The following is a 40566-nucleotide window of genomic DNA, read 5'->3' on the forward strand; positions in this document are numbered from 1 at the left end:
GGACTCCTTAAAGTAGGTGGACACAACCAAGCTGCTTACCACCCCGGCGGGGCAGCAGAGCCACTAGCGGCTCCTCGCGCTTCTGCGCTACACAGCTATATTCTATTATCCTACTAAATAGAAAAAATTGGTATCTCTAGCGGTCTTTTGCGCAGTAATGTTCTAGTTCCCACACTCTGCGCCCACCTAGTTGCTTATTTTGCTGCAGCCGCGCGCTCCCTAGTTCGCAACCTAGTGCTCCCTATTCTGCTATTAATATCGCATGTAAAAACTGGGCAGCGTAATCCATTATTTCTTCATTTTCAAAAAGGTGCGGCTCCGCATCTAATTCGCGCACCTCGGGGAGCGGCACTAGCACTACCCGCACTGCCGTCTTCACTATTGCCTTAGGGTAGAGCCGCTTTAAACGTGCCTGGCGAAAATCACTTAAGACTATGGGCGCGAAGCGCAAATTATTGCCGCGCAAGGCAATTTCTTCCACTCCGGCTTCTTTCGCTAATTCGCGCAGCTCCACCAAGGAAAAAAGCCGCTGCACTGCCAATGGCAATGCTCCGTATCGATCCTCTAGCTCTTCGCGCACATTTTCGCGCGCTGCAGCACTATCCGTATGGGCAATTTTGCTATAGATTTCCAGCCGCAATCGCTCCGCCGCTACCCAGCTTTCCGGCACATAGGCTTCTACCGGCAGCTCGATTCGAATATCGCGCTCCACCGCCGCCGCTTTTTTCTGCCCAGTAAGTTGCGCTACTGCTTCGGAAACTAAACGAATATAGAGATCGAAACCGACGCCGGCAATATGCCCCGACTGCTGACCTCCCAATAAATTGCCCGCACCCCGAATCTCTAAATCTTTTAGCGCTACCTGGAATCCGGCGCCTAGTTCCGTATGGGTGGCAATAGTGCGCAATCTTTCTAAAGAAGTCTCCGTCAGAGAGGTATCCGGCGGATAGAGGAAATAAGCATAAGCTCTTTCTCTTCCTCTTCCCACGCGCCCCCGCAGCTGATGCAACTGCGAAAGCCCAAATTTATGAGCGTTTTCTACGATGAGAGTATTGGCATTGGAGATATCTAAACCTGTTTCCACAATAGTGGTGCACACCAGCACGTCAATTTCTTTGTACCAAAACTTTTGAATCACTTCTTCCAGCTGATACTCGCTCATTTTCCCGTGTGCCACTCCGATACGCGCCTCGGGAATCAGCTCCGCCAATTTACTCGCCGTCTTATTAATACTCTGCACCCGGTTGTGAATATAGAACACTTGCCCCGAACGCAGTAGCTCCCGCCGAATCGCTGCTTTTATTTGCTTAAAATCTTGCACTCCCACATAAGTCAAAATGGGATGGCGCTCTTCCGGTGGGGTGGCCAAAGTAGACATTTGCCGAATTCCAGTGACGGCCATTTCCAAAGTGCGCGGAATCGGAGTGGCTGACATTGCCAAGACGTCTACCGCCGGATAGAGCTGCTGCAGGGTCTCTTTATGCTCTACCCCGAAACGCTGCTCTTCGTCAATAATCACCAATCCCAAATCCTTAAAACGCACATCTCCCGTAAGTAACTTATGGGTACCTATCACCACATCTACTTTTCCACTGTGCAGACCAGCCTTTATTTCGGCACTTTCTTTTTCACTTTGAAAACGTGAAAGGGCTTCTACGTGCAAGGGGAATCCCGCATAGCGCTCCCGGAAAGTTTCTAAATGCTGCTGCACCAACAGAGTGGTGGGCACCAATATAGCCACCTGTTTACCGTCTTGTACGGCTTTAAAAGCAGCGCGCACAGCAATTTCCGTCTTGCCGTACCCCACATCTCCAGATATGAGCCTATCCATCGGCTCAAGAGATTCCATATCTCGCTTTACTTCTTCAATCGCCTGCAACTGATCGGGAGTTTCTACGAATTCAAAGGCCTCTTCTAGTTCTTGCTGCCAAGGAGTATCGGGGCTGAAAGCGTAGCCACGCGTGGCACGCCGCTGCGCATAAAGGCGAATCAACTCTTTAGCTATTTCTCGCACGGCCGCTTTCGCGCGCGCCTTCGTCTTCTTCCAATCCGTGCCGCCCATTTTACTGAGCTTGGGCTTTTCCCCACCGGTATACTTACTCACCAAATCCAGCTGATTAGTGGGAACCCACAGTTGATCGCGCGGCCCACCTCGCGTAGAAGCAGCGTATTCCAACACCACATATTCTCGCAAAGGTCCGTCACCGCCGATTGCCCGCTTCACTAATTTTTGGAATTGTCCGACGCCGTGATACTCATGCACCACATAATCTCCCGGATGCAGGGTGAGCGGATCTACCGATTTTTTCCGCCGCGCCGGCAGAGCCCGCCGGCCAGTTTTTCTATCGCGGAAGCGGGAAATTAAATCATCCCCCGTGATAAGGGCAAAACGATTCGTTTCCGCCACCCAGCCGGTGTGCCCGGGAGCCAGCACGATATGTACTATTCCGGGAGTTATTTCTCCTAAATCTTTTTCTAGGCGCGCCGGAATCTCTGCTTCGGCCAGCTGCTCGAATAGCCGCTTCCCCAGACCTTTGCTCTCTACACTCAGCACTATCTGCCACTGCGCGCGCGTTTTTTCTCGTAATTCTTGAAAAGCAGCCTCCACTTTTCCCGAAAAATTCTTTACTTCGCGCAGTGCCAATTGATTGAGAGCCGCTCCCGCGAGCCCTCCTAGCTCCCACCACGCCAAGTGACGCTGCTGTGCCAACTCCTCTACTTTTTCTAAAGTCCAAAAAGAGGCGTTATCTACCTCTATAGGGAGTTCTCCGCCGGCAGCTGCCGCCGCCCACGCAGCAGTCAAAAATTCCGCTGTGGTATCTAGAAGTGACTGCGCGTGTCCCGCCGTGCGCTCTGGCTCTAGCACTAAAATCCGGCTGTCCGCTGGCAGCTCTGCTACTACGGAAATTAATTTATCCGTGAGCACCGCCAGCAGTGATTCCATCCCTTCGACGGCGATTCCCGAGGCGATTTTATCTAGCATATCTACCGCACCCGGCAATTTTTCCATTGCCTGTGCCGCACGCGAGCGCACCTCGTCGGTAAGTAAAATTTCTCGGCAGGGCGGGGCATATAGCTCTGCTACTTGCTCTAAAGAACGCTGATCACTTACGGAAAAGCTCCTAATATCTTCTACTTCGTCGCCAAAAAAATCTATTCGCAGCGGATGTGCTTCCGCCGGCGGAAAGATATCGATAATACCACCGCGAACGGCGAATTGCCCGCGCTCTTCCACCATATCTACATGTGTATAAGCCGCATTCACTAGATCTTCCTGCAGCTGGCCTAAATCGCAGTGATCGCCAATTTTTAGCCGCAGCGGGTGCATCTGCCCCAGCCCCGCCGCAATCGGCTGCAACAGCGCCCGCACCGGCATAATCAATACGCGCAGCGGCGGAAATTCTTCGGGATGGGCCAGCCGGCGCAATAGGCGCAAACGGCGCGCCACCGTATCGGCGCGCGGAGAGAGCCGCTCGTGGGGGAGTGTCTCCCAAGCTGGAAAAATATCGATTGCCGCCGGAGGTAAATAGGCACTTAGAGCGGTCTTCAATTCTTCTGCTTCATACTCAGCTGGAGTAATTACTACCTGTAAGGGAGGCTCGGCGCTAGTTTCGGCGTTAGGCTCGGCGCTAGTTTCGGCGTTAGGCTCGGCGCTATTTTCAGCAGTGTTTTCAGCGGCCGCCAGTTTAGCTATTACTGCCGGAAAGGCACCCCGCGGCATACCTATTTGCGCCGGAGCAGCTGCCGCATTTTCTAAAAGTTCAGCCGGCGCTAAGAATTGTAAAAGCGGAGTTAAAATCATTTGCCACTCTCTGCCAATTTGCTCTTCTCTGCCGATTTTTATCTGCTCGAACTGCCTATATCTTACTAACTAGCGAGCAAGTTGCTATTTTATTAACTGCGCCAGCCACTATTATCTCACTGCGCGGTATGGAGGCGCAGCTGCGCCGCCTCTAAACCAGCGCGAAATACATCTTCCACTGCATCTGCAGCCTCAGAAATAAGCAAATCTAGCTCTGCTTGCTCCGCGCGAGAGAATTTTCCTAATACGTAATCTGCCGGATCCTGGCGCCCGGGCGGGCGACCGATTCCAAAGCGCAGCCGCATATAGTTTTTTTCTCCCAGCGACTGCGTAATCGATTTCAGACCATTATGACCGCCGCTGCCACCGCCTCGTTTTAAGCGCAGCCGCCCGAAAGCCAGATCTAAATCGTCGTGAATCACCAACAAATTTTCCGACTTTTCCGAAAAATAGCTGAGCAAAGATTTTACCGGCCCGCCCGATATGTTCATAAAAGAAGTAGTGACGGCGTAGAGCACTGGCACTCCTGCGCAGCCGGGCGCGGCTCCTAAACGCACCGAAGCATTCCGGGTAGAAGTGGGGCGCTGCAGGGTGAGATTCGCGCCGGCGCGGCGCACTAATTCTTCAATCACCATGTGCCCGATATTGTGCCGCGTGAGTTCGTATTGCTCACCTGGATTCCCCAGGCCTACTGCGATATACACCTACACCTCTTTTTGCCTATTTTCTTTTCGCTATTTCAACTTTGGGGGTCAATCTTCCGATTAACCCCCAAAGTTAAATTTTTCAGTTTCTCTTACTCTGCAGCTTCTTCTGCTGCTGGTTCTTCCGCCGCTTCTTCAGTAGCTTCTTCTGCAGCGGGCAACTCTTCCGCAGCCGGTACAGCAATAGTCACTACCGTAGTATCGGGATCTTCCATCGCTTCCACATTGGCGGGGAATTCCACATCGGCGAGGCGGATGACGGTGCCATCTTCGGCTCCCTCCACATTGATGGTAATAGCTTCGGGAATAGCCGTGGCCGGAGCCATTAGCAATACATTCAGTAAATCCACCGTAGCGATAGCAGCGCCAAAAGGCTCTCCCTCTACCACTACCGGAACTTCCACTTCCACCTTCTGATCTGCCTTTACGCGCAGCAAATCGATGTGCTCAATAATGCGCGAAAGTGGGTTACGCTGAATATCTTTCACCAGCGCCAACTGCTCTTTACCATCTAATTCAATTTTAATTAGCGCATTTGCATTGCCCCGCACTTCGAGGAAAATATCATGCGCATCAAAATGAATATGCGCGGGGGCTTCACCAAATCCGTATACTACAGCCGGGGTACGCCCGGCGGCACGCAAGCGGCGCGAAGCACCTTTGCCAAATTCAGTGCGAGTGCTTGCACAAACTACGTCTGCCATTTTTGCTCCTTCATAGTACTTTACAGACGCCTCACTGCGGAGGCCTGATCTTATGAGAAGGGCAGACCCGCCGCGTCGATCACGGAAAGCTATTTCGCTATCCCTCGCCGAGGCAGTAAAAATTCTACGGCTCCTCACGCCAAAAAGAAAGCGCGCCGGAAAAGCTCACATTTCTACGTAGTTTCTATGCGCCCAACGCCCAGCGCCCAGCGTCAAATATGTCTCCCGCGTCAAATCAAACTGCCAGCAGCTCACCCTAGAAAGCGCCGTCAAAAAGGGAAGTGACGGAACCGTCGTTAAAGACTTCTTTTATTGCATTGGCCAGCACCGGAGCGATGCGCAAAATAGTTAGCTGGGCAAAGCGCTTATCTACTCCAATAGGTAAAGTATCGGTGACTATCACTTCGCGCACTCCACATTCGGCAAGCCGGCGCGAAGCTGGATGAGAAAGTACCCCGTGCGTAGCCGCTACGATTACATCTTTCGCCCCTGCTGCTAGGACTACCCCCACAGCTCCTTCAATTGTGCCGGCAGTATCGATTAAATCGTCTACTATTACCGCGGTACGCCCATTCACATCGCCCACTACTCGATTGGCGACTGCTTGGTTGGGGCGCGAAATATCTCGAGTCTTGTGCACAAAGGCCAAAGGCACTCCGCCGAGCCGCTTCCCCCACTGCTCAGCCACCTTTATGCGCCCAGCATCCGGAGATACGATTACCGCATTTTTAATATCTATCCGCGTGCGCACATATTCCACCAAGGTAGGCATCGCCCAAAGGTGATCCACCGGACCGTCGAAGAAGCCCTGCGTCTGTGCTGCGTGCAAATCTACCGACATAATCCGATTCGCACCTGCCGTCTTAAAGAGATTAGCCATAAGGCGCGCCGATATTGGTTCCCGCCCTTTATGCTTTTTATCTTGCCGAGCATAGGGATAGGAGGGAAGCACCACGGTAATTCGCTTTGCAGAAGCGCGCTTGGCGGCGTCCACCATAATAAGCGCCTCCACAATCCACTTATTCACCGGATCGGTTATCGACTGCATAATAAAGACGTCAGTACCGCGTACCGATTCATCGAAACGCACATAAATTTCGGAATTTGCAAAATCATAAGTGGTGACGGGAAGCAGGTCTATTCCTAATTCTTGCGCCACCTGTGCTGCCAATTCTGGATGAGCTCGCCCGGTAGCCAATACCAGATGCTTTCTACCGTTGGTATGCAATCCCGTCATAGCGCGTATTACTCCTCGTTCTGATGTTACGAATCAGTAAGCCGCACTCAGAGCGGCCTACTCCAGCCTACTCTGTTTGTCCTTTTATTATTGGCCTTTTCGAAGATAAGACCGTAAAAGGATTTACCTGGGTGTGCGGGGGAACTTCTACCGTATCCGCTACGGTGTAGGGAAGGTGGCAATAAGCTCCCACTTGCACATTACGCAAATCGCTACTCGGCCCTAACCGGCTAAACTCTGCCACTTGCGTATTTCCACGTAAAATCGTATTTGGTTCAATGCGTACATCAGGCGCTAGCTGCACCTGCACATCTATCCAAGTAGAAAGCGGATCTACTATCGATACTCCCGAGCGCATCCACTTATCGAGAATGCGCGCATTTTTCTCTTTCCGTAAACCAGCTAGCTGCACTAAATCGTTTACACCTTCGGCCTGCACTGAATCGGCCAATACATAGGAGCCGACGCCACACCCACTCGCAGCTGCCCGCGCTACCACATCCGTCAAGTACATTTCTCCTTGCGCATTATCAGTACCTAAAGTAGCTAGCGCCTCTCGCAGGAATGCAGCGTCAAATACATATGTAGAAGTAGCTATCTCGCAGATTTCTTTCTGCTCCACCGTGGCATCTTTTTCCTCGACGATGCCCACTATTTCTCCCGCTTCCCGCAGAATTCGCCCGTAACCGTGCGGATTTTCTACCACGGTAGAGAGCACCGTGACGGCTTTCCCGTTGTGCGCAGCGAGCAACTCCGCCAAGGCTTCGGTGCTGAACATCGGCGAATCACCCGCCAGAATTAGCACTGGCCCCTGTAAATCTGCGGCCAATGCTTGCATACCACACCAGGCAGCGCGCCCCGTACCTTTTACGGCATCTTGCTCTGCAATTATTCCCTGCGGAGCAATTTCCGCTATATGAGCAGCTACTTTTTCTTTTTCGTGGCGCACCACAAATACGCAAAAATCTGGATTTAAGCCGGCCACTGCCGCATATGCATGCCCAAGCAAACTCCGCCCACACATCTCTAGCAGCACTTTTGGAGTTTGAGATTTAATGCGGGTACCTTTGCCGGCAGCTAATATAATTGCTGCGCTAAGCGAATTTTCTGCTGCCACAACCCCTCCTGTAAAGCTGCTCGGCGGCTTCGCTCCGCCACTAGGACTCGAACCTAGACTGAGGGTTCCAAAGACCCGCGTGCTGCCATTACACCATGGCGGAATACTCTAGACATTCTGCCATCTCGGTTGGCGCATTGCCAATTAAATATTTATTTTTCGTAAATATGTGGGGTGAATCGCCCTATCTGAACTGCTGTGAGCCCTCCCACTCTCCGCTTATATTTTTCTCCCCCCCCTTATCCGTTAAAGTGGATGATGACTAGTGCACGCTAACTGTAGAAAGGCAGAAAATGGATACTGCCAATACGCTTACCGTAAATGATTTACATAAATCTTTCGGAAAAGTACAGGCCCTAAAAGGAATGAGTTTTACCGCCCAGAGCGGAGAATTATTTGGCTTCGTAGGAGCAAACGGAGCAGGAAAAACCACCACTATGCGCATCATCTTGGGCGTACTACAAGCCGATAGCGGCACCGCTTGCTTAGGTGGAAAAGAAATTACTTTTTCCCAGCGGCAAAATTTTGGCTACATGCCAGAAGAACGCGGGCTCTATCCCCGCATGAAAGTAGGCGAGCAAATTACCTATCTCGCACTCTTGCACGGACTCGATAAAAAAGCTGCCACTGCTGCCGCTCACTATTGGCTAGAGCGGCTCGGAGTGGCGGGGCGCTGGAACGACCAGGTGCAAGCGCTCTCTTTAGGTAATCAGCAGCGGGTACAACTAGCTGCCGCGCTCACACACGATCCACAAATTTTAGTGCTCGACGAGCCTTTTTCCGGCCTAGACCCACTAGCAGTGATGGAAATGACGCGAGTGCTGAAGGAGAAAGCCGCCGGCGGAGCTACCGTAATTTTTTCTTCCCACCAGCTAGATTTAGTGGAGCGGATTTGCGACCGAGTAGGAATTTGCACGGCTGGAAAGATAGTAGCCTCCGGCACGGTCGAAGAACTCCGCAGTGGGGAAAAGGCAATTTACGATATTGCTGTCAGCGATCCCGCGGCGCTAACTGCCGCCCTGCCGGGGCACGGAATAACCGAAGTGGCACAGCTTTCCGATGGGATACTACGCGTCACTCTTCCCGCCGCGATAACTGACCAAGAACTTCTCCACCTTTCCTTAGAGGCGGGTGCAGTACACAGTTTCGCTCCACACCGCCAACATCTCAATGAGCTATTTGCCAATGTGGTGCCGGAAAATAATCCCGCCCCCGCCGCTGGAGCGCAGCCGAATCAAAAATCTTCGTTTTTCCGCCGCTTAAGGAGAAAGTAATGCTTATCCATATTATTAAACGCGAATATATGATGCTGGTGCGCTCAAAAGCGCAAATCATCGGCACGCTTTTCTTAATCGTCCTCTTTTTAGCTGCGGGAGTAGTCGGAAAAATTCTCCTCAACTCCGCCGCCGCAGAAGCAGAAGCAGGAGCAGATTCTCCGCACGCAGTGATTGGGATAGCTCCGGAAATGCAAGAATATCAAGCTGCTTTCACCGCCGATGCAGTGTTCGCAGCGCAGATTCTCCCCAATGGCACCGCCCCCGCCACTTGGCTTAAGGAAGAAATAAAGCAAGCTGAAGGATCAGTCTTTGCGCTCGGGGGCACTCCGGAAAGCCCCCGCGTTTACCAGTATGAAAATGGTAGTAAAGATGAATACTTGGTGGAGCAGATTAAACAGCGCCTCTCCGGCACGCAGATTTCCCAACTCTCTCTAGATACCGCTGCTCAGGAACGCCTTTTCGCCAATGCTAATCCAGCTATAGAGATAGTAACGAATAGCGATGATACCAAGGCCAAAGACGACCCCGTGGGATATATAAGATTAATTGGTGTGACTATTCTGCTCCTTATGAGCATAATTACTGGCCTTAGCACTATTGCCAATGGAGTCGTAGAAGAAAAACAATCCCGCATAGTGGAGATTCTCCTCAGCACTATCCCGCCACGGCGTCTATTGCTCGGAAAGATACTGGGAATCGGCAGCTTCGTGCTCACGCAGATACTTCTCTACGCGCTGACTATTTTAGTGTCCTTAAAAATTGCGGGAATGCTGGGGATGGTACCGATTGGCTCCATACTTTTCTCCCTCTTCCTCTGGTCAACCATTGGCTTCTTAGTATTCACCTCTTTAAGTGGAGGACTGGCAGCCACCGTATCCCGCCAGGAAGATCTCCCCGCCGTCGTCAGCCCGCTTACTTTCAGCGCCATAATTCCTTTCTACGTCGGAATGTTTTTGGTACCCGCGCGTCCAGAGTGGATAGTGACGAAGCTTCTCTCCTATATCCCTGGTTTCTCATCTTTCTTAATTCCCGCCCGGCAAGCCTACGGAGGAATTAACACTTGGGAAATTACCTTGGCCGCTGGACTAGGAATTATTTCTATTCCGCTCTTAGCATCTCTCGCTGGCAAAATCTATGAACGCTCGATTCTGCACACCGGAAAACGCGTAAAAATTACCGAAGTTTTACGAGCTTCCTAAGTTTTAACTCCCTAAGCCTTCCGAGCTTCCTGAGCTTTACGAGCTTCCTAAGCTCCGCTAACTTCCTCTGCCCAGCTAGCCGCCGTTAGCCAAGCTTCTTCTTGCTCCGCTAACTCGGTTTCTACTTGCGCAATTTGCCGCCCAATCTCGGCCAATTCTGCATATTCTCCCGCGAGCGCCAACTGCGTCTGCCGTTCCCCTAGTTGCGTTTTCTCCTGCTGCAGCTTCTGCATTTTCCGCTCCGCCCGCGCCATCGCTTTGCGAGCCCGGCGTTCCTGCTCAGAGCTTGTGATCTGCTCACTAGTATTATCTGCCGCCGCAGCTTTATTCTCTCCGGATATCTTATGCTCCTCAGCTGCAGATTTAGCGGTCAGCAAATTTTCTGCCGCCACCTGTTCGGCTCGCAACTGCAGATATTGATCTACCCCGCCGGATAAATCGCGCACCGCTCCGTCAATCACCGCTATCTGCCTATCCGTCACTCGTTCTAAAAGATACCTATCGTGCGATACCACTACCAGCGTGCCCGGCCAAGAATCAAGTAAATCCTCTACCGCCGTTAGCGTATCAGTATCTAAATCGTTGGTGGGTTCGTCGAGCAGCAACACATTCGGCTCTCGCATAAGTAAACGCAGCAGCTGGAGACGGCGGCGCTCCCCACCGGAAAGTTCCGCCACCGGCGTCCAAGCTCGTTCCCGGGTAAATCCCAACATATCGAGAAGCTGGCTAGCTTTTAGCTCCCGTTTCCCCACCCGCACCACGCGCGCCACTTCTTCTACAGCAGGAAGCACTCTTTTCTGCTCTACCTCTGCTAGCTCGCACGTATGCTGAGAAAGGGTAGCTAAAGCTACCGTCTGCCCGATTTTCACTTTTCCCTGCTGTGGCTGCAAGGTGCCATTCATCAACCCGAGCAGCGAAGACTTACCGGCACCGTTTTTCCCTAAAATTCCGATGCGCTCTCCCGGCTTTAGCCGCAAAGTCACATCAGAGAGCACTTTTTGTGCAGATTCTGGCCAGGAAAAATCTACCGCCAGCAGGTCAATGACATCTTTACCCAACCGCGCCGTAGCCATTTTCGCCAATTCGAGGCTATCGCGCGGAGGAGGTTCTTCGGCGATTAACTCATTAGCAGCTTCCACCCGAAAGCGCGGCTTAGCAGTACGCGCCGGCACACCTCGGCGCAACCATGCCAATTCTTTGCGCAATAAATTACGCCGTTTTTCTTCCTGCACTCTTTCAATCCGCGCTCGCTCTGCACGCTGCAGAATATAGGCTGCATATCCCCCTTCATACTCGGCTACGGTGCCCGCTTGCGGATTTAAGCCACCCACGCCGTCATTTCCGGGAATCACCTCCCAGATGCGGCTACAAACTGCATCTAAGAACCATCTATCGTGTGTAATAACTACGAGAGCGCCCTTATGCGGCGGAAATTCTTGCTGCAGATAGTGGGCGAGAAAAGTGACGCCTTCGATATCTAAATGATTAGTCGGCTCATCGAGCACCAATACTTCCGCGGGTTTCACTAAGGTAGCCGCTAAATCCACCCGGCGGCGCTGGCCACCGGAAAGAGTGCTAATAGGGCGCTCCAAATCCACATCCGCCAGCAATCCCTGATGTAGGCGGCGAATACGCGGGTCAGATGCCCATTCGTAGACCTCTTTTCCAGGATGAATCACGCTCCCGGCCAGCTCCGTATCTGCTAAATTATCTTGCTGGTGCAAATAGGAAATTCGCGTAGCGCCCGCGCGGGTGACGCGGCCGCTATCCGCACGCAATTCGCCAGTAAGCATTTTTACCAAGGTGGATTTCCCGCCGCCATTCGGCCCCACCACCCCAATGTGGTCGCCATCTTGAAGGGAAAGATTGACGCCAGCCAGAATAGGGCGAGATCCCAGCGTGATAGCGAGATTATCCAGATCGAGAAGATGTGCCAAAGGGGCCTCTTATTTTTCTACTCGGCGAATATGGGCGCCGGCTACTGGCCCAATAGCTGCAAGAGCGGTACGAGAAGGGAACTTTTCCTGCATTTCTTGCGCAAGAGATTCTGCCGCTTCCGCGGCGCAGAAAATCGCAATCGTGGGGCCGGAGCCAGAGAGAATAGTTTTACCAGGAAATTCTGCTAATTCTGCGCAGATATCTGCAATATCCGCGCGGAGCGCCGCCGCCGGAGCTGCTAAATCGTTCACCATCTCTTGCGCTATAACGGAAAGATTGCTGCCGGTGAGCGCCTGGCAAAGTTGAGTGGTAGCAGGAGGATCTCCTGCCGCTGGGAACATCTCATCGAAACAGTGAAACACTTCGGGGGTGGAAAGCCCAGTAGCAGAAGTGAGAAATACCCAGCCATGCAAAGCTCCCGGATTAATAGATACGAGCTGCTCCCCGCGGGAAGTACCCCGCGCGATTCCTCCTAGCAAAGCAAAAGGCACATCTGAGCCTAATTCTCCAGCTAATTCCGCTAAACGGGAATCTGATAGCTCTAAATCCCAAAGCGTATTTAATGCTAAAAGTGCGGCGGCGGCATCTGCCGAACCGCCCGCCATTCCCCCGGCCACGGGAATACGCTTATGTACTTTTATATGAGCTCCCTGCTGAGTATTAGTTACTTTTTGCAGCAGATGTGCCGCTTTTATTACTAAATTGCTCTCATCTACTGGGAGATTCTCCCCCAGGCCGCTGATTTCTAGGCGTAAATCTGGAGCGAGATCCGCCTGTAAATCGTCAAAGATATCTACTGCTTCAAAGACAGTATCGAGATCGTGGTATCCATCTGGGCGGCGCGCACCTACGCGCAGTGCCAGATTTACTTTTGCCGGGGCAGAAACAAACACAGATTTCACGCCCCTATTTTATCGGGAAAGTGCCACTTTACAACTGCGCAGTGCAGCAAAGTGATTATCATACGACCCAGCACTATACGGCCTAGCATTTAATTATTGCAAAATACACCAGCTGATTACGCCGGGAGGTGGCAGTTAAATAGCTATTATTTGCATAAGTCTAGAGTGTTTACTTAATATCAAGGGCTTAATAGCTGGGTACGTTTTTGTGTACACAATTCTTATGTTTACATATCGAATAGGTCTGCATGCCTGCCCGTATCGATAAGAGTGAGAGTGAGAATATCGTCTTCTATTAGATAAATAAGCAACCAGTCCGGTTTAATGTGACACTCATGAAAACCGTTGAATTTTCCTTTTAGAATGTGGTCTCTGTATTTAGAATCAAGCGCAATACCCTGTCTTAGGTTATCTACCACTTCATCTAAAAGAGAAAGGTCAATTCCCCATTTAGCCATACGCTTATAGCTTTTCTTATAAGCGTTCGTAAACTTAACTTTATACATTAATCAGACAAAAGCGCTTTTTTTAACTCTTCCATAGAAGAATACGATGGCGTACTAGAATCTCTAGAAATTCTTCTAGCTTCTTCCATTGCGTCTAAAGTTTTTTGATTAAACTGTGGGACTTCTACTTTAAAAGGAAGACCTCGGTGCAGGATGCATTGGCGTAAGAACATATTCACGGCACTTGACATATCGATGCCGAGTTCGTTAAAGAGTTTATTTACTTCGGTTTTGACGTTGGCGTCTATACGAATTTGCGTAGGACTTGTTGCCATATATTAGCTCCCTTCAAGACGATTATGGTACAAATGGTATACGTTGTCAATCAAAATAACCAGACAACCCCTCATCGTGAGATGCGGCAGCCAGAGCAGCAAAATCCGCTATTTGCAGTTTTTCCCCGCGCCAGCGTGGGTCTAAACCCGCCGCGCGAATAATAGTTTCTGCCCGCGCAGCCGATCCAGCCCATGGCGTCAATGCAGCGCGGAGAGTTTTCCGCCGCTGGGAAAATGCCGCCTCTATAATGGCAAAAATTTCGGCTCGATCCCCGGGCAACGGCTCACTATGCCGCTGAAAATGCACCAAGAGCGAATCCACATTAGGGACTGGCCAGAATACTTGCCGGGAAATTTTACTTCCACGGCACATTGTGCCATACCAGGCAGATTTCACTGAAGGTACCCCATAGATACGCGAACCCGGTTGCGCCGTCAATCTTTCTGCCACTTCTGCCTGCACCATTACCGTGGCAGCTTGGAGAGAAGGGATATTTTCCAGAAGCGTGAGCAAAATCGGCACTGCTAAGTTATAAGGTAAATTTGCTACTAATTTCTGGGGAAAGAATACCTTTGCTGTACTAGCCGGCGGGCGCGGTAAATCAGTAGCTGCAGCTATTTCCAGCGCGTCTGCCTGCACTATTCCAAATCGCTGCACCGCGGCGGGCTGAAATTCTTGAACCGTGCGCGGCAGTTCCTGCGCGAGCGCTGCATCTATTTCTACTGCCGCTACCTGAGCTCCCGCCTCTAAGAGCGCCAAAGTCAAAGAACCGAGCCCGGGGCCGATTTCGAGAATCTTCTCTCCGGGCTGCACCGCGGCTTCGCGCACTATTTTCTGCACAGTAGTAGCAGAGTGCACAAAATTTTGCCCGCGCGCTTTGCTGGGATGAATTTGCAGCCGCTGCGCTATTTCCCGTATTTGCACTGGCCCTAATAAGCTACTCTTCTTATTTTCCACGTTTATATACTACCCGGGCGAGAAAAATTTTCCCCGCCAGCTGAGGAGCTGCTGGCGGGGAAATAGTTAGTGCAGCAGAGCGTACCAGGCTCTGTAGCGAAGATATCTAGCAATATTTAGTGCTATTTAGCGATATTTAGCGATATCCAGCCTCTTCTGCACTCTTACCCAAGCGGGCCGCAATTAGGTCTTGATCTTCTGGAGTGGCCAAATCGCGTACCCAAGCTTGGTAAGTCGGGGTATCGGAGTAAATTTCCTGCCGGAGAGGATTGCGCTTCAGCTTCACAATCCGGTACACATGGGAAATTATGAGCGCCATATTGGCGGCGAAGGAAAGTATCGCCACGATTAACATAGCGGTGGGGTTATGCGCACTTCTATGAGCGAACATCGAGGTGTGCATAAATGCGGGGAAGGTAAGCACTACTGCCGACCAGAAGGTGAGCGTATAAGCGCGATACTGAATCCATGCTCCGCGGCCAAGCTTCATAAAGGCGGGGATGGTACAAGCCAGTAGCAGCGCTACGCCGGAGTACCAAGCCCGATCAGCTAGGCAGTTGTATACATAGGAGAAGTTCCACAGGTCGTAGGCGATAATCCACCAAATTGTGAGGTCGCCCCAGACAATGGCTTTGCTTTTATCTTTCGCCACGAATATACCCATCCAACCGGCGATTGCCAGTAGATTCGCTATTCCGGCAATACCGTTGAGGATATTCCACGGCCCACCCCAAGTGACCATGCCTTGGGAGGGGTCTACTCCATGAATGAAGTAGCACTGGAAATCGCGCACCACTGCTTCGGCAATATTTACTGCCAATAGCAGCGGCGGTATGCAGAGGTACCAGCGCATCCGGCGGAGCTTTCCAAAATACTGCAAAGCTACCAGTGAGAGGCTGCCGATGAGAGCAGAGTACTGCTTCGCAATGGGGAACCAACCCGCCGAGTTAGTGCCGGCGGTCGAGTGTGGCCACCAGAAAATAGTCAATCCCACCGGAATAACTATGAAGACCATAATTGCCACAATTTTATTACGCTGTGCTAGCCATGCCGTCACTGCCAAAGCAGCAATTACAAATACCAGCATGGCGTAATCCCACCATTCTCCGCGTTCGAAGAAGAAAAAAGTAGGATAATCAGGAGGTACTATATTTCCCATTCTTTATTCGCCTGCCTCTTCTTTACCCCAGTTAGGTAAGTAGGTGCGTTCCATCTTTTGCCGAATCTGCTCTTCCCAAGAGAATTTCGGCTCTTTCCAGCCTACGAAGTACTCTTTATCTACTTCGTCGGCCCAAGGGCTATCTGGGCTGGTCGGTGGCCAATTCGGATCATCAGTGACAGGATCGCGAATTTCCTTTACCGCCGGGTTTTGCCGCCCGTAGCGGAACCACTGCGTATAGGTATCTTCAAAGAGCGGAGTGCCGTCATAGCGGCCAGCCGGAGTCTCCGAATTAAAGAAACGCCCGCCCAATATACCGCGCATAATCTTGCCAGTCCACTGCTCCTTCTTCCGGAATTCAGCTACGCGTTTTACGTAGATATTCTGCAGACGAGTCATGCAGCCGCCGATTAATTCAATATTTATCCAATTTATTACTTTGGGAAGCGGAGCATCGGGCTCATAACCAATCCGCCAGTGATTAATTAGCCGCGTACGCCCATCTTTCAGCGGAATTACATAGAAACACCACGCAGCCGCAAAGTGTTTCATAGTGGGATAACGGAAGGCATAGCTGCCGGGAGCTGCCGGCGGGCACTTGGTATCTACCCACTGTACTAAGTACTTACCAGGCACGATATCTGCCCATTCCATCGACATGCCGTGGAAATCAAATGCAGCAATATCTCCGGGCATCATGGAATCTGGCTGCTGGAATTCTTCCTGCATTTCATAACTATTAAAGAACGGCAGCCGCGCAAAAGTCCGCTCTAAGAATTCCGAGCTGAAAGAACCCGTTTTCTCCGCTCCGATCTGCTTAAATATACGCCAAACCGCATAGGCAGGAGCATCAATTGTAATAGCATATGTAGAGGAGTATGCGTTTTCATAATTGGCATCGATTAGATCGTCGCCCGGATATTTCCATTCCTGCTCTGCTTTAGTGGCTTTTCCAGTAAGCTGGCTAAAAGTGAACATTCCTGCTAAACCAGCAGCTCCTGCGCCTAAAGCAGCTTTAACTAGCTCACCTTTAAGTGACTTCGACATGAAGACTCCCTTATCCTCGTAATGAAATAAAATTTTTTCTCGCTACAAAAGAGCCAAAATCGCCACAATTTTTGCAACTTTTCTCTTTTGCTTTGAGATATCTTCCGACAGTAGCATATCTGTGTTAATATTTTGCCCAATTGAAAGATAATTTCTTTTAAAAACAATTTTTTACACAGGAGTGACGATGCAGTCTCTACTATTTTGGGAAATAGGTCCCCTGCATGTCTATCTAATCTGGGTACTCGTACTCACTTTGCAGATAGCAATTGCCGAAATAAACCGCCGCTGGAATTGGACGATTTTCGCCCTCTGGACAGTAGGCGGAATTGCCTTAATCCCTTACGCAATCAAGCATGCCATCCCCATCGTAGGCTGGTTCCCCTTCGGAAAATACTTCATCATGGTGCTCACCGCCACGATGACTGGCTTCTTGCTGGTATATGGTAAACGGAATCCCGTAAAGGCCCACCGCTACGCCATCTGGCTTGGAGTAGCTCTCTGGATTGGGCTAGCCGTAAATATTATGGAAGCCAATATCCGTGATATCACGATTTTCTTCCAGGCAGATACCTATTACTCCTGTGCAGCGAACCCCGCCTGTCTGGAACAAATAAATGCCACCCACGCCGCCGATATGATTGGCGGTCTACCCGAAGCGCGCGGCGTCACCGCTCCTCTGCATTCTCCAGAGTGGTACCAAGCAGTAGCCCAAAACTTTGCGGCCTCGCATGTAGGTATCGATCCGGCCACCGGCTTCCGTACTATCGGCGGATACTGGAATATCCTCTCGGCCATAGCCGGCGTACTAAACATCATCACCATTACCGGACTTGGCAAGATCTTCGTCACTTCGAACCCGAAGCAAAAGGTCAAAGGGCTGATTTGGGTAGATATGCTCTGGCCGTGGATCATCGCTTACGATTTGTGGAATCACGCCTTCCTCTACAATTCGCTGGCTGACTACACTTGGTACTGCACTTTCGCCCTCTTACTGGCCTGTACCATACCGGCTTTCACGTGGGCAAAGGGGCAGTGGATTTGGTTCCGGTGCTTCACCTTGATGTTCTGGATTGCCGCCAACAATATCTTGCCCACGTTGCTGGTACCGCCAGGGTATATGACGAATTTCGCCACTATGAATCCGACCGCCAATATCGTAGCGGCACTAGCGGCTCTCATCTCCAATGTGGCGCTCTTTATCTACTGGCTCTACAAGATAATCACCACTCGGCGCAATCCGCTCACTAATGCCCTCTTCTTCGAGATGAAGAGCTTCCGCAAGGTAGTGCGCGAGCATTGTGACGATCGAGATAAGTACTTCCTCACCGATATGATTCCGGAGACGCCGGAAGAGCTAGGCTTCGAACCGGAGAGCCCGACGCCGCCGGTCGATGGCTTCGTAGGAAATATGCCGTGGTGGAAGAAAGATAAGCGCTATCCAAAGGCACGCACTCCACTTTCCGCTGATCCACATCTGGTGGAAAAGGGAGTCAAAGAAACTGAGATACCGAAAACTACAGAGAATTAAAATACACCTTAAAAATAGGTAATCAAGCGGGGAGCGTCCTCTAGAGGACGCTCCCCTTCCTTATAACAATATAGGCTTCTCTTCTATCGTATAGCTAGATTTTAGTTTTACTGACTTCCAAATCTTTCCAAAATACGCCCCATTCAGCGGCGACTAATTCACACACAAGTTATAACTCTTTAAGCTACTGATTGCAGCACTCATGCTACCGAACAATACAGTCTAAATACATATTGCTCATTATCTACAATAAAGAGCATCTGTATATAAAGAACCCCGTAAAAAGGCTCTTAAAACATATTTTTAAATTACTTACGTCAATATCTATTCGCCTAAGATTAAATCTTCCAATATGAAAGTTAAATATGTTTATACAGTTACCCTTTTATATAGTGAAAAAAGACGAGCACCTAGCAAAAATGGTGGCAAGCCTCAAAAAGAACTTGCCACCACTTTTAATAACTAAAGAGCTTTAAACTAGCATAATTTTAATGCTTGTTTCGCACTGCTCCTATGCCGGCTACTCCTGCAGCCACAGCTAACAATGCTGCAATTCCTAGTTCAACATCACTTGCTCCCGTTTTCGCTAAAGCCTTAGGAGCTTTTGATTTCTGCTTCTCTACTGAAGGACAGCTTACATCTAAACCTAGGTTATGAGCGGCATTCACTAATTCGACACCACTCTCAGTTTCCACGGTCAGAGGTACATGCACTGATTTCCCAGCATTCCCACTACAGAATCCTGTTGCATCCAGTGTCACTGCCTGATTGGTATATCCCACGCCATCAGCTGTGACAATAGCTTGGTAATTAGCTGCATTTGCATCTTGCAATGTATTATTCACTGCCGCCTCTTGTACAGCATTTCCAAATTTCACTTTCACTTTCTGCACTGGATCAGCTCCCTGCGAGAAAGAAAGTCCACGAAGACTTACTTTCACCTGTGCATTATCCTTAGTTATTTTTTGCGCGGCAATATTTACTCCAATAGAAGATTTATGCGTCCGCGGCTGCACCTTCGGATTCTTTTGCAAATATTCTTCAAACCATTCCCGATCTAATTTCTTCGGAATTGTTTTTAAAGTAGCGGAAATACCCGGTTCCTGTAAAACTGTGAAAGAATCTCCACCAGCCATCAAGAAAGAGCTGCCCGCTACTGTATAGAGCTTATCAGCAACAATCGGTTTACCATCTATCAAAATAGAAGTGATGCGATCTCCACGATTTCGCGCTGGATCATAGGTATACTTTACATTCTGCGAGAAATTCAATTTCAAAAGTGGACGAGTAGATTTTTCACCTAGCTCCTTCCACTGCTGCTCTAATAATTCCTTGAACTTCGCACCAGTCATCTTCACATAACTAATCTCATTACTCCACGGCATCACTTTAAAAATATCGCCCACCGTGATTTTACCGGAACCGCTAGCTAGATCAGCACGCAAATCACCGGCAACTACCATTCCGATATCTATCGGGTTGCCCTCCAAATCCGGAAACGAATTTTTCATAACATCTCCGATTAAATCGCCAACTGTAGACTCCGTGCCCCGATTCTCTCCTGGCGTGACAGATCCATCTTTTACAGTTTCTTGTTTTCCACGATAAAATTCTCCAGCATCACTAGTTATCACCCGATTCTTAATTTGCTCGGAAGTGGCAACAGCTGCATCTACTACGGCCTTTACTTCTGGATCGTCACCACATTTTTGCACTTCTTTTGCCGTAATCTGTATCGCCTGGGAATCGATTACCTTCCCAGCTTTCTTATCATATTTAATTTGTAGATTAGAAAGATTGTCGGTAAATGAGCCGGAAGCAGTCGCAGAAAGAATATTTCCATCTGCACCTTTCACTTTCGTGAAATAGTAAGGCTTATGTGTATCTCCACCCATTAAACCATCTACATACTTCCCCATCTTTGGATACGACTGCTCCACATCGTTATCAAACATCGCGATAACAATATCGGCTTTTACTTTATCGGTAGTTAAACTTCCATCCGCCTGCGTGGCATAGCCACCAACCTCTTTCAGCTCTTGCGCTAATTTATTTATTACCGGCACCGGCTTATGGAAAGTAAGGGAATCTACTGTGCCCGGGAATAACTTAGTAGCCACATCGTCCTCGATAGCACCTATAAAAGCTACCTTCACTCCCGATGGCGATATCCACATTTTATAGTCTTCCAAGTAACCTTCCATACCTTTAATATTTGCACCAAGGTAAGGGAAGTTAAACTTACTGTACTTCGCCGTATCAGTTCCCTTGATACGCGCTTTCAATACATCTAACCCCTTATCGAATTCATGATTACCGATAGTAGAAGCAAAAACTCCCATCTTATTTAAAGCATCCACTGTAGGATTATCTTCCTGTGTACCTGAAGTAAAGGGAGAAGCTCCGATATTATCGCCTAAAAGCGTAAATTGAGAGTTAGGATTCGCCTTCCGAGCTTTGTTAATATAGCAAGCCATATGAGAAAGTCCAGCTTCTGAAGTATATTTATCGAATACCGGTTCAATGTGCCCATGAATATCAGTTAGATTATATAAATCCAAAGTCACGATATTATCATCTGCTGAATTCGGATCTGCAGATGCACCATTAACGGGATCGGCCAAAGCCATAGGAGCAAAAGCCATGCTCAGCATCGCACAGGCTCCTACTACACTGCTGATTCTTCTAATTTTTATCATCTGTAACCTCTTATTTTAAATAGTTTTTAGAATTTCGTAGATACAATTTTGCACATTTGGAATTGCTTCTCGTACTGCTCGTAGAACTTCTGTGTGTTCGGTAGGAGTATCACTGAATGAAAGATCTGATGTAACAGATACTCCGCATACTCGTACCCCTAATTGATGTAAGGCAATAGCTTCCAGAATTGTACTCATGCCCACCATGTCAATACCGTTATTACGCATCATTACTGACTCTGCATAAGTTTGGAATTCTGGACCCCGTAAAATTGCATATACTCCACGCCGTTGCGCATATTTCTCTATTTTACGTGTCAGTTCCTGATCCCAGAGTCGCATAATGTCTATGAAGACCGGAGCTGAAAAAGGCGAGGAACCCGAAAGATTAACATGATCCGTAATCGCCATCAATTCTCCTAGATGCCAGGAATTTAGACAACCACCGGCATTAGTCAGAAATGCTGCTTTCACTCCAGTCATTGCGGCAATCTGCGGTAAGTAACAAATCTCTTCCGGTGAATACCCCTCATAAAGATGAATTCGTCCCGTGCAAATCAGCACATTGTACAGCTGCCCATCCAGTTCTACCTGCACAGACACGATATCTTTTCCGTGCCCTTCTGCTGCAGGTTCTTTTGCCCAAGGCAAATCACGCACCGGAATTACCACTGCATCGCGTCCAAAACCCTTTACAGCATCTACTAAGCCAGATCCTAACACAACCAATAAATCATGGTGATTGCGCTGTGTTCTTTCTTGAATAAGCTGCACGCTAGAATTAATTTGCGCGATTTTTTCCGAATTGTACGGAAAGCAACACTCTAAAGCATTTTCTCTCGCATCAAACATAGAATAACCTTCACCTACTCCTGCTCTTGCTTACGTACACGCTTTCCGCAAATACCGTAGTAACCCAAGTAGCCGATAATCAGCGAAAGAATCACGCCAATATTACCGGCACCCCAGGCACCATCTTTCCCACCAATGAGTGGCAATAAATAACCTTGCCAGTTATTAAATTCTGCATCTGAAAAACCATTTACTACTAGGCCCCAGCCAATAAAACAGCAAATAGCTAAAATTACCAAGGAAATCGTATTATAGCTTCCATATTTACCACTTGACACAAACAGAGACTCCTCATCGTAATCTTTCTTACGCAAAGTAATATCTGCCATCATAATGCCAGTCCACGCAGCAAGTGGCACACCCAAAGTCACCAAGAATGACTGGAACGGACCGATGAATGTTGGAGAAAAGAAAGTAACGTATATGGTACCGCAGGTAAGAATAACTCCATCAATTAAGGAAGCAAGGGGACGCGGAATACGAATTCCTAAAGTAAGTAAAGTTAATCCAGAGGAATAAATACCATTAATAGCTCCCGATAACAGAGAAAGAATAGCGGTTAACAAGAACGGTACCAGGAACCAAGTTGGCAGGAGAGTAGCCAAAGCGCCCACTGGATCACCCCCAATTGCTTCCGCTAGTTCAGCGTCAGAACCAGCCAGCATCAAACCAAAGCTAATCAAAACTACTGGCCCGAGCGAACCACCAAAAGTGTTCCAGAAAACAATTTGACTACCTTTTGCTTCCCGACTCTGATAACGCGCCCAATCAGCAGCAATATTCACCCATCCTAGGCCCATACCGGTCATTACCATCACAAAAGCTCCTAACATAGCCGCAAAAGACCCCGATGGATGTGAGAGCAGAGCCGAAAAATTTATATGCGGAAATACCAAAAAAACGTAAATAATAGTGGTAATACCAGTTACCCAAGTTAGTACTGCTTGCATTTTCATAATGATGTGGTAACCAGCAACTGCTCCCAGCACAATCAAGGTAGCTACTATAGCAGCTGCAATCACTTTCACCGTAGTGGAATCATCTCCTGCCCATCCCAAACGTGCCAATACCGTATTAGTAGCAAGCACAGCAGTAATGGCCAGTGAAGTTTCCCAACCAATAGACGTAAGCCAAGAAATAACACCAGGAATTTTTGCTCCATTTACGCCGAATGCAGCACGAGACATAACCATGGTAGGCACGGAACCACGTTTACCGCCTAAAGCAATTACTCCACAGATAGCAAAAGAGAGAATTACTCCAATAATAGAGATGATTGTAGCTTGCAGAAAAGAAATTCCAAATCCAAAAATCCAAGCTCCATAGCTCATGCCAAACACAGAGATATTAGATGCAAACCAAGGAAGGAAAAGATTATGCGGCTTAGCGGTCCGCTCCTTGTCCTCAACTATCTCTATTCCAGTTATTTCAATATTTGCCATATTTATCCTCTTTAATAAATATCTAGAACTCGCAAAATATATCGAGTCCGCAGTTCGTTAGTTAAATTATCCGATAACTAATAGTACTTCCTAGTTACAAAATTAAACAAGGAATAACTTGTTTGTATACCCTATCTACACAGCATTTTCCGTTTACAAGCAGATTTATACTATAAATTAGGAGTAAAGTCCTAGCGTATAATAAAAAAATGCATAAAATCCCTACATTTTATGTTTTTAACCTTTTATATCTGCATATATTAGAAAATAATATAATGACTAAACCCTTACGAAGCGAAAAATAACCCTACATGGCAGTAGAATCACTCATCCTGAAAATAAAAACCTTAGAACACCCCTACTAGCCCCCGTTAAACTTATCAAAACTTTTCTCCCAGCTCTGCTTCTAACTTCGTAAAAACTATCGATATTCCCCTGGATAATCTACGAATATTCTTTTTCTCCATGCTCATCATTTAGATATACAGAAACTGCCAAAATGGAATTCTCATCTAAAAATTTCTTTCGTATTACACACAAAAGTGGCACCAGTACCTGTATTAAGTAACTCCCTTAGTAATAAGGGCCTATAAGTAGCGTTTTTAATATTATCAAAAGCTACCGTAATTACCTGCACCGATAATTCCTAATGACTAGACACCCACTCTTGGATATCTAAACCACTCACATTTACATGTGACCAGACTGCAAATTCATAATCTCTGTGCTCTCTCACAGTATGAGTATGCACATTACGTGCATACACATTAAGAAACCGAACTAATTCTGTACATAGCCATACCGAATCTAAAAAAGTTCCTATACATAAAGCAAACTAGCTAGAAAAACAGAAAACGCCACACTGCATAGATAAAAATATCTAGTAGATGTATAGTTACTACCAGTATTAGTTCATCAAAATCCAGAATTTATTGCTTTTCCAATTATGGCATGAAAATTTTTAAATTCTTATCAATTAACTCTGAATGAATCTCTCATGACTTCTGAGCTGTTCCAGAGATAATCATCGCTAATATAGCATCAGCAAAATCTACATAATTTGCCACATATATTCTTTGGTGAAGTAAAAGAAAGTGCATCAGGAAAGATCCATAATATCTCCATGCACTTTATTTATATTTAAATAATAGTCCCTAATTCTCGCCAAATTTCTAATAAATTAATAGCACACGTATAGCTAGACCCGGCGGTACAACCCTTAAGTTAAAATAATTTTCTCTCTGCTACCGCCATCTGCACGCATTTATTTTGCTTTAAATCTCTCCCTTAATTAAACAAGAAAAAGACGAACCTAATATTTTACTTTTAGGATGCAACATACAAGCAACTAGCCCATAATTCAGGTCGGTAAATTACACTGCAAAAAATAAAAAATCTATATTGCACAAAGTTGACGCACAGCTTCTTTCAATATCTGCAACCGTTTCTTTGCAGTCTGCCAATCCACTCCCTCCGAAATATCCAAAACAACTTCCAGATAACACTTCACCTTTGGTTCTGTGCCACTCGGACGAATAATTACCTGATCATTGGCAATAGTACGTAATAAAATACCATCAGTACCCGGAGTGTCCCTATACCCATATCGTAAATCCACTCGCTCCTGCACCGCTACTCCCGCCAAATTTGTAATTTCTTTACTGCGCAAAGAATCCATTGTTTTAGAAATAAGCGAAACATTTTCCATTCGGAAAGTAAGCGGCTGAGTATAATAAAGCCCAAACTTTTCTGCCAGTTCATCAAAGTGCACTAACACGCTCTTACCCCCCGCTTTTAACTGCGCTACTATGCTTGCCACTACTACCGCCGCTGCAATTCCATCTTTATCACGTACCGATTCTGGATCCACACAATGCCCAATAGCTTCTTCATAGCCATAAAGTAACTCCGGTGTTCGAGATATCCACTTAAAACCAGTAAGTGTAGTGACATGAGTCAAACCACGTGCCTGCGAGATTTTTCCTAATGATCTACCCGATACGATAGAACTAGCTGTAACTCCACCCCGTTTTCCACGCGTAATATATTCACCAATTAAAACCCCGGTTTCATCTCCAGAAAGTTTTACCCATCCTGGCCCAACAGGAGTTCCCACACTTGGAGAATTACGTCCTGGAACTGCAATCGCACATCGATCAGCGTCTGGGTCTAGAGCAATTATTAAATCTGCCCCTACTTCATTGGCGCGCTCCACAGCTAAATCAAGTGCCCCTTCCTCTTCTGGATTTGGGAAAGGCACACTTGGAAATTCTGGATCTGGCTGCCACTGTTTTTCCACTAAAGTAATATCGGAAAATCCAGCAGCCTGCAAAATAGCTAAAGCAATTTCCCCACCCACGCCATGCATAGGGGTAAGCACAATTTTAATAGGAGCTGGCTTTCCTAATCGAGTAGTTACTTCCTGATAGGCCATCCTTGTATCGATTTTCTTAATTGCATCAGAAAGCGGTAGCTGATTAGCTCCAGGAGCATTAGCTATACAAGCGGCAATTTCTTTATCAATTGGAGGAACTATCTGCACCCCTTCCGCAGCTCCAGTCGCAACTCGCCCACCAAGATACACCTTATAACCATTATCTTGTTTAGGATTATGGGACGCCGTAACCATAATTCCTGCATCTGCTTGCAAATAGCGCACACTAAAAGCAGTTAGTGGAGTGGGCTGAGCTAAAGGCAATAACCAAGCACTTCCGCCTGCTCCAGCGACCACAGCTGCCGCCGCTTGCGCAAACTCTTTTGAACCATGGCGCGCATCGCAGCCAATCACTACCTTTGGTTTATCTACCTGTGTATTTAACCAAGCCATCAATCCTGCAGTAGCCCTCATCACCACAGCTTTATTCATGCGAGATTCACCGTATCCAAGCTCACCCCGTAATCCAGCAGTTCCAAATTTTAAGGGACCGGCAAAGGCTTTCGCCAATGCTACTGGATTATCCAAATCAGCACGCAAGGCGGCGCGTGTATTAGCATCTGGATCTTGCGCTAGCCACATTTTTGCTTTTAAAAGTAAATCCATACCCACCTCAATCTTCGAAAATAAAATGCGAATGCTGGATACAATGTAGAAAAATGAAAACAGCTCGCTTCCGAGATAACAACATACGGTATATCTAACTACTCAGTAGATTACATCGCCTATAAATATAAAAATTACTAAATACTAAAATCAGTACCAACCCACGCGCTGGGAGTGTGCCCAAGCCGCAGCCGGCGAACCGTAACGGCCTTTAATATAGCCCAGCCCCCAACTAATTTGCGTACTCGGATTGGTACGCCAATCTGCACCCGCGGAAGCCATCTTACTGCCCGGAAGTGCCTGCGGAATACCATAAGCTCCGGAGCTGCCGTTGCTCGCGGTGTGATTCCATTTAGATTCGCGCTGCCACAGCGCATCTAAATAGCCAAACTGATCTTCACCCCAACCGTAAGAAGCGAGCATGCTCTTCGCAATCGCGCGCGCTGAACCCGGATCTACTGGCCCGGAAGCTGGCGCAGCTGCCTGCCCCGCTCCTACGCACACAATTTGCTGCACCGGGGCTTTCGTATAGCTTTCTGCCTGCACTTCCCGCGCAGTCTCGGCGCCATCTCGATAAGTAATGCGCACGGTACGCGTGCCCGCGCCCTCTACTCCGTGCTGCTCTACTACGCGCTCTCCCGCCGTTAAATTCGCATCCGCCTTTTCTACCGTCTCAAAGGGCTGAGTGAAATTTTCGGTGAGCGTCTTATAGGTAATCCGCACAATTTTTACTTCTAGACCCGCTTTTACCGGCGTATCTAGGGGCAGCGATACTTCATCTGCTTCTTGCACCAGAATATCGGCTGCTTTAAGCGCTTTCGCCAGTGAAGTACCAGCAATAGCCTCTACTTTTTGCGTTTTTCCGTCTACCTGTACGGTGAAATCTACTTTTGTAATCATAGGTGCGGAGGCAGCTCCCAAGTGGAAATTGCTTCCATCTGCCGGAGCAAAATTATTCAGCGAACTCGCACCCGCCATTACCGTCAAACCGGAAGTGGCTGCTACTAATCCCAACACCGCTAATTTCGAACGCCCAAAAACACGGCGCACCGTCAGCGGAGAACTCACTGCTACCTTAGAAATTACTAAGTTTTCATTCATGTATTCCGCATAGGGATTAGCGGGAAAAAATGCCGAGGTAGCCGCTTTTTTCTGCGCTTGTTGCGCTAAGCGCCGGGCGCGGCGAGAACCTGGCCGCGGCTTCTCTGCCAGCTGCTCCACGGTAATACTACCCGGAGTGAGCGGACGAAGAGCAGGGGCACTATGTCTACCCAAAATTAATCACCATACTTGGAATCGATTAGAACAGAATCATTTTCCGTTATCTTACGTATATAAATTGTAATCAAATTGTTATTCTTTGCAAACTCTGGTGGGCAAAATTACAGAAAATCATAGACGCGGCGCGTATTGGCGCGCAGAATTTTGCACCACTCAGCCAGCTCTATTCCCCGGCATTCTGCCAGATAGCGCGCGGTATAAGCCACTCCCCACACCACATTTGGATGTCCACGATAAGGAAGAGGCGTCAAATAAGGGGCATCTGTTTCTACCAGAATTAACTCGGTGGGTAAGCAGAGAAAAGCTGCTCGTAAATCCGCATTTGCCGGATATGTGACATTTCCAGAAAAAGAAGCATACCAGCCAGAACGCGCACAAATTTCGGCCAGTTCTCTATCTCCAGAAAAACAGTGAAAGACGGTGTGCTCTGGCGCTCCGTCGCGCCGCAAAATATCTACCACATCCGCATGCGCTTCTCGATCGTGAATTTGCAGCGGTTTACCCAACTCTTTTGCCAAAGCGATATGCGCCCGAAATGCTTCTTTTTGTGCAGCTTTCCCGCTGGGGCCGGTGCGGAAATAATCTAAACCGCTTTCCCCTACTGCCACCACTTCCGGCGCTTGCGCCGCTTCTGCCACTACTTCTATCGCCGCCGCCAGAGAATACTCTCGATGATAGTCTTCCTGCTCTGGCTGCAAACCGTCGGGCGAGGCTTCTTCTACTCCCGCATGCAGTGCCGCCTCATTCGGATGAATCGCTAGCGCCGCCCCGATATTCGGATATTTTTCTGCCAAGGCGCGCGTATAGGCCAAAGAAGGAATATCGCATCCAGAGGTAATAGCTCCTGCTACTCCGGCTGCCTCCATCCCCGCTAAAAGCGTATCGAGATATATGGGAGGAAGTAACTCGCCATCCGCATCAACAGCCTGCTGCTTCCCAGCCACCGGAATCTGCTGCTCCGCAATATGCGTATGATTATCGACTATTAACTCTGGTAATTTCTCAGCTATCGGCGGTACAAAATCTTTGCGTTTTTTCTTCCCCATCTGCTCTCACTCTATATTTATAGCGAGTTTTCTGGCGCGCCGCCCAGCCGCTCCAGCTCTTCATCTATCACGGCTTCATCGAGCTTCTTAAAGACGGGCTTAGGCTTCGAGATTGGCGTCCCCACCACTACCGGGCGGCTCTCCCAAGCGGGAACATTCCGATAATCACCCGTAATGATTGGATAAGGATGGCCAGAATCTAAATCTTGCGTCTCCACTAGCTTCGGCATCGGCGCTATATCTCCGGCGCCGCCCAGGATTTTATCAATCATATTTGCCGAATGCGGCAAAAATACGCTGAGCATCGTATTCAAATCGGCAACCGCCTGCACCAGCGTATGCAATACCGTAGCTAGACGCTCCCGCTGCGCCGGATCTTTCATTTTGAAAGGCTCAGTGCGCGATATGTAGGTATTAGCTTCTCCCACTAGGCGCATTATCTCCATGAGGGCTGCCCGCTGATGATGCTCCGCAATCAACTCGCCTACCTGCGTAAATCCTTGAGAAATAGCTTGCAGCAGTTGCGTGTCGATTTCCGCTAAAGCGCCAGGCGCGGGAATTTCCCCAAAATTCTTCGCCACCATTGCCGCCGTACGACTCACTAAATTACCCCAGCCAGCTACTAATTCAGAATTATTGCGACGCACAAATTCTTTCCAAGTAAAATCAGCATCGGAAGTTTCAGGGCCCGCAATGGAGATGAAGTAACGCAAGGCATCTGCTCCGTAGCGCTCCAACACATCGCGTACATAAATCACCACCTGCTTAGAGGAAGAAAACTTCTTCCCTTCCATAGTCAGGAATTCACTGGCTACTACCTGCGTAGGCAGGTTCAATACCCCAAATTCGTGGGTGCTCCCGCCGTATTTTCCTTCTCCGTTATAGGCCAGTAATTCGGCTGGCCAAATCTGGGAGTGGAAAACTATATTGTCTTTCCCCATAAAGTAGTAGGAAAGCGCCTCGGGATTATTCCACCATTCCCGCCAGTCTTCTCGGCTTCCTTGGCCAACTTCTTCGCGCCGCCGCGCCCATTCAATCGAGGCGGAAAGATAACCGATTACTGCATCGAACCAGACGTAGAGGCGCTTATGTGGCTGATCTTCCCAACCGGGCACCGGAATACCCCAGGTAATATCCCGGGTCATCGCCCGCGGGCGCACATCTTCTAATAAGTGCTGTGAAAAAGAAATCACATTCGGGCGCCACTTCCCGGCTTTTTCTACTTCGTCTAACCAGGTACTCAGAGCATCCGCTAGAGCGGGTAAATCAAGAAAATAATGTTCAGTTTCTTTAAATTCCGGCCGCAGCCCCGACACCTTCGATACGGGGTCGATTAAATCCTGCGGATCCAACTGATTTCCGCAGTTATCGCACTGATCTCCGCGCGCGCCCGCCGCTCCACAAATGGGGCAAGTTCCTTCAATATAGCGATCAGGAAGAGTATTTCCCGTGCGCGGATCGAAAGCTACGAGCGTTTTCTGCACTTTCATATAGCCATTTTCCCGGCAGCCAATAAAAAGCTGCTGTACTACCTCTTCGTGATTCTGCGTGGTAGTGCGAGTAAATAAATCATAGGAGAGTCCCAGATTCACTAAATCTTCTACAATAATTCGATTGTTTTTATCCGCCAATGCTTGCGGAGAGGTTCCGTCTTTATCCGCTGCCACCATGATTGGGGTGCCATGCTCATCGGTACCAGAAACCATTAATACTTCATGGCCGGCCATGCGCATATAGCGGGAAAATACATCAGAAGGTACCCCAAAACCGGCTACGTGGCCAATATGGCGGGGGCCATTCGCATAGGGCCAAGCTACTGCAGATAAAATTTTCGACATACCTCTAGGGTAAGACTTTCACCAGTGCGAGGTAAACCCAAAGGCAAATTCTGAAAAATATCGTAAACTTAACTATAGATATTTTCGGCAGTTTCGATAGAAGGAAAGACGATGCATACGAAAAATCGAGCTCTCATTATTGTGGATGTACAGCCTACTTTCTGTGAAGGAGGCGCATTAGGAGTAGCCGGGGGAAATGCGGTAGCGGAGCGCATCGCCGATTTCGTAAATACCTATGCCGCAGAATATGCGTTTATTGTCACTACCCAAGATTGGCATATATCTCCCGGAAAGCATTTTTCAGATAATCCGGATTTTGTAGATACCTGGCCACCTCACGGAGTAGCGGGAAGTGCCGAAGCTGAGCTCCATCCAGCCATAGTTAATTTACCAATCGACGATATGGTGAAAAAGGGGCAGTATTCAGCAGCTTATTCTGGGTTCGAAGGATGCACCGAAGAGGGGCTACAACTAGAAGAACTGCTACGTATCCACGATATAGATAGTATAGATATCGTGGGAATTGCCGAATCACATTGCGTAAAAGAAACTGCGCTCGACGCCCTTGAGGCCGGATGGCCGGTGCGGGTATTTTCTGATTTGACGGTGCCCACTTCCCCAGAGCTCGGAGTAGCCGCGCGCGCCGAAATGCAGAAAGCAGGAATTTCTTTACTCCCTGCGGCAGAAGCTTTTGCTTCTTATACCGATTCTCCAGCTGATTACGAGGATGACGAGCCAACTAGCTGGGGGCGCGCCGATTCTTGGGGAGAAGACGATTCTGATTATCTAGAGGAAAGTTACTCGGACGACCGCTGGGCGGATACCGATTGGGATCACGACGAAGCTGGAGCAGCTGATTTTCAAGATGATGAACTTCCGCAGCAGCCTTTACCGGGCACCGAAGCCGTGAATAATCGCGATAATTATGACGACGATGCAGATGCAGAGCTCACTTCCGACGGCGAAGAAGAAGAGCTCTCCAATCTAGATCAGTTACAGGCGGCAGAAGATCTGGCCGGTATCGATTTCTCCGAATTTGGGATTGACGACGCAGAGCTAGATCTCGATGAAGATATCGATTTTTCTGCAGAAGTAAGCGAAGAAGATTTTGATTTTTCCGATATTGATTTAGATGAATACAATCTCGGAAATCCGGGGAAATAGCTAGCTGATTATCTAAGTGCGCATAGCTGCTTATCTAAGTGCGCATAGCTGCTTATCTAAGTGCGCGCTCGTAAATCTCATTTGCCCGCAAATTGTGACGTTTAGCCACGTAGCTGGCCGCATCTTTTAAGCGTAAACCGAGTGCGTGCAGCTCTTGCACTTCTTCCAACACCGCGGCCGAGATATCCGTATCCTTTTCGGAGCAGCCCGCTACTACGAGCGTAACCTCTCCTAAAATTTCTTGCGCCGCTGCCCGCTGCTGTAGATCTGCTAAAGTACCACGGCACACTTCTTCATGCGTTTTCGTCAATTCCCGGCAGAGCGCAGCCCGGCGTTGCTCGCCAAAAGCTGCCGCTAAATCTGCCAAAGTGGCCGCCACCCGCCGCGGAGATTCGAAAAATATCCACGTAGTATCCAGCGCCGCTAAACTATTTAATACGCGGCTGCGCTCCCCCGCTTTCCGCGGGAGAAATCCAAAGAAAGTAAAACGATTACTAGGCAGGCCGGAGAGAGCCAGCGCGGTGAGTGCCGCCGAGGGGCCAGGAATCACTTGCACCGGAACTCCAGCGGCTGCAGCAAGCTTCACTAATCGGTATCCGGGGTCGGATACCACCGGCATTCCCGCGTCACTCACCATTAATATATCGGTGCCTGCGGCCGCAGCAGCCACCAATTTCGGAGCCACTTTTTCTTCATTGTGGTCATGATAGGGAATCACTTGTGCCGATATTTTTATCCCTAAACGCTGCGCTAGGGAACGCAGACGGCGCGTATCTTCGGCTGCAATTAACTCTGCTTCTTGCAGAGCTCGGCGCAGCCGCGGGGAAGCGTCGTCATCGTTCCCTAGCGGAGTAGCAGCAAGAGTAATCATAAATAATCACTGAGCAGCCATTACTTTATTGCCGGCCCGTGAAATCCTCCATCGTTTTATGGATACCGAAAAACTCTAGAGCCGCATCGACAATCGGCACCGGGAAAGCGTGCATTATCTGCACTAGGCGCACAATCGGCGGATTGACTTTCATCTGCGTGCCTTTTGCAATGGCGTCTAGCACCTGATCTGCACAATCTTGCGGCTTGAGAATCGGTAGCAGGCAAGAGAATTTCGTCTTCACTCCATCGAACATGCCGGTGGAAATATAGTAGGGGCAATAGAGCAGGGTATGCACATGAGAACGCTGCTTGCGGAGTTCCGCCCGCAGAGACTGCGTAAATCCTACGGCACCGAACTTGGAAACATTGTAGTCAGATTGTTTTGCAACCCCCACTAAGCCGGCTGCAGAAGAAATGGTAACTATCGACCCATAGTCGCGCTGGAGCATTCCCGGTAAAAATTCTCGCACCGTGCGGAAAAGAGAAAGGGTATTTACCTCAACTGTGCGGCGAATTTCTTCTTCGCTCAGTTCCAAGACCGGCTTCCCATTCACCACTCCGGCGTTATTGACAAGAATATCTACTCGATCGAACTCTGCTAGTACCGCTTGAGCATTACTGTGTACAGACTCCGCATCGGATACGTCCACACTATAATGCTTAGCTTGAATATGCGGATGAGCCGCCTTGAGCTCATCCACTACTTCTTGCCCACGAGTAGCATTGCGATTCCAAATGATTACCGCTTTTGCTCCCCGATCAGCAGCTCCCAGAGCCATTAATCGGCCAATACCGGTAGCACCTCCCGTAATTAATACGGTAGCTCCCGTAAACGACACAACTTTGGGTCGAATAAACATAGTTACCTCATTCTTTCTTTACAGAGAAATACGCAATTTATGCTGTATTGAACTGAATACATGCATAAAGCGAGCCCAATTCTTCTCGCCCAGCCACTTCGGAGCGGCAATATGCATAATGTGCTGCGTAGCGACCGTCTGAGTGTCGGTATACTTGAGAATACCTTCCCGTCCGTGCCGATCTGCTAAACCGGAATCTTTAATTCCACCGGTAGGAGCACCAATAGATCCCCAGGTAGCCGCATAGCCATCGTTGATATTGACGCTGCCGGTGAGTAAACGCTTTGCAAGCTTCTGCGCCGTCTTCAAATCACTTGACCAGATTGCGCCATTCAAGCCGTAATTAGTGGCATTAGCTTTCTCCAAAGCCTCTTCATCCGAATTCACTTTATAAAGTGATACCAGCGGCCCGAAAGTTTCTTCTGAGAATACCCGCATATCGGGGGTGACGTCGGTGAGTACCGTGGGCGGGAAAGCGCGCGGCGCAATATCAGTCCGCAGCTCACCACCAGCTAATAAAGTAGCTCCCTTGTCGAGTGCGTCTTTAATATGCTCCTGCACTTTCGTCAGCTGTGCATCGCTAATAAGCGGCCCCATATCCGATTTCCAGTCCATCGTGGCATCCAACTTAATCGCATTCGCTGCCGCCACAAAAGCCGGCACAAATTCATCCCAAATATCTTTGTGAACAAATATCCGCTCTACGGAAATGCACAGCTGGCCCGAAGAAGAGAAACAGGCTTTCGCTGCCCCTTTAGCTGCGCGCGGAAGCGGTGCATCAGCCCGTACAATCATCGGATTCTTTCCACCCATTTCAGCAGAGAAACCAATGAGATTTTCTCCCGACTGCTTCGCAATGCTGCGGCCAGTCGCCGTAGAGCCGGTAAACATCATATAATCCGAATTATCGATTAGCGGATTACCGATTTCCCGCCCCGTGCCAATAACTACTTGGAAAAGATCGGCGGGGAATCCAGCCCGGGTGAGAAGCGAACGCACCACTAGTGCACAGTAAGGAGTCTGTGAATCTGGTTTCAGCACAATGGCGTTACCCGCCATCAAAGCTGGAATAGCATCAGAAATCGAAAGGTTGAAGGGGTAATTCCACGGGGTGATTACACCTACTACCCCGAGCGGCAGATACTGTACTTTTGTGAAAGTCATACCCGGCACGGCACCCAGTACATTCCGTGGCTTTAAGAATTTCTCAGCGCGGCGGGCATAGTAAAGAGAATTATTGATTACGTCATAGTACTCTTCAAAAGCCGATGCGCGATTCTTTCCATTTTCCCACTGGATTACATCCAAGATAGCGTCTTGCTCATCTAGTACGATGCGCGCAAAACGCCGCACTAGAGCACTCCGCTCTGCAAAAGTGGTTTCTTGCCAGGCCTTTGCCGCAGCGCGCGCCCGCGCAAAAATTTCTGGAATATCATCCGCCTTCACTTGGGGAAGTTCCCCAATTACGGACTGGGTAAGGGCAGCGTATTTCGCTACCATAGTTTCATTTCCCTTACTGCCGGTAGCACATACGGCGACCGGATCAGGTACTAATTTATTCAGGGAACGGCGCCCTCGCTCGTCCAATTTGGCAAATTTACTATTATTAATACTCGAAGTTTCACTCATAGTTATATTGTGCTCCCAATTCGTATTTATATCTCGCTTTTGCGGAAAATTACCTGAGAAATTTCACAGTCGGCGGATAATAAGTTTTTCTTATACGGGTTATGCTGTGAATAGTAGTCTACCAAAGCGAAATTTATTATTGAATCTCAGGTAATGGTCACTAATAATTCTTATACACTAACTCAGTTTCGCGCCGCTCGCCGCGAATTTGCTGCTTGGTTGCGCGCTATGCGTCAGCAGGGAAATTTACTGGCGCAAATTCACCGCGAAAGCCGCCTCGCTGGGAAAAAACTACTAGAAACGGCCTTGCATCTTCCCCATTCCCGCCCCCGCTGGACGCTACTACCATTACCGGATTCAGCTTCGCTTTTATTGGAGGCACGAGCGCGCGCTTTCAATCTGCCCCCAATCTCCCCGGAGATGCGGCAATTTTTGCAGGATTTACAGCGCAAAGGAATCTCCGCTTACCGCAATTGTGAAGCCTTGGCGGAAGAGCATAATTCTATCCTCAACCCGCATGTGCGCGCCCAGGCTGAAGCAGCTGCCGATCAGCTTATGGCGCTGTACGAACGAGGAAAAGCACTAGATTTCTCTGCCCAGATGAATCAGCTAGCTCAAGCCTGTGCTGCGCGCCCGAAAGCCACCCTCACCTCAGCTCTTTCGGAGCAGTACGGGCTTATACCTTTGCTCACTTTAAGCGCCGAAAATTCTCCAGTGCGCCCGGCTCTAGATTCTCCAGTGCGCCCGGATCCAGATTCGCTAACCCGCCCGAATCGTAGCTCGGCAACTCAGGCACTTGAAGATAAAGAAACCAACGCAGATGCAGGCGAAACTCCAGAATTTAGTGCCGCGAACCTACCTGCCACCGAATTCGCCGATTTGCCGAAAATTGTAGAAAAATTAGATGCGCTGGCGCGTTTGCTCAATAAAATGCAGGCGGAGTGCCTGAAAAATGCTAATGCACTGCGAGAAGAATTCGTAAAAAAGGAACTAGAAAAAATCCCCGTGGCGCAGCTCCAAGATATAGATCGGCGGCGCATGAAAATATCTGCCCTAGAAGCAGCGGGAATCACCACTGCTGCGCAGGTAGCCGATTTAGGCTGGGGAGTGAGCAATATTGCCGGGCTCGGCGAATCCTCGGCTTCCCATATTTTAAGCGCTTTACGAGCTCTGCACGGCGCTATTTTAGAAGAAACTCCGATTCGTCTCGACCCGCAACAGCGCTCTCCCCTCGCCACTGAGTTACTGCAATCGGTATACGCGTGGTATCACACTCGCCAGCGCATCGGCCATGCCCGCGCACTCAGCTTTGCCGCCAGTATTAAACCACACGCCTATTACTTAGGGAATAATACTTCCCGTCTATTGATAATAGGAAGAGCCCGCCCCGCTGAGTACTTTACTGAACTTCTCACGGAATGCCGGCAGTTAGCCGCTACCTATCCGGAGCCGCCTGCACCGAGCGGCCTATCGGATACAGAAATTTGGGAACACTTTCTTTCCCAGCCGGCCTCCTACTATGCCCAAATGGCCGAGATTGGGATCCTCACTTCCGATTCAGAAAAAATTCGGGGAGAGCTTCCTGCTGAGATAGTGGAGCGAGTGAATGCGCTACAGCTGCATACTGATTATCTGCAGATACCGCTGCGCGGCTATCAAAATTTCGGAGCGCGCTTTGCCCTGACGCAGCGAAAGGTAATACTGGGCGACGAAATGGGGCTGGGGAAGACTATCGAAGCGTTGGCCGTAGCAGCCCATTTATTTGAAGAAGGAAATCGGCATTTTTTGGTGATTTGCCCAGCATCAGTTTTAAGCAATTGGCTACGAGAGATAGCAGCTAAGACTGATATTCCCCGCTATCAGCTGCACGGATCAGGCAGATCTGAGGCCATGCGCCAATGGAAAAAATTAGGCGGAATAGCGCTGACCACCTATGAAACTTTGGGATGGCTTTTACAGGAGGAAGGCACGGCCCTACCGAATATTTCTTGCACTATCGTAGACGAAGCACACTATATAAAAAATCCAGTGGCGAAACGCTCTCTGCGCACTGCTCACCTCATTGCTGGATCTGAATATGCCGTATTGCTTTCCGGCACTCCCCTAGAGAACAAAATTGAAGAATTCCGCACTTTGGTGCACTACGTGCGCCCTGATTTAGCGATATCTGCTTCTAACGTACCGCGTAAATTCCGCCGGCAAGTGGCGCCCGCGTATCTGCGCCGCACCCAAAAGGATACACTCAGGGAATTGCCGGATTTAGTAGAAGTAGAAGAATGGCTGCAAATGACCCCAGCAGACGAAGCTGCGTATCGAGAAGCCGTGGCTACCGGCAATTTTATGAGTATGCGGCAAGCGGCCATGCTCTCTACGGATTCCGGGAAATTGGCGCGTCTGCAAGAAATAGTCGCCGAAGCGGGCGCGAATGGGAAGAAAATAATTATTTATTCCTATTTCCGGAAAGTATTGCAGCGGCTCGAAAAAGAAATTTCGGTCAGTTTTGGGCCCCTCACCGGCAGCGTATCTCCACAGCAGCGCCAGCAGCTAGTTGATGATTTTTCTGCCGCACCGCCGGGAGCCGTATTATTGGCACAAATTATGGCCGGAGGGGTGGGGCTGAATATTCAAGCAGCCAGCCTGGTTATAATCTGTGAACCGCAACTGAAGCCCACCACCGAGTGGCAAGCTATTGCCCGCGCTCACCGGATGGGGCAGTTGGAAACTGTGCAGGTGCACCGGCTTATTAACGAAACGGGAGTAGATGAGCAAATTTTTGCGCTTCTCGAAGGAAAATCGACACTTTTCCAAAAATTTGCCCATATTTCCGATACAGCGCGTGCCTCGGAACTTTTCCATTCAGAAAGTGTAGTAGCAGAAAAATTACTGGATAGAGAGCGGCAAAGGTTGGGAATTACCGCACAAAGCCCCGCAGATTCCTGAATTCAGGCGGAAAAAAGCACTACTATGGAAAGTAAAGTATTCTAGTACTTTTCTGTTTATCCACTCTTGGAGATGAAAATGACGAAAAAACGAATTGCCCTTTTCTCAGCAGCGGGTATTGGCGGCGTGCTTCTAGTACTCTTTATCACCTATATTTGCTACTTCGGTTTAGGACACCGCGCTCTACCTGGCACGAAAGTAGGCGAAATTTCCGTAGGCGGAAAAACGGCGGCGCAAATCAGCACACAGTTACAGAAAAATACTGAGAATAAGCATATTAACTTTACCGGCAGCGATATTAATCCACAGCGCGTATATCTGAATGAAACTGGTTTTCAGATAGATCCTAAAACCGTAGGGAAAGAAGTGATCTCCTTAAATAAGAAGTGGGGGAATTTCTTTACGACTCCTTTTGCGGGGAAAAAAATAACTCCCCGGCTGGAAGAAAACACCGAGATGCAGACGGCACTAATAGCCAAGATGGTGCAGGATAAACCCGAAGTAAAGCCGGTGGTAGAACCGCAGATTGTGGTGCAAGACGGCGAGCTGGTGGTGAGCGATGGTCAACCCGGATATACGGTAGCAACCACAGAAATTCGCGCGGCAGCCCAGCAGCTAGTAAATACGCAGCGGGAAGTTACGAAGCAGCTCGCATTCCAAGAAGTACAGCCCAGTCAAAACAAAGAGAAATTAGAGTCGCTACTTGCGGAGGGCGTTAAATTAATTGATCCGGAAGTGGCGATAACTATCGGGGATACCGAGCGTCAAGCAGAGCAGAGTGAAAAGATTTTGTGGCTGGATTTCTCGCAAGAGAAAGCGCAGTTAAATAAAGCAGAAATTACGAAATGGCTCACTGAGATTTCTCAACCTTTGGTGAAAGAAGAAATCAAAGGTCTGCGCTATGTAAATGAGAACGGACTAGTTGTATCAGTGCGGCATGAACCACAAGATGCCATAGAAGTGACTAATATCGATGAAATCACCGAAAGTATAAATGAAAATCTACTGGCGGGGCAGCCGACGAAAGCGAGTTTTCAAACTAAGACCACCCCGAGTAGCTGGGAAGAAAAGCTCATTGCCCCCGGAGCGGAGAATTTAGTTTATGCGGCGGCACCAGGTGAAAAGTGGATAGATGTAAATCTTTCTACTTATCAGATGACTGCCTATGAAGGGGCTACCGTGGTGCGCGGCCCGGTTACGGTAGTAACTGGAAAGTCTAGAACTCCTACCATAGTAGGTACTTTTTCGGTGATTCGGAAAGTTCCTTTAGATACTATGCGCGGCACGAATCCCGACGGCACTAAGTACGTAACGCCAAATGTGCCGCACGCACTCTATTTCGAAAAGCACGGCTACGCCATCCACGGCGCTCCTTGGTGGGCAAGCTGGGGATTTGGCGGTTCACACGGATGCGTAAATACTCCGGTGGGCGAAGCGCGCTGGTTTTACAATTGGGCTCCAGTCGGTACAGTAGTAGTCACTCATTACTGATAGAATTCTTTTGATAATTTGCAGCTCCCGGCACTGCCGCCGGATCACTGGAAAGTATAGGAGAAACTATCCATGTATAGAATGATTGATATAAACGGCACGCAACTGGCTTATTACGAATGGGAAGTCCCCAACTGCCGCGGAGTAGTACAAATATCTCATGGTATGGCCGAATACTTAGAGCGCTACCAAGGGCTTGCTGCTTTTTTGAATGAACAAGGATTCACTGTAGTAGGAGCTGATCATCGCGGACACGGCCACTCTTGCCCTGCGGGAGAGCCACTTGGTTATTTTGGAGACGGAGTCTCTTGGCACGATATCGTCGGCGATTTACACGCAGTACGTCTTTATACGCAGAAAAAATACGTAGATAAACCTTATTTCTTCGTTGGGCACTCCATGGGCTCGTTGCTACTGCGCGATTATCTTTCCACTTTCGCCAACGGACTAGCAGGAGCCGCCATTATCGGCACTGCAGATTGGCCAAAACTACTGGGTGGAGCTGGCATGGTGCTAGCAAATATCATATGTGCTTTCCGCCCCCGCGCCACCGCCGGATTGCTCTACAATCTCTCCATTGGACCTTATAATAAGGGATTCCCCCAGCGTACCGGCGGAGAATGGCTCACCCGCGACGAAGCTGTAGTGGATGCTTATATTGCCGATCCACTTTCCGGATATATCTCCACCAATGGTCTTTTCCGAGAATTAATGCGCGGCACCAAGCGGGTATCTCAGCCCGCACGTTTTCAGCTACCGGTGCAGCTGCCGCTCTATATCGCTTCGGGAGAAGTAGATCCGGTAGGCGGAGCAAAAGTAGTCAAGAAAGTTGCTGCCGCCTATAAGCAGGCAGGGCAAACTGACCAAGAAATACATATTTATCCGCAGGCGCGCCACGAAATTTTCCAAGAAATTAATCGCGCGGAAGTATTTGCTGATTTAGGTGCTTGGCTACGAAAAGAAGTAGAAAAAGCTACTCCGGCTTAATACGCTAAATATCGCAAATAGAAGCGTGGTCTATTTAACGGCAATTTCCGCCGAAAAAAGCTGCGGAG

General features: G+C 48.8%; 29 protein-coding genes and 1 tRNA gene. 7 read left to right on the forward strand and 23 right to left on the reverse strand.

The window, feature by feature from the left end; genetic code table 11:
• Nucleotides 1-241: 241 nt before the first annotated feature.
• The 6 genes from mfd to Q0X35_RS00300 form a co-directional block, all read right to left on the reverse strand.
• Nucleotides 242-3802: a transcription-repair coupling factor gene (gene mfd, locus Q0X35_RS00275; protein WP_297564283.1), complete on the reverse strand. Its 3561-nt coding sequence runs from the start codon at nucleotides 3800-3802 to the stop codon at nucleotides 242-244.
• A 116-nt stretch (nucleotides 3803-3918) separates the two neighbouring features.
• Nucleotides 3919-4506, reverse strand: a complete 588-nt coding sequence (gene pth, locus Q0X35_RS00280) for an aminoacyl-tRNA hydrolase (RefSeq protein ID WP_297564284.1) — start codon at nucleotides 4504-4506, stop codon at nucleotides 3919-3921.
• A gap of 92 nt (nucleotides 4507-4598) precedes the next feature.
• A complete protein-coding gene (locus Q0X35_RS00285; RefSeq protein ID WP_297564285.1) occupies nucleotides 4599-5210 on the reverse strand; it encodes a 50S ribosomal protein L25/general stress protein Ctc in 612 nt (203 codons plus the stop codon).
• Between the two features lie 256 nt (nucleotides 5211-5466).
• Entirely contained in the window at nucleotides 5467-6447 is a 981-nt protein-coding gene (locus tag Q0X35_RS00290; RefSeq protein ID WP_297564287.1) for a ribose-phosphate diphosphokinase, read from the reverse strand.
• A gap of 67 nt (nucleotides 6448-6514) precedes the next feature.
• Entirely contained in the window at nucleotides 6515-7564 is a 1050-nt protein-coding gene (locus tag Q0X35_RS00295; RefSeq protein ID WP_297564289.1) for an NTP transferase domain-containing protein, read from the reverse strand.
• Between the two features lie 32 nt (nucleotides 7565-7596).
• Nucleotides 7597-7667: transfer RNA gene (locus Q0X35_RS00300), tRNA-Gln, on the reverse strand.
• 190 nt (nucleotides 7668-7857) lie between these two features.
• On the opposite strand from Q0X35_RS00300, the gene Q0X35_RS00305 reads away from it, so the two are divergent.
• A complete protein-coding gene (locus Q0X35_RS00305; protein WP_297564291.1) occupies nucleotides 7858-8838 on the forward strand; it encodes an ABC transporter ATP-binding protein in 981 nt (326 codons plus the stop codon).
• On the forward strand, nucleotides 8838-10040 hold the full coding sequence (locus Q0X35_RS00310) for an ABC transporter permease (protein WP_297564292.1): 1203 nt from the start codon (nucleotides 8838-8840) through the stop codon (nucleotides 10038-10040). The genes Q0X35_RS00305 and Q0X35_RS00310 overlap by 1 nt, the downstream gene beginning before the upstream one ends.
• Before the next feature lie 47 nt (nucleotides 10041-10087).
• Here the strand turns inward: Q0X35_RS00310 and Q0X35_RS00315 are convergent, their stop codons facing one another.
• From Q0X35_RS00315 to Q0X35_RS00345, 7 genes are all read right to left on the reverse strand, one after another.
• The gene (locus Q0X35_RS00315) at nucleotides 10088-11977 is read right to left on the reverse strand and encodes an ABC-F family ATP-binding cassette domain-containing protein (protein WP_297564293.1); all 1890 of its coding nucleotides are present in this window, start codon (nucleotides 11975-11977) and stop codon (nucleotides 10088-10090) included.
• Nucleotides 11978-11986: 9 nt separating this feature from the next.
• Nucleotides 11987-12880: a 4-(cytidine 5'-diphospho)-2-C-methyl-D-erythritol kinase gene (locus Q0X35_RS00320; protein WP_297564295.1), complete on the reverse strand. Its 894-nt coding sequence runs from the start codon at nucleotides 12878-12880 to the stop codon at nucleotides 11987-11989.
• Nucleotides 12881-13107: 227 nt separating this feature from the next.
• Nucleotides 13108-13386, reverse strand: a complete 279-nt coding sequence (locus tag Q0X35_RS00325) for a type II toxin-antitoxin system YafQ family toxin (RefSeq protein ID WP_297564298.1) — start codon at nucleotides 13384-13386, stop codon at nucleotides 13108-13110.
• Complete coding sequence (locus tag Q0X35_RS00330; RefSeq protein WP_297564299.1) at nucleotides 13386-13661, reverse strand: type II toxin-antitoxin system RelB/DinJ family antitoxin; 276 nt, start codon at nucleotides 13659-13661, stop codon at nucleotides 13386-13388. Before Q0X35_RS00330 ends, Q0X35_RS00325 begins: the two co-directional genes overlap by 1 nt.
• A 46-nt stretch (nucleotides 13662-13707) precedes the next feature.
• Entirely contained in the window at nucleotides 13708-14619 is a 912-nt protein-coding gene (rsmA, locus tag Q0X35_RS00335) for a 16S rRNA (adenine(1518)-N(6)/adenine(1519)-N(6))-dimethyltransferase RsmA (protein WP_297564301.1), read from the reverse strand.
• A gap of 136 nt (nucleotides 14620-14755) precedes the next feature.
• Nucleotides 14756-15778: a DUF5692 family protein gene (locus tag Q0X35_RS00340; RefSeq protein WP_297564302.1), complete on the reverse strand. Its 1023-nt coding sequence runs from the start codon at nucleotides 15776-15778 to the stop codon at nucleotides 14756-14758.
• Between the two features lie 3 nt (nucleotides 15779-15781).
• Nucleotides 15782-16825 (reverse strand): hypothetical protein, encoded by a 1044-nt coding sequence (locus tag Q0X35_RS00345; RefSeq protein WP_297564303.1) that lies wholly within the window; start codon nucleotides 16823-16825, stop codon nucleotides 15782-15784.
• A 187-nt stretch (nucleotides 16826-17012) separates the two neighbouring features.
• On the opposite strand from Q0X35_RS00345, the gene Q0X35_RS00350 reads away from it, so the two are divergent.
• Nucleotides 17013-18356 (forward strand): DUF5692 family protein, encoded by a 1344-nt coding sequence (locus Q0X35_RS00350; protein ID WP_297564306.1) that lies wholly within the window; start codon nucleotides 17013-17015, stop codon nucleotides 18354-18356.
• A gap of 488 nt (nucleotides 18357-18844) precedes the next feature.
• Here the strand turns inward: Q0X35_RS00350 and Q0X35_RS00355 are convergent, their stop codons facing one another.
• From Q0X35_RS00355 to metG, 7 genes are all read right to left on the reverse strand, one after another.
• Complete coding sequence (locus Q0X35_RS00355) at nucleotides 18845-21055, reverse strand: bifunctional UDP-sugar hydrolase/5'-nucleotidase (RefSeq protein WP_297564309.1); 2211 nt, start codon at nucleotides 21053-21055, stop codon at nucleotides 18845-18847.
• 15 nt (nucleotides 21056-21070) lie between these two features.
• A complete protein-coding gene (locus Q0X35_RS00360; RefSeq protein ID WP_297564311.1) occupies nucleotides 21071-21907 on the reverse strand; it encodes a purine-nucleoside phosphorylase in 837 nt (278 codons plus the stop codon).
• A 14-nt stretch (nucleotides 21908-21921) separates the two neighbouring features.
• Entirely contained in the window at nucleotides 21922-23349 is a 1428-nt protein-coding gene (locus tag Q0X35_RS00365) for a cytosine permease (RefSeq protein ID WP_297564314.1), read from the reverse strand.
• Nucleotides 23350-24745: 1396 nt separating this feature from the next.
• Nucleotides 24746-26389 carry a phospho-sugar mutase gene (locus Q0X35_RS00370; RefSeq protein WP_297564316.1) on the reverse strand — a complete coding sequence of 548 codons (1644 nt, stop codon included), beginning with the start codon at nucleotides 26387-26389 and terminating at the stop codon, nucleotides 24746-24748.
• Between the two features lie 150 nt (nucleotides 26390-26539).
• Complete coding sequence (locus Q0X35_RS00375) at nucleotides 26540-27664, reverse strand: G5 domain-containing protein (protein ID WP_297564319.1); 1125 nt, start codon at nucleotides 27662-27664, stop codon at nucleotides 26540-26542.
• 107 nt (nucleotides 27665-27771) lie between these two features.
• Complete coding sequence (locus tag Q0X35_RS00380) at nucleotides 27772-28716, reverse strand: TatD family hydrolase (protein WP_297564320.1); 945 nt, start codon at nucleotides 28714-28716, stop codon at nucleotides 27772-27774.
• A 17-nt stretch (nucleotides 28717-28733) separates the two neighbouring features.
• Nucleotides 28734-30554, reverse strand: coding sequence for a methionine--tRNA ligase (gene metG / locus Q0X35_RS00385; protein ID WP_297564321.1), 1821 nt, complete (start codon nucleotides 30552-30554; stop codon nucleotides 28734-28736).
• A 111-nt stretch (nucleotides 30555-30665) separates the two neighbouring features.
• On the opposite strand from metG, the gene Q0X35_RS00390 reads away from it, so the two are divergent.
• A complete protein-coding gene (locus Q0X35_RS00390) occupies nucleotides 30666-31718 on the forward strand; it encodes an isochorismatase family protein (RefSeq protein WP_297564323.1) in 1053 nt (350 codons plus the stop codon).
• A 52-nt stretch (nucleotides 31719-31770) separates the two neighbouring features.
• Here Q0X35_RS00390 and rsmI read toward each other — a convergent pair whose 3' ends face one another.
• From rsmI to Q0X35_RS00405, 3 genes are read right to left on the reverse strand one after another with little or no spacing between them, the layout of a single operon-like run.
• Nucleotides 31771-32589, reverse strand: a complete 819-nt coding sequence (rsmI, locus tag Q0X35_RS00395; RefSeq protein WP_297564325.1) for a 16S rRNA (cytidine(1402)-2'-O)-methyltransferase — start codon at nucleotides 32587-32589, stop codon at nucleotides 31771-31773.
• A 25-nt stretch (nucleotides 32590-32614) separates the two neighbouring features.
• Nucleotides 32615-33451, reverse strand: a complete 837-nt coding sequence (locus Q0X35_RS00400; RefSeq protein ID WP_297564326.1) for an SDR family oxidoreductase — start codon at nucleotides 33449-33451, stop codon at nucleotides 32615-32617.
• 18 nt (nucleotides 33452-33469) lie between these two features.
• A complete protein-coding gene (locus Q0X35_RS00405; RefSeq protein WP_297564328.1) occupies nucleotides 33470-35080 on the reverse strand; it encodes a succinic semialdehyde dehydrogenase in 1611 nt (536 codons plus the stop codon).
• Between the two features lie 153 nt (nucleotides 35081-35233).
• Here Q0X35_RS00405 and Q0X35_RS00410 point away from each other — a divergent pair, with 153 nt between their 5' ends.
• The 3 genes from Q0X35_RS00410 to Q0X35_RS00420 all read left to right on the forward strand — a co-directional run bounded on the left by Q0X35_RS00410 (nucleotide 35234) and on the right by Q0X35_RS00420 (nucleotide 40498).
• Complete coding sequence (locus Q0X35_RS00410) at nucleotides 35234-38020, forward strand: DEAD/DEAH box helicase (protein ID WP_297564329.1); 2787 nt, start codon at nucleotides 35234-35236, stop codon at nucleotides 38018-38020.
• Between the two features lie 78 nt (nucleotides 38021-38098).
• Entirely contained in the window at nucleotides 38099-39511 is a 1413-nt protein-coding gene (locus Q0X35_RS00415; RefSeq protein WP_297564330.1) for a L,D-transpeptidase, read from the forward strand.
• A gap of 72 nt (nucleotides 39512-39583) precedes the next feature.
• Entirely contained in the window at nucleotides 39584-40498 is a 915-nt protein-coding gene (locus Q0X35_RS00420) for an alpha/beta fold hydrolase (protein ID WP_297564332.1), read from the forward strand.
• Nucleotides 40499-40566: the final 68 nt, after the last annotated feature.

This window comes from uncultured Arcanobacterium sp., assembly GCF_947253055.1.
Lineage (GTDB): Bacteria > Actinomycetota > Actinomycetes > Actinomycetales > Actinomycetaceae > Arcanobacterium_A.

Coding starts and splice junctions, on each gene's coding strand:
- mfd (WP_297564283.1), bottom strand. CDS start 3,802: ATGATTTTAACTCCGCTTTTACAATTCTTAGCGCCGGCTGAACTTTTA.
- Q0X35_RS00285 (WP_297564285.1), bottom strand. CDS start 5,210: ATGGCAGACGTAGTTTGTGCAAGCACTCGCACTGAATTTGGCAAAGGT.
- Q0X35_RS00290 (WP_297564287.1), bottom strand. CDS start 6,447: ATGACGGGATTGCATACCAACGGTAGAAAGCATCTGGTATTGGCTACC.
- Q0X35_RS00305 (WP_297564291.1), top strand. CDS start 7,858: ATGGATACTGCCAATACGCTTACCGTAAATGATTTACATAAATCTTTC.
- Q0X35_RS00310 (WP_297564292.1), top strand. CDS start 8,838: ATGCTTATCCATATTATTAAACGCGAATATATGATGCTGGTGCGCTCA.
- Q0X35_RS00325 (WP_297564298.1), bottom strand. CDS start 13,386: ATGTATAAAGTTAAGTTTACGAACGCTTATAAGAAAAGCTATAAGCGT.
- Q0X35_RS00330 (WP_297564299.1), bottom strand. CDS start 13,661: ATGGCAACAAGTCCTACGCAAATTCGTATAGACGCCAACGTCAAAACC.
- Q0X35_RS00340 (WP_297564302.1), bottom strand. CDS start 15,778: ATGGGAAATATAGTACCTCCTGATTATCCTACTTTTTTCTTCTTCGAA.
- Q0X35_RS00345 (WP_297564303.1), bottom strand. CDS start 16,825: ATGTCGAAGTCACTTAAAGGTGAGCTAGTTAAAGCTGCTTTAGGCGCA.
- Q0X35_RS00350 (WP_297564306.1), top strand. CDS start 17,013: ATGCAGTCTCTACTATTTTGGGAAATAGGTCCCCTGCATGTCTATCTA.
- Q0X35_RS00355 (WP_297564309.1), bottom strand. CDS start 21,055: ATGATAAAAATTAGAAGAATCAGCAGTGTAGTAGGAGCCTGTGCGATG.
- Q0X35_RS00360 (WP_297564311.1), bottom strand. CDS start 21,907: ATGTTTGATGCGAGAGAAAATGCTTTAGAGTGTTGCTTTCCGTACAAT.
- Q0X35_RS00365 (WP_297564314.1), bottom strand. CDS start 23,349: ATGGCAAATATTGAAATAACTGGAATAGAGATAGTTGAGGACAAGGAG.
- Q0X35_RS00370 (WP_297564316.1), bottom strand. CDS start 26,389: ATGGATTTACTTTTAAAAGCAAAAATGTGGCTAGCGCAAGATCCAGAT.
- Q0X35_RS00380 (WP_297564320.1), bottom strand. CDS start 28,716: ATGGGGAAGAAAAAACGCAAAGATTTTGTACCGCCGATAGCTGAGAAA.
- metG (WP_297564321.1), bottom strand. CDS start 30,554: ATGTCGAAAATTTTATCTGCAGTAGCTTGGCCCTATGCGAATGGCCCC.
- Q0X35_RS00390 (WP_297564323.1), top strand. CDS start 30,666: ATGCATACGAAAAATCGAGCTCTCATTATTGTGGATGTACAGCCTACT.
- rsmI (WP_297564325.1), bottom strand. CDS start 32,589: ATGATTACTCTTGCTGCTACTCCGCTAGGGAACGATGACGACGCTTCC.
- Q0X35_RS00400 (WP_297564326.1), bottom strand. CDS start 33,451: ATGTTTATTCGACCCAAAGTTGTGTCGTTTACGGGAGCTACCGTATTA.
- Q0X35_RS00405 (WP_297564328.1), bottom strand. CDS start 35,080: ATGAGTGAAACTTCGAGTATTAATAATAGTAAATTTGCCAAATTGGAC.
- Q0X35_RS00410 (WP_297564329.1), top strand. CDS start 35,234: ATGGTCACTAATAATTCTTATACACTAACTCAGTTTCGCGCCGCTCGC.
- Q0X35_RS00415 (WP_297564330.1), top strand. CDS start 38,099: ATGACGAAAAAACGAATTGCCCTTTTCTCAGCAGCGGGTATTGGCGGC.
- Q0X35_RS00420 (WP_297564332.1), top strand. CDS start 39,584: ATGTATAGAATGATTGATATAAACGGCACGCAACTGGCTTATTACGAA.